The sequence below is a fragment of the Noviherbaspirillum autotrophicum genome (assembly GCF_000818395.1).
GTDB classification, from domain to species: domain Bacteria; phylum Pseudomonadota; class Gammaproteobacteria; order Burkholderiales; family Burkholderiaceae_D; genus Noviherbaspirillum; species Noviherbaspirillum autotrophicum.
Genome location: NZ_JWJG01000028.1, coordinates 3324830 through 3380985 on the forward strand (window position 1 = coordinate 3324830; position 56156 = coordinate 3380985).

Annotated in this window: 52 protein-coding genes (1 of these 52 cut by a window edge); 27 read left to right on the forward strand and 25 right to left on the reverse strand. The window is 62.1% G+C overall.

Annotated elements, in window-relative coordinates; all coding sequences use genetic code 11:
- Positions 1-140: 140 nt before the first annotated feature.
- Together TSA66_RS16660 and TSA66_RS16665 are read right to left on the reverse strand one after the other, a co-directional pair.
- Positions 141-1343, reverse strand: coding sequence for a 3-oxoadipyl-CoA thiolase (locus TSA66_RS16660; RefSeq protein ID WP_040040743.1), 1203 nt, complete (start codon positions 1341-1343; stop codon positions 141-143).
- A gap of 3 nt (positions 1344-1346) precedes the next feature.
- On the reverse strand, positions 1347-2903 hold the full coding sequence (locus TSA66_RS16665) for a 3-hydroxyacyl-CoA dehydrogenase (protein ID WP_052452380.1): 1557 nt from the start codon (positions 2901-2903) through the stop codon (positions 1347-1349).
- Between the two features lie 308 nt (positions 2904-3211).
- Here TSA66_RS16665 and TSA66_RS16670 point away from each other — a divergent pair, with 308 nt between their 5' ends.
- The 10 genes from TSA66_RS16670 (at position 3212) to TSA66_RS16715 (ending at position 16310) form a co-directional block, all read left to right on the forward strand.
- Entirely contained in the window at positions 3212-4765 is a 1554-nt protein-coding gene (locus tag TSA66_RS16670; RefSeq protein WP_040040744.1) for a class I adenylate-forming enzyme family protein, read from the forward strand.
- Positions 4766-4795: 30 nt separating this feature from the next.
- On the forward strand, positions 4796-5968 hold the full coding sequence (locus tag TSA66_RS16675; protein WP_040040745.1) for an ABC transporter substrate-binding protein: 1173 nt from the start codon (positions 4796-4798) through the stop codon (positions 5966-5968).
- Positions 5969-6037: 69 nt separating this feature from the next.
- Entirely contained in the window at positions 6038-6910 is an 873-nt protein-coding gene (locus TSA66_RS16680; protein WP_040040746.1) for a branched-chain amino acid ABC transporter permease, read from the forward strand.
- Between the two features lie 4 nt (positions 6911-6914).
- On the forward strand, positions 6915-7859 hold the full coding sequence (locus tag TSA66_RS16685; RefSeq protein WP_040040747.1) for a branched-chain amino acid ABC transporter permease: 945 nt from the start codon (positions 6915-6917) through the stop codon (positions 7857-7859).
- Positions 7852-8565, forward strand: coding sequence for an ABC transporter ATP-binding protein (locus TSA66_RS16690; protein ID WP_040042682.1), 714 nt, complete (start codon positions 7852-7854; stop codon positions 8563-8565). Before TSA66_RS16685 ends, TSA66_RS16690 begins: the two co-directional genes overlap by 8 nt.
- Positions 8558-9265 carry an ABC transporter ATP-binding protein gene (locus tag TSA66_RS16695; RefSeq protein ID WP_040040748.1) on the forward strand — a complete coding sequence of 236 codons (708 nt, stop codon included), beginning with the start codon at positions 8558-8560 and terminating at the stop codon, positions 9263-9265. The genes TSA66_RS16690 and TSA66_RS16695 overlap by 8 nt, the downstream gene beginning before the upstream one ends.
- A 40-nt stretch (positions 9266-9305) precedes the next feature.
- Positions 9306-10112, forward strand: a complete 807-nt coding sequence (locus TSA66_RS16700) for an IclR family transcriptional regulator (protein WP_232429484.1) — start codon at positions 9306-9308, stop codon at positions 10110-10112.
- Positions 10113-10233: 121 nt separating this feature from the next.
- Positions 10234-13347: a type VI secretion system Vgr family protein gene (locus TSA66_RS16705; RefSeq protein ID WP_198358830.1), complete on the forward strand. Its 3114-nt coding sequence runs from the start codon at positions 10234-10236 to the stop codon at positions 13345-13347.
- Between the two features lie 13 nt (positions 13348-13360).
- The gene (locus TSA66_RS16710) at positions 13361-15463 is read left to right on the forward strand and encodes a LysM peptidoglycan-binding domain-containing M23 family metallopeptidase (protein ID WP_040040749.1); all 2103 of its coding nucleotides are present in this window, start codon (positions 13361-13363) and stop codon (positions 15461-15463) included.
- A 40-nt stretch (positions 15464-15503) separates the two neighbouring features.
- Positions 15504-16310 (forward strand): hypothetical protein, encoded by an 807-nt coding sequence (locus TSA66_RS16715; protein ID WP_040040750.1) that lies wholly within the window; start codon positions 15504-15506, stop codon positions 16308-16310.
- 67 nt (positions 16311-16377) lie between these two features.
- Here TSA66_RS16715 and TSA66_RS16720 read toward each other — a convergent pair whose 3' ends face one another.
- Both TSA66_RS16720 and TSA66_RS16725 read right to left on the reverse strand, forming a co-directional pair.
- Positions 16378-19482: an efflux RND transporter permease subunit gene (locus tag TSA66_RS16720; RefSeq protein WP_040040751.1), complete on the reverse strand. Its 3105-nt coding sequence runs from the start codon at positions 19480-19482 to the stop codon at positions 16378-16380.
- A complete protein-coding gene (locus TSA66_RS16725) occupies positions 19479-20630 on the reverse strand; it encodes an efflux RND transporter periplasmic adaptor subunit (protein WP_040040752.1) in 1152 nt (383 codons plus the stop codon). Before TSA66_RS16725 ends, TSA66_RS16720 begins: the two co-directional genes overlap by 4 nt.
- Positions 20631-20730: 100 nt before the next feature.
- Here TSA66_RS16725 and TSA66_RS16730 point away from each other — a divergent pair, with 100 nt between their 5' ends.
- The 5 genes from TSA66_RS16730 (at position 20731) to TSA66_RS16750 (ending at position 24956) form a co-directional block, all read left to right on the forward strand.
- Positions 20731-21201 carry a MarR family winged helix-turn-helix transcriptional regulator gene (locus TSA66_RS16730; RefSeq protein WP_052452383.1) on the forward strand — a complete coding sequence of 157 codons (471 nt, stop codon included), beginning with the start codon at positions 20731-20733 and terminating at the stop codon, positions 21199-21201.
- Between the two features lie 415 nt (positions 21202-21616).
- The gene (locus TSA66_RS16735; protein ID WP_040040753.1) at positions 21617-22792 is read left to right on the forward strand and encodes an acetyl-CoA C-acetyltransferase; all 1176 of its coding nucleotides are present in this window, start codon (positions 21617-21619) and stop codon (positions 22790-22792) included.
- A 50-nt stretch (positions 22793-22842) separates the two neighbouring features.
- Positions 22843-23583 carry an acetoacetyl-CoA reductase gene (gene phbB / locus TSA66_RS16740; RefSeq protein ID WP_040040754.1) on the forward strand — a complete coding sequence of 247 codons (741 nt, stop codon included), beginning with the start codon at positions 22843-22845 and terminating at the stop codon, positions 23581-23583.
- A gap of 194 nt (positions 23584-23777) precedes the next feature.
- A complete protein-coding gene (locus TSA66_RS16745; protein WP_040040755.1) occupies positions 23778-23960 on the forward strand; it encodes a hypothetical protein in 183 nt (60 codons plus the stop codon).
- A gap of 294 nt (positions 23961-24254) precedes the next feature.
- A complete protein-coding gene (locus TSA66_RS16750; RefSeq protein WP_040040756.1) occupies positions 24255-24956 on the forward strand; it encodes a hypothetical protein in 702 nt (233 codons plus the stop codon).
- A gap of 49 nt (positions 24957-25005) precedes the next feature.
- On the opposite strand, the gene TSA66_RS16755 is transcribed toward TSA66_RS16750, so the two are convergent.
- On the reverse strand, positions 25006-26016 hold the full coding sequence (locus TSA66_RS16755; protein ID WP_040040757.1) for an SLAC1 family transporter: 1011 nt from the start codon (positions 26014-26016) through the stop codon (positions 25006-25008).
- 322 nt (positions 26017-26338) lie between these two features.
- Between TSA66_RS16755 and phaP the strand changes: the two genes are divergently transcribed.
- The gene (phaP, locus tag TSA66_RS16760; protein ID WP_040040758.1) at positions 26339-26890 is read left to right on the forward strand and encodes a TIGR01841 family phasin; all 552 of its coding nucleotides are present in this window, start codon (positions 26339-26341) and stop codon (positions 26888-26890) included.
- A gap of 75 nt (positions 26891-26965) precedes the next feature.
- Here phaP and trxC read toward each other — a convergent pair whose 3' ends face one another.
- Genes trxC through TSA66_RS16775 form a run of 3 tightly spaced genes read right to left on the reverse strand, consistent with a single transcriptional unit; the run spans position 26966 to position 28693 of the window.
- The gene (gene trxC, locus TSA66_RS16765) at positions 26966-27394 is read right to left on the reverse strand and encodes a thioredoxin TrxC (RefSeq protein WP_040040759.1); all 429 of its coding nucleotides are present in this window, start codon (positions 27392-27394) and stop codon (positions 26966-26968) included.
- Positions 27395-27403: 9 nt separating this feature from the next.
- Positions 27404-27727, reverse strand: coding sequence for a chaperone modulator CbpM (locus TSA66_RS16770; protein WP_040040760.1), 324 nt, complete (start codon positions 27725-27727; stop codon positions 27404-27406).
- A 24-nt stretch (positions 27728-27751) separates the two neighbouring features.
- Positions 27752-28693 (reverse strand): DnaJ C-terminal domain-containing protein, encoded by a 942-nt coding sequence (locus TSA66_RS16775; RefSeq protein ID WP_040040761.1) that lies wholly within the window; start codon positions 28691-28693, stop codon positions 27752-27754.
- Positions 28694-28881: 188 nt separating this feature from the next.
- On the opposite strand from TSA66_RS16775, the gene TSA66_RS16780 reads away from it, so the two are divergent.
- Both TSA66_RS16780 and TSA66_RS16785 read left to right on the forward strand, forming a co-directional pair.
- On the forward strand, positions 28882-29322 hold the full coding sequence (locus tag TSA66_RS16780; RefSeq protein ID WP_040042686.1) for an Hsp20/alpha crystallin family protein: 441 nt from the start codon (positions 28882-28884) through the stop codon (positions 29320-29322).
- Positions 29323-29337: 15 nt separating this feature from the next.
- A complete protein-coding gene (locus TSA66_RS16785; protein ID WP_040040762.1) occupies positions 29338-29721 on the forward strand; it encodes an Hsp20/alpha crystallin family protein in 384 nt (127 codons plus the stop codon).
- Positions 29722-29775: 54 nt separating this feature from the next.
- Here TSA66_RS16785 and TSA66_RS16790 read toward each other — a convergent pair whose 3' ends face one another.
- The 5 genes from TSA66_RS16790 to TSA66_RS28035 all read right to left on the reverse strand — a co-directional run bounded on the left by TSA66_RS16790 (position 29776) and on the right by TSA66_RS28035 (position 35689).
- A complete protein-coding gene (locus TSA66_RS16790; protein WP_040040763.1) occupies positions 29776-31218 on the reverse strand; it encodes a 3'-5' exonuclease family protein in 1443 nt (480 codons plus the stop codon).
- 127 nt (positions 31219-31345) lie between these two features.
- Positions 31346-31564: an RNA-binding S4 domain-containing protein gene (locus tag TSA66_RS16795; protein WP_040040764.1), complete on the reverse strand. Its 219-nt coding sequence runs from the start codon at positions 31562-31564 to the stop codon at positions 31346-31348.
- A gap of 119 nt (positions 31565-31683) precedes the next feature.
- Positions 31684-32544, reverse strand: a complete 861-nt coding sequence (gene ypfJ / locus TSA66_RS16800) for a KPN_02809 family neutral zinc metallopeptidase (RefSeq protein ID WP_040040765.1) — start codon at positions 32542-32544, stop codon at positions 31684-31686.
- An 81-nt stretch (positions 32545-32625) separates the two neighbouring features.
- On the reverse strand, positions 32626-33993 hold the full coding sequence (gene trhP / locus TSA66_RS16805; RefSeq protein ID WP_040040766.1) for a prephenate-dependent tRNA uridine(34) hydroxylase TrhP: 1368 nt from the start codon (positions 33991-33993) through the stop codon (positions 32626-32628).
- Positions 33994-34027: 34 nt separating this feature from the next.
- On the reverse strand, positions 34028-35689 hold the full coding sequence (locus TSA66_RS28035; protein ID WP_040042687.1) for a methyl-accepting chemotaxis protein: 1662 nt from the start codon (positions 35687-35689) through the stop codon (positions 34028-34030).
- A gap of 218 nt (positions 35690-35907) precedes the next feature.
- On the opposite strand from TSA66_RS28035, the gene TSA66_RS16815 reads away from it, so the two are divergent.
- Positions 35908-36741, forward strand: a complete 834-nt coding sequence (locus TSA66_RS16815) for an AraC family transcriptional regulator (RefSeq protein ID WP_040040767.1) — start codon at positions 35908-35910, stop codon at positions 36739-36741.
- Here TSA66_RS16815 and TSA66_RS16820 read toward each other — a convergent pair.
- Complete coding sequence (locus tag TSA66_RS16820) at positions 36738-37109, reverse strand: SirB2 family protein (protein ID WP_040040768.1); 372 nt, start codon at positions 37107-37109, stop codon at positions 36738-36740. The two genes, TSA66_RS16815 and TSA66_RS16820, sit on opposite strands and share 4 nt — an antisense overlap.
- A 181-nt stretch (positions 37110-37290) precedes the next feature.
- On the reverse strand, positions 37291-37716 hold the full coding sequence (locus TSA66_RS16825; RefSeq protein ID WP_040040769.1) for a hypothetical protein: 426 nt from the start codon (positions 37714-37716) through the stop codon (positions 37291-37293).
- Between the two features lie 330 nt (positions 37717-38046).
- Between TSA66_RS16825 and TSA66_RS16830 the strand changes: the two genes are divergently transcribed.
- Complete coding sequence (locus tag TSA66_RS16830; protein WP_040040770.1) at positions 38047-38262, forward strand: hypothetical protein; 216 nt, start codon at positions 38047-38049, stop codon at positions 38260-38262.
- Here TSA66_RS16830 and TSA66_RS16835 read toward each other — a convergent pair.
- The 5 genes from TSA66_RS16835 to TSA66_RS16855 all read right to left on the reverse strand — a co-directional run bounded on the left by TSA66_RS16835 (position 38259) and on the right by TSA66_RS16855 (position 40556).
- Positions 38259-38894 carry an alpha-ketoglutarate-dependent dioxygenase AlkB family protein gene (locus TSA66_RS16835; protein WP_040040771.1) on the reverse strand — a complete coding sequence of 212 codons (636 nt, stop codon included), beginning with the start codon at positions 38892-38894 and terminating at the stop codon, positions 38259-38261. The two genes, TSA66_RS16830 and TSA66_RS16835, sit on opposite strands and share 4 nt — an antisense overlap.
- 1 nt (position 38895) lies before the next feature.
- The gene (locus TSA66_RS16840; RefSeq protein WP_040040772.1) at positions 38896-39123 is read right to left on the reverse strand and encodes a DUF1653 domain-containing protein; all 228 of its coding nucleotides are present in this window, start codon (positions 39121-39123) and stop codon (positions 38896-38898) included.
- A 1-nt stretch (position 39124) separates the two neighbouring features.
- Positions 39125-39550: a PaaI family thioesterase gene (locus TSA66_RS16845; RefSeq protein WP_040040773.1), complete on the reverse strand. Its 426-nt coding sequence runs from the start codon at positions 39548-39550 to the stop codon at positions 39125-39127.
- A 61-nt stretch (positions 39551-39611) separates the two neighbouring features.
- Positions 39612-40076, reverse strand: coding sequence for a cupin domain-containing protein (locus tag TSA66_RS16850; protein WP_040040774.1), 465 nt, complete (start codon positions 40074-40076; stop codon positions 39612-39614).
- A gap of 54 nt (positions 40077-40130) precedes the next feature.
- Complete coding sequence (locus TSA66_RS16855; RefSeq protein WP_052452384.1) at positions 40131-40556, reverse strand: MarR family winged helix-turn-helix transcriptional regulator; 426 nt, start codon at positions 40554-40556, stop codon at positions 40131-40133.
- 156 nt (positions 40557-40712) lie between these two features.
- On the opposite strand from TSA66_RS16855, the gene TSA66_RS16860 reads away from it, so the two are divergent.
- Positions 40713-41783 carry an alpha/beta fold hydrolase gene (locus TSA66_RS16860; RefSeq protein ID WP_052452385.1) on the forward strand — a complete coding sequence of 357 codons (1071 nt, stop codon included), beginning with the start codon at positions 40713-40715 and terminating at the stop codon, positions 41781-41783.
- A 44-nt stretch (positions 41784-41827) separates the two neighbouring features.
- On the opposite strand, the gene TSA66_RS16865 is transcribed toward TSA66_RS16860, so the two are convergent.
- Together TSA66_RS16865 and TSA66_RS16870 are read right to left on the reverse strand one after the other, a co-directional pair.
- Positions 41828-42478: a general secretion pathway protein GspB gene (locus TSA66_RS16865; protein WP_040040775.1), complete on the reverse strand. Its 651-nt coding sequence runs from the start codon at positions 42476-42478 to the stop codon at positions 41828-41830.
- A 4-nt stretch (positions 42479-42482) separates the two neighbouring features.
- On the reverse strand, positions 42483-44252 hold the full coding sequence (locus TSA66_RS16870; RefSeq protein ID WP_040040776.1) for an ExeA family protein: 1770 nt from the start codon (positions 44250-44252) through the stop codon (positions 42483-42485).
- A 154-nt stretch (positions 44253-44406) separates the two neighbouring features.
- Here TSA66_RS16870 and TSA66_RS16875 point away from each other — a divergent pair, with 154 nt between their 5' ends.
- The gene (locus tag TSA66_RS16875; RefSeq protein WP_052452386.1) at positions 44407-44940 is read left to right on the forward strand and encodes a DUF3617 domain-containing protein; all 534 of its coding nucleotides are present in this window, start codon (positions 44407-44409) and stop codon (positions 44938-44940) included.
- Positions 44941-45011: 71 nt separating this feature from the next.
- On the opposite strand, the gene TSA66_RS25695 is transcribed toward TSA66_RS16875, so the two are convergent.
- The gene (locus tag TSA66_RS25695) at positions 45012-46409 is read right to left on the reverse strand and encodes a CHRD domain-containing protein (RefSeq protein ID WP_052452387.1); all 1398 of its coding nucleotides are present in this window, start codon (positions 46407-46409) and stop codon (positions 45012-45014) included.
- 308 nt (positions 46410-46717) lie between these two features.
- On the opposite strand from TSA66_RS25695, the gene TSA66_RS16885 reads away from it, so the two are divergent.
- The 3 genes from TSA66_RS16885 to TSA66_RS16895 all read left to right on the forward strand — a co-directional run bounded on the left by TSA66_RS16885 (position 46718) and on the right by TSA66_RS16895 (position 50183).
- Positions 46718-47875, forward strand: coding sequence for a YbfB/YjiJ family MFS transporter (locus TSA66_RS16885; RefSeq protein WP_052452388.1), 1158 nt, complete (start codon positions 46718-46720; stop codon positions 47873-47875).
- Between the two features lie 117 nt (positions 47876-47992).
- Positions 47993-48355 carry a hypothetical protein gene (locus TSA66_RS16890; protein ID WP_040040777.1) on the forward strand — a complete coding sequence of 121 codons (363 nt, stop codon included), beginning with the start codon at positions 47993-47995 and terminating at the stop codon, positions 48353-48355.
- A gap of 577 nt (positions 48356-48932) precedes the next feature.
- The gene (locus TSA66_RS16895) at positions 48933-50183 is read left to right on the forward strand and encodes a malic enzyme-like NAD(P)-binding protein (RefSeq protein WP_408639487.1); all 1251 of its coding nucleotides are present in this window, start codon (positions 48933-48935) and stop codon (positions 50181-50183) included.
- 34 nt (positions 50184-50217) lie between these two features.
- On the opposite strand, the gene TSA66_RS16900 is transcribed toward TSA66_RS16895, so the two are convergent.
- Positions 50218-52179, reverse strand: a complete 1962-nt coding sequence (locus TSA66_RS16900; RefSeq protein WP_269748393.1) for a hybrid sensor histidine kinase/response regulator — start codon at positions 52177-52179, stop codon at positions 50218-50220.
- Positions 52180-52329: 150 nt separating this feature from the next.
- On the reverse strand, positions 52330-53499 hold the full coding sequence (locus TSA66_RS16905; RefSeq protein WP_040040778.1) for a GGDEF domain-containing protein: 1170 nt from the start codon (positions 53497-53499) through the stop codon (positions 52330-52332).
- Positions 53500-53894: 395 nt separating this feature from the next.
- Here TSA66_RS16905 and TSA66_RS16915 point away from each other — a divergent pair, with 395 nt between their 5' ends.
- Complete coding sequence (locus TSA66_RS16915) at positions 53895-55574, forward strand: N,N-dimethylformamidase beta subunit family domain-containing protein (protein ID WP_052452390.1); 1680 nt, start codon at positions 53895-53897, stop codon at positions 55572-55574.
- A 195-nt stretch (positions 55575-55769) separates the two neighbouring features.
- Positions 55770-56156, forward strand: partial view of a hypothetical protein gene (locus tag TSA66_RS16920; protein WP_040040780.1) — the 5' portion only. 153 nt of this gene lie beyond the right edge of the window; 387 of the gene's 540 nt are visible here — the first part of the coding sequence; its start codon is at positions 55770-55772; its stop codon lies beyond the right edge, outside the window.

A 56156-nucleotide genomic window follows, 5' to 3' on the forward strand; every position in this document is an offset into this window, starting at 1 on the left:
CGCCAGCTTGTCCTGGCAGTAGGCGTTGGCCGCGTCGCGCACCATGCGTTCGTCGTTGGTCAGCTGCTGGTCCAGCAGCAGCGGGTCGTCCCAGTGAAATTGCGCCTTGTTTTTCATTTCTGTCTCCGGTTTGCCTTGAATTAGATTCGTTCGATGACCATGGCCAGGCCTTGGCCCACGCCTATGCACAGACTGACTACCGCATAGCGGCCATTGCGGCGGATCAGTTCGCGGCTGGCGGTCAGCGCCAGGCGCGCGCCCGAGGCGCCGAGCGGATGGCCGAGCGCGATGGCGCCGCCGTTCGGGTTGACGCGGGGATCGGTGAAGGAAATATCGAGCAGCTTGAGGCAGCCGAGCACCTGGCTGGCGAACGCCTCGTTGATCTCGATGATGTCCATGTCTGTCAGCGTGAGGTTGGCGCGCGCGAGCGCCTTGCGGATCGCGTATACCGGGCCGATGCCCATGACGCGCGGCTCCACGCCTGCCACGGCTGCCGACAGGATGCGCACCATCGGCGCCTTGCCGGCTTTCTCGCCTGCGGCGCGGCTGCCGATCAGCAGGGCCGCAGCGCCATCGTTGATGCCGGACGCGTTGCCGGCGGTGACCACGCCGCCTTCAAACAGCGGCTTGAGCTTGGCCAGGCTGGCCGTGGTGGTTTCGGGGCGCGGGTGCTCATCCTTGTCGACCGACACGGGCGGTGTCTTGCGGCCGGTCGGGACGGAAATCGGGTGGATTTCGCCCGCGAAGAAGCCGGCCTGCAGCGCGGCATCATATTTCATCTGCGAGGCCAGCGCGAACGCATCGGCATCGCTGCGCGTAATGCCGAACTCGCGCGCGACGTTGTCGCCGGTTTCCGGCATCGTATCGGCGCCGTACTGTTCGGTGACCTTCGGGTTCGGGAAGCGCGCGCCGATGGTGGAATCGAACACCTTGAAGTCACGCCCGAAGGCGGCTTCGGATTTCGCCACCACGAACGGCGCGCGGCTCATGCTCTCGACGCCGCCGGCGAGATACAGGTCGCCTTCGCCGCAGGTGATCGCGCGCGCTGCGTCCATCACGGCGGCCAAGCCGCTGGCGCACAGGCGGTTGACGGTCTGGCCCGGCACCGTCACCGGCAGGCCGGCCGCCAGCAGCGCGTTGCGCGCGACGTTGCGCGAATCCTCGCCGGCCTGGTTGGTGTCGCCCAGGATGACGTCCTCGATCTGGTCGGGCCGCCACGGGTTGCGGGCAACCACTGCGCGCATGACTTCCGCGACCAGATCGTCGGGACGTACCGGAGCGAGTGCGCCGGCGTGACGGCCGAACGGGGAACGCAGGCCATCATAGATATAGGCGTCGAGCATGGATCAGATCTCCTTGTGATGTAGGGACAGGCCGAGCAGGGCGCGGCGCTGCAGCCAGGGGCTGGGGCGGTAGCGGGAATCGCCGGTCTGCTGTTCGAGGTTTTTCAGGATGGTGAAAACAGTCTTGGCGCCGAGCTGGTCGCCCCAGGCGAGCGGCCCCAGCGGATAGCCGAGCCCGAGCGTCACGGCGCGGTCGATGTCGAGCGGATCGGCAATGCCTTGCTGTGCGATTTCGCAGGCGATGTTCACGATGTGCGCAACCACGCGCTGCGTCACCAGGCCGGCGCTGTCGCGGATGACACTGACGGGAATGCCGGCGGCCGGCGCTCCGGCCGCGCCGAACAGGCCGCAGGCTTGCGTCAGGAATTCTTCCGTCGTGGCTGGCGTGGTCATCACGACGCGGCGGCGCGACAGGTCGAGCAGGGTTTCGACGGCGACGGTGCGGCGCGCGTCGAGTTGTTCTCGCACGCAGCAGGTCGTGGCGTCTTCGCCCAGCGGCGTGACGATGCACAATGCGCTATCGCTCGGGCGCGCGCCGGACTCCATCGCCACGCCGGCCGCCGCGATCAGGCTGGCGAGGCGTTCCGCCAGCTCCGGGCGTTCCTGGCTGAGCCAGACGCTGGCCGGCTGGCTGGTCGGCTGCGCCGGTTCGGCGATCGCCTCCTTCCTGCCGTCGGCGCCGTAGCGGTAAAAGCCGTGCCCGACCTTCTTGCCGAGCGCGCCGGCAACCAGCATCTGGCGCGTCTGCACTTGCGGGCGAAAGCGCGGCTCTTCGTAATACTGGTGGTAGATCGATTCCATCACCGGATGCGACACGTCCAGCCCGGTCAGGTCGAGCAGTTCGCACGGGCCGAGCCGGAAGCCGGCGGTGTCGCGCAGGATGTTGTCCAGCGCCGGCACCGACGCGACGCCCTCGGCCAGGAGGCGCAAGCCTTCCGTGCCGTAGCCGCGCCCGGCGTGGTTGACGATGAAGCCGGGCGTGTCCTTGGCGCGCACCGCCGTGTGGCCCCAGTGGCGGCCGAGCGCGAGCAGGTAATCGACGACGGCCGGATCGGTCAGGAAGCCGCCGATCGCCTCGACGATCTTCATCAGCGGCACCGGATTGAAAAAGTGAAAACCGGCCACGCGCTCGGGATGCGCCAGGCCGGCGGCAATGGCGGTGACGGACAGTGAAGATGTATTGGTGGCGAGGATGGCGCCGGCATCGACGATGCCTTCGAGGGTCTTGAACAGTGATTTCTTGGCGTCGAGGTCTTCGACAATCGCTTCCACTACCACATGGCAACTCGCCATATCCTGCAATCCGCCGCAGGCGTGCAGGCGTTCGCCGGCGGCAGCGGCGGCGCCAGCATCGAGCTTGCCCTTGTCGACCAGCTTGCCAAAGGTTGCCAGCAATTCGGCACAGGCGGCTTCGGCCGCGCCTTGCCGGCTGTCGCTCAGGCGGACTTGTGCGCCCGCCAGCGCCGCGATCTGCGCAATGCCGCGTCCCATGACGCCGCAGCCAACAAGTCCGACGATAACGTCATTTGACGACGGTTCGGGGCGATTTCGGTGCTGCATCAGGCGTCTCCTTGAATTTAATTGAGAGTTCTGCGGTGCAGAATAATATATTTGAAAATGGAACTGTATTTCTTTAAACTTGATCTGTCAAGAAAAGCATTTCCCTGAAAACAAGGCTGATAAAGCGAAAAAGAAGGCTGCAAGGCTGATTCATGTCGCCATGCTTATTGAATTCGTAGTTCTGCAGTGCAGTATGTAATTCCGCAAAAAACGTTGCCTTTTCTTTTTGGATATGCCAGTATCGTGACCCTGACCGCATGCAAAGCCATGCATTTCAGGTCGGCATAAAGACATAACCAGGAGGGGACATGACGCAAGCAGCGCATCCGGCTGCCTCGATGAGCCGCATTCACGACGCCTTTCAGGCTTGGACCACGGCGCATGGCGACAAGGTCGCGCTGGCTGACGCACAGCGCAGCCTGACCTACGGCGAACTGGACGAAGTGGTCGAGGCGGTGGCGCAGCGACTGCGCGACGCCGGTGTGCGCGCCGGCGACCGCGTGCTGCTCGTGGCCGAGAATTCGGTGGCGCTGGGCGTATGCATTCTTGCCGTCAGCCGCCTCGACGCCTGGTCGGCCACCGTCAACGCGCGCCTGTCCGAGCGCGAGATCGATAATTTCCTGTCTCATTCCGGTGCACGCCGTGCCCTGTATTTCAGCGCCGTCTCGCCGCAGGCGGGCGCGCATGGCCGGCAGCGCGGTGCCGTAACCGTGGACTGGCCCGGCATCGGCGACCTCATGCTGGGGCCCTTGAACGAACAGGCGCTGCCGGAGCCGGTGGAAGCCGACGGTGCCAAACAGGTCGCTGCCATGGTGTACACCTCCGGCACGACCGGCGCGCCCAAGGCGGTGATGCTCACCCACGCCAACCTGCTGTTCGTCGCCGCCAACAGCTGCCGCATGCGCCGTATCACGCCGGATGACGTGATCTATGGCGTATTGCCGCTGTCGCACGTCTACGGTTTGTCGTCGCTGCTGGCGGCGGCGCTGTTGGGCGGCGCCACCTTGCGCCTGGTGGCGCGCTACCAGCCCGACGCGCTCGCCCATGCGCTGGCGCACGACGGCATCAGCGTGATGCACGGCGCGCCCGCCATGTATGCCAAGCTGCTCGAATGGAGCGAAAGCACCGGTACCCCACTGCGCGCGCCTGCGCTGCGCGTGGCGCAGTCGGGCGGCGCTCCGCTTACCATGCCGCTCAAGCAGGCATTCGAAAAAACCTTCGGGCTCACGCTGCACAACGGTTATGGCATGACCGAAGCGTCGCCGTCGATCTGCCAGACGCGGATGGACGCGCCGCGCGCCGACTGCTCGGTCGGGCAGGTGATTCCCGGCGTCGACGTCAGGTTGAACGGCGCCGAAACCGGCAAGGACGGCACTGGCGAACTGTGGGTGCGCGGCCCGAACGTGATGAAGGGCTATTACCGCGCGCCGGAACTGACTGCCGAAACGATCACGCCGGACGGCTGGCTGCGCACTGGCGATCTGGCGCGCATCGACCCGGACGGCGCGGTATCCATCGTCGGCCGCAGCAAGGAACTGATCATCCGCTCCGGCTTCAACGTCTATCCGATCGAGGTCGAGCAAGTGCTGAATGCCTACCCCGGTGTCGTACAATCCGCAGTCGTCGGCCGCGAGGTGGAAGGCAACGAAGAAGTGGTCGCTTTCATCGAGCCGTCGCAGGACGCGTCGATCGACCTGGGCGCGCTGCAGGCCTGGCTGCGGGACAACCTTTCCCCTTACAAGATTCCTTCGGAGATCGTCGTTCTCGACCACTTGCCGTCTGCAGCGACCGGCAAGGTGCTGAAGAAGGAGCTGCAACTACAAGCTGCACAGCGCCGAGCCGCTGGAAAAATCCAACCCTGAGGCGTTCGTCTCAAGACAAGAGGAAGACAAATGACATTCCAACTCACTACCGTTGCAAAACTTGGCGCACTGCTGGGCGCGGCGCTGATCGGCGCCTCCGCCACTGCAGAGGAATTCAAGGTCGGGGCCCACATGCCGCTGACCGGCACCCTGGCGCGTTCCGGCCAGGGCTTCAACGAAGGCATCCAGGCTGCGGTGGATATATTCAATCGTACCAACGGCAAGCACAAGATCAAGATGATCACCATCGATGACGAATCGGCGCCGGCCAAGGCGGTCGCGGCCGTCGAAAAGCTGGGCTCGGAGGGCGTGACTTCGGTCATCGGCGGCTATGGCTCCAACATCATCGGGCCGGCATCGGACACGTCCAACCGCCTCGGCCTGACCTACATCACCGCCGGCGGCGTGAACGACGAACTGACCAAGCGCGGCTACAAGACCTTCTTCCGCATCAACAACACGCGCGGTTACGAGACGGCGGTGACCACTATGCTGCAGGAAGTGAAGGCGCAGTCGGTATCGATCGTGTATTCCACCAAGGAAGCCACCAGCGACCTGGCCAAGGATATCCAGAAGACGCTCGCTGCGAAGAACGTCAAGGTCACGATGCACGCGTTCGACCCGGCCATCACCGACTTCAAGCCGATCATCAACAAGATCAAGCTGCAGGACAAGCCCGACGTGCTGTTCATGAGCGGCTATGAAAACGACTACGTCGGCATCATCCGCGCCGCCAAGGTCTTGAAGCCGCAAATCAAGTCGATCGTCGGCGTCTGGTCGCTCGCGACCTCCAAGATGGCAAGCGATTTTCCTGACCTGATGCCGAACGTGATCGGCACCGCCATGCTGCCGTTCCCGGTCGAATACAAGACGCCGGAGGGCAAGCAGTTCGCCGAAACCTACAAGAAGATGTTCAACAAGGACGTCGATTACCTCGCGCAGTTCGGCTACGTCAAGGCCAGCCTGCTGTTCGAAGCGATCGCGCGCGCGGCCGACAACGGCACGCTGAAGAAGGGCGGCCTGTCGGATGAGCTGCGCAAGACCAACCGCGACACGCTGATCGGCAAGGTGACGTTCGACGCCAACGGCGACAACCCGAACTTCCAGCACCGCATGGGCCAGCACCAGAACGGCAAGATCGCGATCGTGTCGCCGGCGGCGCAGGCGACCGCGCCGATCAAGTATCCGGCCCTGCCCTGGTAAGTCGGTATGCGCCCCTCTCCCGCAAGCGGGAGAGGGACTATTTCACAGCCTCGGCTTCATTCAGTCACCATGTCAGAACTTATCCTGCAATCCCTCTACTCGGGCATGCTGGTCGGCGGCGTCTACGCGCTGATCGCGCTCGGCTTGACGCTCGCCTTCGGCACCATGCGCATCATTAACCTGGCGCACGGCGAGCTGGTGCTGCTGGCCGCCTACATCGGCTATACCGTGGAAAGCCGCTTCGGCGTCAACCCGATGCTGGCGCTGCCGATCGCACTGATCGTCGTCTGCTGCTGCTCGGCGATCGTGTACTTTCTCGTCTCACGCATCCAGCGCAACCGCGAACTCAACTCGCTGATGCTCACCTTTGCGCTGGGCACCATCATCACCAACGGCGTGCTCCTGATCTGGAAAAGCGATATCCATTCGACGGCAAACGCCGGCATGCAGGATGCGGTCCAGTTCGGCGACCTGTTCTCCATGTTCAGCGAACTGCTGTTCTTTGTCGCCAGCCTGGGCGTGGCCGCCGTGCTCGGCTGGTGGCTGTCGCGCAGCTGGTATGGCCGTGCCGTGCGCGCCGTGTCGTCCAACCGCGATGCGGCCAAGCTCATGGGCATCAACCCGTCCAAGGTCGAGCTGGTGTCGTTCCTGGTGGCCGGCGTGCTGGCATCCGTGGCCGGCATCGCGATCTTCTCGTCCGGCGTGATCTCGCCGCCGCTCGGCCATTCGCTGACGGTGAAGGCTTTCATCATTACCGTGCTGGCCGGCGTCGGTTCGGTGCCGGGCGTGGTGCTGGCGGCATTTTTACTTGGCATCACCGAAGCGCTGACGGTCACGCTGGCCAGTTCCGCGTTGCAGGAACTGGCCGGCATGCTGCTGTTTTTGATCGTGCTGTTCATCCTGCCGAATGGCCTGTTTGGCGCCAAGAAGCGCCGGGGTTAAGACCATGAAAAAATTCATCTGGGTGGCGCTCGCCATTCTCTATCTCATCGTGCCGGCTCTGCTGAAAGGAAACAGCTACATCCTCAGCATGACGGTGTCGTCGCTGATCGTCGCCGGCATCGCGGTGGCCTGGGCCTTGCTCGGCAACCTGGGCGGCATGGTCAGCTTCGGCCATGCCGCGTTCTTCGGCATCGGCGCTTACGCATCGGCGCTCTTGACGATGAAGGCTGGCGTGCCGGTGCTGCTGGCAATCCCGGCCGGCGGCCTGTTCGCGGCGCTGGCGTCGCTGGCCATGCTGCCGGCGCTGCGCCTGTCGGGGCCGTACTTCGCGCTGGCGATCCTGGCGTATGCGCACATCTTCCGCATCCTCGCCACCGAACTGACCGACCTGACAGGCGGCTCCGGCGGCCTGTCCTCGATCCCGGGGCTGCCGTCGGTGGCGCAGGCCGAATTCCTCGCCGGGCTGGGCCCGTACCTCGTTGCGCTGACCATCGTGCTGGCGTTCTGCCTGGTCTATGCCCGCGTGCGCCGCAGCGATTACGGCATCGCGCTGCGCGCCATGCACGAAAGCGAAGACGCCACGCGCGTGGTCGGCGTCAACAGCGTGCTGCTCAAGTCGTGGATGCTGCTGCTGTCGGCCTTCATGACTGGCACAATCGGCGCCTTCAACGCGCACATCATCAACTTCCTGGAGCCGGATTACGCGTTCAGCCCGGCCTGGAGCGTGCTGCCCATCGTGGCAGCGATCTTCGGCGGCTACCGCAGCGTGCTCGGCCCCATGATCGGCGCGGTCGTGATCTACCTGGTCGATCAGCTGGTGTTCAAGGCGGTGCTGTCGTCCGGCCACCAGATCGTGCTCGGCGTCGTGCTGGCGGCGATGATCCTGCTGGCGCCGGACGGCTTGCTCTCGCTATTCAGGAAGCGCAATGCAGGAGGACAGCATGCTTAAACTCGACGGCATCACGATCCAGTTCGGCGGCCTGACCGCCCTCAAGGATGTCAGTTTTTCGATGGGTACGGACCAGGTCGTCGGCCTGGTCGGGCCGAACGGCGCGGGCAAGACCACGCTGTTCAACGCGATCTCCGGACTGGTGAAGCCGACCCATGGCTCGGTGTCCTTCGACGGTATCGAACTGGGCCGCAAGCCGCTGTACACCCGGGCACGGGTCGGCATCGGCCGCACATTCCAGATCCCGCAGCCGATGCACGAGCTGACGGTGCGCGAAAACCTGGTGGTCGCGCAGCGCTTCGGCAATGGCCGCGTCGATCACGCGCGCATCGACGAGATTTTGAAATTCATGGATTTGTACGACCAGGCAGGCAGCGATGCCGCGACCGGCCTCGCGCTGCAGCAACTCAAGCGGCTGGAAGTGGCGAAGGCGCTCGCCACGGAACCCAAGCTGCTGCTGCTGGACGAAGTGCTGGCGGGTCTGGAAACCAACGGCAAGCGCTACTTCACCGCCAAGCTGGAGGAACTGCATGAAAAGTTCAAGATCGGCATCCTCATCATCGAACACGATATCGAAACCGTGTCCACGCTGTGCCACCGAGTGGTCGTGCTGAACTTCGGCAAAGTCATCGCCGACGGCACGCCGGATGCCGTCTTCCGCGACCCGGAAGTCATCAAGAGTTATACAGGAGCGGGCCATGCTTGAGATCAGCAACCTGCGCGCCGGCTATGGCGCGATCAATGTACTGTGGGATGTCAGCCTGGATTTCGCCGAAGGCAAGCTGACCACGATCGTCGGCCCCAACGGCGCCGGCAAGTCGACGCTCCTGAAGGCGATCATGGGCCTGGTGCCGTCCTCGCAAGGCAGCATCACGCTGCGCGGCGCCTCGCTGGCGCAGCAGCGCACCTGGGACATGTCGGAGCAGGGCGTGGTGCTGGTACCCGAAGGGCGCATGGTGTTTCGGGACATGAGCGTCGAGGAAAACCTGACGATGGGCGCGTTCCCGAAAAGCCGGCGGGCGGCGGCGGCGCGCAATATCGAGCGCGCCTACGAACTGTTCCCGAAGCTCAAGGAGCGGCGCAAGCAGCTGGCCGGTTCGCTGTCCGGCGGCGAAGCGCAGATGGTGGCGATGGCGCGCGGCCTGATGGCCGAGCCGCGGCTGCTGCTGATCGACGAACCGTCGCTCGGCCTGGCGCCGGTCATCGTGCATGAAATCTTCCACATCCTCGGCAAGCTCAAGCAGCAGGGCGTGACCATCGTGCTGGTCGAGCAGAACACGCATATGGCGCTCGGTGTGGCCGACCGCGTCTACATGATGCGCAGCGGCCGCGTGGTGCTCGACAAGCCGGCAGCCGAGATTGATGTCGCGAAGCTGCACGACTTGTATTTTGCGCTGGAGGCGTAGTTTGTCGGATAATGCGGCGCACGGGCACATAAAGACGGAAATGGCGAAAGAAATGAGCGGCGAGCAAGTACAGGGAGCGCAGAAATCGAATGCAAAGGAGGACCGGCATTTCGTGACGGCGCTCGCACGCGGCCTCGAGGTGCTGGCTTGCTTTCGCTCGGGCGACAAGCTGCTGGGCAACCAGGAGCTGGCCGACCGCGCCAAGCTGCCCAAATCCACCGTTTCGCGCCTGACCTATACGCTGACCAAGCTTGGGTATCTGCAATACGACGACGAGGCCGGCAAGTACCGCCTAGGCACCGCGACCCTCGCGCTCGGCAGCGCCATGCTGTCCAAGCTCGACATTCGCCAGATCGCGCGCCCCTACATGCAAGAGCTGGCCGATTTCTCGCATGCGACGGTGTCGCTCGGCATGCGCGACCGTCTCAGCATGATCTATGTCGAAAACTGCCGCAGCCAGGCGGCGCTCACGCTGCGCCTAGACGTCGGCGCGCGCATTCCGATCGCATTGACAGCCATGGGCCGCGCTTATCTGGCCGAGGCTGCCCCCACCGAGCGCGACGATATCCTGGAGCGGGTGCGTGAGCTCGACCACTGGAAATTTCCGGATATCCGCGCCGGCGTGATGCGTTCGGTCGAGGAGTACCAGACGCTGGGCTGCTGCACCTCGTTTGGCGACTGGCAGCCGGACGTGAACGCGATTGCGGTGGCGTTCAGGCCGGCCAGCGGCGCGTCGATCCTCAGCATTAACTGCGGCGGGCCGGCATTCAACCTGTCGCAGGATTTCCTGCTCAACGAAGTCAGGCCGCGCCTGCTGGAATTGCGGGACCGGTTGCGCCGGGCGTAACGTCCGGCGGTTCCGTCCGTCCCTTTATTCGCGCGCCTCGCCGATCACGGTGGAATGATTGTAAAAATAACAATAAGTTGCCATAATTGCCATGCTTTTGCACGGCACATCAAGGCAAATCGTGACTATCACCCAGGCGCATGACGTTCATCCTTCGATATTTCCAGACTCCTTCCCAGCCCAATTGGCGCGCTTTAGTGCGGAAACCCGGCTCTACGACATAGAAACCCCGCTCGACCCGGACAAGCTGCTAGTCGAATGCTGGTTCGGCCGCGAACGCCTATCCGAGCTGTACGAATGGCGCATCTTCTGTCTGTCCGACGACGACGCCCTCAAACTCAAGTCGCTGGTCGCTCAGCAGGTCATCCTGCGCACCCGACTGGCCGACGGCACGCAGGCCACGCGCAGTGGCTGGGTGTCGCATATCGCACAGCTCGGCACCGACGGCGGCTTTGCGCGCTATTGCCTGACGGTCGTTCCATGGCTGTGGCTGGCAACGCAGCGCCGCAACAGCCGCGCCTTCCAGGACAAGACCGTGCTGGAGATAGTCGAAGCAGTCTTTGCCGCCGACGGCCACAGGGCGAACTGGCGAATCGCCCCCGGCGTCGAGCGCTTCATGGCACGCCTGCGCCCGCGCAGCTACTGCTGCCAGTACCGCGAAAGCGATTACGCGTTCGTCTCGAGATTGCTGGCTGAAGAAGGGATCGGCTTCTATTTTGAAGAGGATCTCGGCTCCGGCACCAGCCTTTCCAGGCAATGCCTCGTGCTGTTTGCCGACTCGACCGCCTTTGCCGACGACTGTTCCGGCAAGGACGGCGGCATTCGCTTCCACCGCAATGGCGCCGCCGAACAGCGCGACAGCATCCAGGCATTCGGCAGCACACGCCGGCTGCCGTCGGCCCTCACCACGATCAGCACCTGGGACTACCGCGCCAAACGTGTGATTGCCGCGTCGCGGCCAAGCGCGCAATCCTTCGGCAGCGCTCACGTGCCGCGCGTCGAATCCTGCGACTGGGCCGGCATGTACGCCTTCGCCAGCAGCGAGGAGGCTGAGCATTACGCACGCATCCTGCGCGAAGCAGCCGATGCACGTGCCAAGACCTGGTTCGGCAACGGGAGCGTTCGCACGTTCCGTGCCGGCAGCGCATTCGATCTGAAGGACTCGCCGCTCGACCTTGCGCCCGGCGCCGAGGAAAATGCGCAGCGCAAGCGCTTTGCCCTGCTGGGTGTGCTGCATGCCGGCGTCAACAATCTGCCGGACGGGGTGAAGGAGGCCTCCGAACACCTTGGGCCGGTTGATCCCGCTGGATGGTCGGTACGCGGCGCGACGTCGCCCAGCCCGCGTGACGACGTCGATAGCGGCGAATACCTCGATGCCGCGGCCTGGTCTCGCCTGCGGGAAGCCGCCGAAAACACTGGCTATGCCAATCGCTTCACCGCTATCCGCGCCGATGTGCCATGGCGCCCGGCCCTGTACGACGGAACCGGCACGCTGCTCAATCCCAAGCCCACCGCCTGGGGCAGCCAGACCGCCATCGTGGTCGGCCCGGACGGTTCGACCGCCGACGCCGGCACCGTCCATAGCGACCACCTGGGGCGTATTCGCATCCGTTTTCACTGGCAGCATGCGGACAGCAGCACCTGCTGGGTGCGCGTGGCGCAAATGTTCGCCGGCCCCGGCTATGGCGCGCAATTCATCCCGCGCATCGGGCAGGAAGTGCTGGTCAAGTTCTTTGAGAATGACATCGACCGGCCGATCGTCACCGGCGTGCTGTACAACGGACAGGGACAGGACGCCGCCGACGCCTTTGCCGAGGCAGCCGACCATGCCCCGGCCGGGCAGGACAACAAGATAGGTAGCGGCGCGTCGCCAGCCTGGCACGCCGGCGCCGGCCAACACCGGCATGCCGGATACCTGTCCGGCTTCAAGTCGGTGGCGCTCGGCGCAGACGGCTACGCACGCCAGTCCAACCAGCTGGTTTTCGACGACACGAGCGGACGGCTGCGCACCAGGCTGTCGACCGATACGGCCGCCACCCAGCTCAACCTCGGCCACCTGATCCATCAGAGCGACAACTACCGCGGCAGCTTTCGCGGCACCGGCTGGGAATTACGCACCGATGCCTGCGGTGCAGTCCGCGCCGGCAAGGGGCTCTTGCTGAGCACGTACTACGGCAGCGCACCGGACGGCCAATCCGAAGCCGCCGGCGACAATGCCCCCGGCATCGCTCTGCTGAAACAGGCAAAAGACTTTGCCGACACGTTCAACCGCGCGGCCACCACGCATCAAACGGTACAGTTCGTCCTGGTCAAGGGCGGTGCATTGAACGGCGAAAACAAGCTGAGCCGGATTGACGACGAATTGGCTCCGATCGATGCGATGCTAAAAGTGATCTCCGGTTTGGTCGGTGCGCAGGATGGCAGCCTGCACGGCCAGGAGCAGCGGATTCCTCACATGCACCAGCCGCTGGTAGTCGTCACCGCACAAGCCGGCATCGGTGTGGCCGCCGCCGGCGACCTACATATTGCCGCCGGCGAGGTTGCGCACTTTGCCAGCGGACGGGATATGCATACAGCGGCCGGCGAGACGTTCACCATGCACAGCGGCCAGGCAATCGGATTGCTCGCCGGCGCGTCGAGAGCAGGCGAGGGCGGCGCCGGCATCAAGCTGTATGCGGGGCAAGGCGATATCGAATTGCAGGCACAAAGCGACGAGATGACGCTGGCGGCGAAGGAGTTGGTCAAGCTCGCCAGCGCGAATAGCCATGTCGATTTCGCGGCGGCGAAGAGCATCACGTTATGCACTGAAGGCGGCGCGAGCCTGACCGTCGAGGGCGGCAATATTACGTTTGCTTGCCCAGGGACGATTTCGATCAAGGCTGCGAGCAAGAGCTTTGCGGGGCCGGCGCGCATGGCGCCATCACTCCCCGAGTTTTCTCTTGCAGATATGCCGCATACCAAGAAATTTGTTCTCTATGGATTGAACGGGAAACCGCTTGAAAGAGCAAAGGTTACGGTATTCGATCCGAATACAAGAAAACAAGTCTGGTCTGGAGAGGTGAATGAGGTCGGCCATACCGCTTCCTTGCCGGAAATGGAAGGATCAGAAGACTATGTTGCCGTGATGGGATTTAATGAAAGCGTCTTTCACTTCTACGATGCTCAGGACAGTATTCATCACGATGATGAAGACGATGTTTTTGAAGATGAGCATCACGATCGTACAGGCGAATGATTAAAGGGCCACTATGGAAAGCCGCTACTACGTCGTCAAGAAAGGCGACTCGCTGTGGGGAATTGCAAAACATTTCGGATACGCGGTGGATCAGATCGCCACGCGAAATGGCCTGATTGGAAAAAGGAAGAGTCTCATCAACGTCGGCCAAAAAATCTATCTGCCTGACGGGAAAACCGAGCCAGATCTGTTGTTGAATCTGAGAATAATTGGCTTAAACAGTAAGCCGATCAAGGATACGAAACTTGAGATCGAGCATGACGGAATTACAACCGAAGCCAGAACGAACGAGGATGGCTGGTTATTGGGCTTGGATATTCAAGACCATACCAAGGGGCTGAAAATCGCGTTTGAAAACTACGAAGGCAAGTGGCAGAGCATCTTTAACGAAAAAATTCTGCCTTTGGGCGAAAAGACTCTTGAGATCAATATTCTGACCGATTTGATCAAAGGTAAAACGCTGCGCAAAGAAGGCCCGGCGCTCCTTCCTGACAAGGCCATCGGAGCCGAAGTAAAAAAGCAAACGCCGCAACCCGCAACTTCCGCTACACCACGTAGGCCCTTGAGCGAAGTGCCGGCAGTGCCGGTTGTTCTTGAAACGAGGGCTGGCAATGGCCAGCCAGCGACGGTGAACGCACCGCTGTTTGCGGGGGAAAATCTATACCTTAATAAAGGTAACGAAAAATTTAGGCAGGCGATTATCGACGCCGCAAAACGCTACGATCTTACGCCTCACGCTTTCGCCGCCATTATCAATGCTGAAGCCGTCATCGGAAAGAATGGGGCTTGGGTGGAAACGTCTGCGGGAAGCGGCAAGGCGCGTGGATTGGGGCAATTTTTGCCACCCGCTTGGTTCCAGTATGTGGCCACACCCGGAACTCTTGGAAATGCTGAAGCGCGCAAGTTTTTGGGCGCCGTTAATTTATTAGCCACGAATGACACACTGTACAAAATCAATGGAAAAAGGAAAGATGAAATCAGTGCTTCGGCCCAAAAAACAATTCTTGGATGGCGCGATAACGGTTTTTATTCGATTGATGCGATTGGAGCATATGCAGTCTACAACCTCCGCTACCTGAAGGATCATGGTATCGATGCCACAGGGCTGCCACCGGATGAGAAGGTCAAGGTTGCATACATCATGCATCACGAGGGGCCGGGGGACGGGGTGTTGTATTTACAAGGGAAAATCGGGGAGACTGAAACGTCAACCCAACGAACCGTTGCGCGCAAATTAGCCAAGCAATTCAAAACATCGAATGACGATGGCACTGCCAAAGCGAAGGCATTGGCAGACCGCTTTCGCGGCGACTATGTAAAGGCGTATTACTATTTTCTGGCGAACCACACCAATTCTAAAGTCAATGCTAAAAATTTTATGCTCCAGCATAAAGGATTTAGTGAACGGTCGGCATTTGACGTGATTCAGCGCATCGCAGGCATAAATATTGAAAAGCCAACCAGTGAAAACGTAACGATTTCGAAGCAGCCAGAGTCTTCAAGTGCAGGCAAATTCACGAATGTAGAAAAGGAGGTTATTCCTCAGATTGGAGTTGGAGGGGGCCTCAACTGGAGTGACCCGTTAGATCGTTGCACGATCAGGACTGGAGGCTATAGCGATAGCGTAAGCAATCCCAGTAGTGCGCGTGCCAAATCATTATTTGGAGGGCGGGAAGGCAAACATAGAGGAATCGATCTCTGTGCATTGCCGGGGACGCTCATCAAAGCCGTAGCAAATGGTTTTGTCCATTATGCTGGCTTGGGTGGCAGTTATGGGAAGATAATTTTGCTAAAGGTGAATATTAATGATTTACCACCATCGCAGAAACGTTATGCGATGACAGTTAAAGGAATAGAGGATGAAACTATATATTTTATGTATGCACACCTGAGTTCAATTGATGTTACGCATCGCCCTTCCCCAATGATAAAAGCGGGTCAAATCATTGGAAAAAGCGGGGATACTGGGAACGCGGGTGGAATGACGGAAGTTGGAATCCTGTCTCCTCAGAAATACGGTGCACATTTGCACTTTGAAGTGCGTCGTAGCCCTAGTCTCAAGAAAGGCGAGGGGGACTGGTTCGATCCTAAGCCATTTCTAAACCACTGTGATTGACCCTTTGGTACCGATTAATAACACCAAATTGATGAAATTCATGGCAAGCTTAATAGATAAATTGCATTTAGTTTTTGTAATTTCCTTATTCCCTTTTTTTGCCGGCCATGCGTTGTCTGAGGTCGTGCACGAAAACAAGATGTACTCACCTCAAGAGCGCCAGGCGGAAGAGGCAAGGATTCGTCAAAAAATCGAGGAAAGACTGGATTGGAAAAACAGAAGCCCTGAGAAACTCGACGATTTACCCGATGCAGACAGGATGCTGATTGGAGGGCTAAACGAATCTATCTTGCTACGTCAGGAAAATGGTGAGCGTTTTGGCCTATTTGAGTCATTTAGAGATGCTGACAATATCAAAATCATCGAAGTTCGGTTACATAAAAAAAATAAGCTGACCGACCGTTTTCCTGTTTATCCTTCAGGGCTTTGCGATAAAGGGGTTGATATCTCAGCAGACAAAGTAATGCCCAGCTATGTTGTGTATTCCATTACCTGCACTTCGAAGAAATATGGGATGGAAAGTAGCCCTTATCTGTTTGATTATATGAGCCGCAACATGTATCAGCTCGCGGTGCTTGACTATGACCCGATTGAGAACAAAGCGCCTGACATTAAGTTGGAGAACGGCATCTACAAAATGAGCTGGAACGTCCGACTCCGAGGAGCCAAGAAGAACACTCTCGTGGTTCGCAATTTCAAAATCCTGAAAGACGCCAAAGGCGATTGGGCCGTCAAGGAGCTGCCGCCAATTGACGATGAAGCCGCAGCGGTCCCTCCGCTTAAAAAACTTCCCATCAAGTCGGAATATGACCTGCCTGCTTTCGTTGCGAATTGGGGGAAACGTTAAAAATTGACGAGCGAACAGTCGTTGCAACGTCAATACGGAAGTGCAGCTCCGCATTGACAGTCTGGGCTTAACCCGCCACTGCCTTCAACTCCCTAACATCTTCAATGTCCACATTCAGCGGCCCGTTCCCGCTAAACCGATCCAGATATAGGTAAATCACCGGCGTGATGTACAGCGTAATTACCTGCGAAAACAGCAATCCACCGACCACCGCCAAGCCCAGCGGTTGGCGCAGTTCGGCGCCGGCGCCCCATCCTAGTGCGATCGGCAATGCGCCCATGAGCGCGGCGAAGGTCGTCATCATGATCGGCCTAAAGCGCAGGATGCACGCCTGCCGGATCGCTTCCTGTGGCGGCTTTCCTTGCTCGCGCTGAGCGACGAGCGCAAAGTCGATCATCATGATCGCATTCTTTTTCACGATACCGATCAGCATCAGGATGCCGATGGTGGCGATCAGCGTCAGGTCCATCCCGAACAGGCGTAGCGTCAGCAGGGCGCCGACTGCGGCCGAGGGCAGACCGGAGAGGATGGTGATCGGGTGGATGAAGCTTTCGTACAGCACGCCCAAGAGCACATAGATCACCAGCAGCGCCACCACCAGCAACACCGTCTGGCTGGTCTGCGATTCCTTGAATACGGCCGCGTCACCGCCATAGGAGGTGATGACGCTGGCGGGCATGGCGATTTCGTTCTTGTAGCGCTCGATCCTGGCGGCGGCCACGCCCAGCGGCACATCCGGCGCCAGGTTGAACGAGATCGTGATCGCCTGCAGCTGTCCCTGGTGGTTGATCGCTGTCGGCCCGACGGTGCGTTCGACGCTGGCGAAGCTGGTCAGCGGCACCAGATTGCCAGCCTTGGCGCGCACGAAGATGCGCTCGAAGGCCGACTCGTCGCGCTTGTACGGATCGTCCGCCTGCAGGATCACCTGGTAATCGTTGCTGCTGGTGTAGATGGTCGATACCTGGCGCTCGCCGAAGGCGCTGTACAGCGCGCTGCGCAAGTCCGCCATCTGCACGCCCAGCAGGTTCGCCTTGTCGCGATCGATTCTGAGCGACGCCTGCAAGCCTTTCAGCTGCGAGTCGCTGGTCACATCGCGAAACGACTCGTCGCCACGCAGGCGTTCCAGCAGCTTGCCGCTCCAGTCGTTCAGCTCTGCCGCGTGCACGCTTTGCAGAATGTACTGGTAGCGGCTCTTGGAAACGCGCCCGCCCAGCTGCAAGTTCTGCACAGGACGGAAATACACCGCGATGCCGGGTACTGCGCGCACCTTCTTGCGCAAGCCTTCCAGCACCTGTGGCATCTTGTCGCGTTCGCTGCGCGGTTTGAGGTTGATGAACATGCGCCCGGTATTGGAGGTGTTGAAGCCGCCGCCAAGCGTCGATGCGACGCTGCCGACATTCGGGTCGGCCGCGACGATGTCGGCAACCTGCGCCTGTTTGTCCGACATGGCGGGAAAAGAAATGTCTTCCGATGCCTCGGTAGTGACGCTGATCTGCCCGATGTCTTCTTCCGGAAAGAAGCCCTTCGGGATGGTGACGAACAGGTAAGCGGTGACGACGAAAGTGGCCAGCGCCACCATCAAGATGGCAAACCGATGGCGCAGCCCCCAGTCGAGCGTGCGCGCGTAACGTTCGAGCATCGCGTCGAACACCCGCTCGAAGCCGCGGCTGACGATATTGTGCTTGTGGCCGTGGTCGGATGTCAGGTAGCGGCTGCACAGCATCGGCACCAGCGTCAGCGACACGATGGCCGACACCAGGATCGCCAGCGACACCACCACCGCGAACTCATGGAACAGGAGACCGATCACGCCCGGCATGAAAAAGATCGGGATGAACACGGCGATCAGCGACACCGAGATTGACACGATGGTGAAGCCCATTTCCTTCGAGCCGACCAATGCGGCCTTGAAGGGTTGCACGCCATTCTCGACATGGCGCACGATGTTCTCCAGCACCACGATCGCGTCATCCACCACCAGGCCGACTGCCAGCGTAATGCCGAGCAGCGAGACGTTGTCGAGGCTGTAGCCAAGGCTGTACAGCAGGGCGACGGCGCCCACCAGCGACACCGGCAGCGACAGTGTCGGTATCAGCGTCGCCACCATCCGCCGCAGGAACAGGAAAATCACCAGCACCACCAGCACCACCGTGATGCCGAGCGTGATGTTTACGTCATGCATCGCCTCGCGGATCGACACCGAGCGGTCGTTCAGCAGGTTGATCTGGACCGACTCCGGCAGCTGCGTCTTAAATCGCGGCAGCATCGCGCGCACCGAGTCAACCACCGCCACGGTATTGGCATTGGGCTGGCGCTGGATGGCCAGCACGATGGAGCGCTCGCCGTTGAAGCGGCTGGCGCTCTTGATCGATTCGTAACTGTCCTCCACCTGCGCGACTTCGCGCAGCTTGACCGGTACGTTATTGCGGCTGGCGACGATCAGGTCGGCGAATTCGGCGGCATTCTTCATCTGCGGGTTGGCCTGGATCGTCAGCGTCTGCCGCGCGCCGTCGAGCGTGCCAACCGGAGTGTTGGCATTGGCGGCGCGGATGCCGGCCACCAGGTCGTCCAGCGACAGATTGCGCGACGCCAGCAATGCCGGGTTGGCTTTCACCCGCACCGCGTAGCGCTTCTGGCCGTAGATGTTGACCTGCGCGACGCCGTTCAAGGTGGACAGGCTGGGCGAGATGAGGTTTTCCGCATAATCGTTCAGCTCCGACAGATCGAGCGACGGCGACGTCAGCGCCAGCAGCAGTACCGCCGCATCGGCCGGATTGACCTTGCGGTAGGAAGGCAGTTGCGTCATCTCCGCCGGGAGCGAGCGCTGCGCGCGCAGCAGGGCTGCCTGCACGTCGACGGCGGCGGCATCGATATCGCGCGCAGGGTCGAATTCCAGCGTCAGCGAGGAATTGCCCAGGGTGTTGGTCGAGCTGATGACGTTCAGGCCGGCGATGGTGGCGAATTGCTTTTCCAGCGGCAGCGCCACCGACGCCGCCATCGTCTCGGAGCTGGCGCCGGGCAGGTTGGCGGTCACGCTGATGACCGGCGTGTTATAGCTGGGCAGCGCCGCCACCGGGATCTTCAGGTAGGCTAGGATGCCGGCGACGACCACCGACGCGCACAGCAGCACCGTCATCACCGGCCGCCGGATACAAAGCTCGGAGATATTCATTGCGGGTTCTTCTGTGCGACGCTGCTGTCCGGGTGCGCATCGGCTGCGCGCACCTTGCTGCCGGGGCGCAGGTTCTGCTTGCCGTCCACCACCACGCTGTCGCCTGCTTCCACGCCTCTGACGGCGGCCTGGGTGCCGAACGAATGCAGCAGTTCGACGCGGCGCAGCTGGGCGGTCTGGTCAGCGCCGACTACATACACCGAGCGCGTGTCGATGCCGGTGATGACGGACGCCTGGGGGATGACGACGGCGTTCTTCAGTTCGCGTACGACGGTCGTGACCGGCACATACTGGCCGGGCCAGAGCCGGTGTGCCGCATTCGGGAAGACCGCCTTTACCTTGATGGTGCCGTTCTGCGGGTCGACGGCATTGTCGACAAAGCTGAGCTTGCCCTCCTGCGCATCAGCCGAGCCGGGCAACGTCGCCAGGACCTTCACGGTGTCCGAGCGTTGTGCTGCGAGCAGGGCGCCCAGTTCGCCCTCGGGCAGGGAAAACGTGATGGCGATCGGATCGATCTGGGAAATCGTGACCATCGGCGCGGCTGTCGCACTCGGCTGCACCAGCGTGCCCGCAAACACGGAAATGGCACCGGCGCGCCCGAAGGAGGCCGCCCGGATGGTGTCATAGCCGAGCGCCACGCGTGCGGCCTCGACTGCTGCCTGGTCGGCGCGCAATGTGGCGCGCGCCGCGTCGGCCTGTGCCTGGATCGTATCGGCGGCGCCTTGCGAGATGAAACCCTTGCCGAGCAATTCGCGGCTGCGCGCCAGCTGACGTTCGAGATCGGCCAGGCTGGCCTGGTCCTTCGCCAGCTGCGCCTGCGCCTTTTGCAGGTTCACGCGGTCGGCGCGTTCGTCCAGCGAAAACAGCACTTCGCCCGCCCTGACGAACTGGCCTTCCTTGATATGCACGCGGGCGACGAGGTTTGACACTTGCGGGCGCACCTCGACGTTATTGAGCGAGCTGACATAGCCGTTTGCTTCCAGCCGCACCGGCACGTCCGTTTGCACTGCTCGGGCGACGGTGACGGCGATTGCCGGCGCAGTTTTCGGCTGGCTGTTTTCCTGCTGCTGGTTGGTCCTGGTCAGATACCATGCGGCGCTGCCGGCGGCGACGATTGCAATCAATAAGGCGGCGTTCCGTCTTTTCATACAAGGTAGGCGGGGTGACGATCGGGCAGCGATGGCACGCATCGCTTCCGAATTAGTTAGCTAGTGCAAGTAATTCTACCACTCGCATACAATAGCGCTCATGAACCAGCCCATCAACGACACGCGCGATTTCCCAAAGGCGGCAACCGTGCAGGAGCAGTTCGGTCTCGCCATCGGCGAAATCGGACGTAGCTGGCGCTACAAGTTGGACCAGCGCCTGAAGCCGCTCGGCCTGTCGCAGTCGAAGTGGCGCACGCTGCTCTACATCTCGCGCACGCGTGACGGACTCACGCAGACGGACCTGGCGCACATGCTCGGCATCGAAGCGCCCACCGTGACGCGGCTGGTCAAGCAACTGGAGGACGGCGGCTGGGTGCTGCGCCGCGCGTTGCCGGGCGATGCGCGCTGCAAGATCGTGCATCTGACGCCGAAGACGAAAAGAACCATGCGGCGCATCGATGCTGAAGTGGCGCAGTTGCGCGCCGAAACGATCGGCCGACTCACCCTGAAACAGGCGGCGGCAGGGCTGGCTGCGCTGCAGGCCTTGCAGCGCCTGCTCGACAACGTGTGATCTGCCCCTAGCCTGGTGCGGCAGCATCCTTAGGTGCCGGTTGCCGTGGCGCTTCCTTTTTGTATAAAGCTTTTCCCGATTCAGGGAATTTAGCTTGTCAGCGTTGTGTCAAATTTGAGATGAATAATCGTTGCTGGCCCTGTTCGCACAGGCGTTCCGGCCGGGGTGGTTTTGGTGTGTTGAATTTGAAACTTGATATAGTTGCCGTGCGCATTTCGCACACACAGGAGCACGGTCGTTCGCTTCTTGACTTCATATCGGAGCGTTGAGTGAGATCAAATGAAGTGCTTGTCTTCAAGATTATGATGGCCCTGCTTTTTTCGACGCAGGTCTTGCCGTAATCCTTGCCGGCGCAAGCCAGTAGCCACGTATCTGCTCATCGCGTTGTATTGTTAGCTTTCTAGGGAGATTTGAAATGAATGATGTCGTAATCGTCGCCGCAGGTCGTACCGCAGTCGGCAAGTTCGGTGGCACCTTGGCCAAAATCGCCGCAGCTGATCTGGGCGCGCATGTCATCAAGGGACTGCTGGCCAAGACCGGCATCAAGCCGGAAATGGTCAACGACGTGATCATGGGGCAAGTGCTGACGGCTGGCGTGGGACAGAATCCGGCGCGCCAGGCTGTCATTCGCGCCGGCCTCCCTGATATGGTGCCCGGCATGACGATCAACATGGTGTGCGGCAGCGGCTTGCGCGCCACCCACCTGGCAGCGCAGGCGATCAAGGCCGGCGACGCCGACATCATCATCGCCGGCGGCCAGGAAAACATGAGCGCGTCGCCGCACGTGCTCAACGGCTCGCGCGATGGCTTCCGCATGGGCGACGCCAAGCTGGTCGACACGATGATCGTCGACGGCCTGTGGGATGTGTACAACCAGTACCACATGGGCGTCACCGCCGAGAACGTCGCCAAGAAATACGACGTGTCGCGCCAGGAGCAGGACGAGTTCTCGGTGGCTTCGCAAAACAAGGCGGAAGCGGCGCAAAAGGCTGGCAAGTTCAAGGATGAGATCCTGCCGCTGGAAATCGCGTCGAAGAAGGGTTCCGTCGTATTCGATACCGACGAGTTCATCAAGCCCGGCGTCACGCTCGATTCGCTCGCCGGCCTGCGCCCGGCATTCGACAAGAACGGCACTGTCACCGCTGGCAATGCTTCCGGCATCAACGACGGCGCGGCCGCGGTGATCATGATGTCGGCGAAGAAGGCGGATGAACTCGGACTGAAGCCGATGGCGCGCATCAAGGCGTATTCGTCTGCCGGCGTCGACCCGACCATCATGGGCATGGGGCCGGTTCCCGCTAGCCAGCTGTGCCTGAAGAAGGCAGGCTGGACCCACAGCGACCTCGACCTGATGGAAATCAACGAGGCATTTGCGGCACAGGCGATCGGCGTGAATAAGGAAATGGGTTGGGATACCAGCAAGATCAACGTCAACGGTGGCGCCATCGCAATCGGTCACCCGATTGGTGCGTCCGGTTGCCGCATCCTGGTGACCCTGCTGCACGAAATGATCCGTCGTGATGCGAAGCGTGGCTTGGCCAGCTTGTGCATCGGCGGTGGCATGGGAGTTGCACTCGCAGTGGAGCGCTGAGAGTCGCAGTGGTGTTGTTATTACAGACGAGATAATAGAGAGAATAAAACATGGCAAGAGTTGCACTAGTTACAGGCGGCATGGGCGGATTGGGGGAAGCCATTTGCATTAAGATGGCAGCGCTCGGCTATCAAGTCGTTACCACTCATTCGCCGGGCAACACCAAGGCCGGCGAATGGCTGAGCCAGATGGAAGAGAAGGGCTTCCACTTCCGTGCTTATCCGTGTGATGTGGCCAATTACGATTCGGCGCAAGCCTGCATCAAGCAGATCACCGACGAAATCGGCCCGGTCGACGTGCTGGTCAATAACGCCGGCATCACGCGCGACATGACGTTCAAGAAGATGGACAAGACCAACTGGGATGCAGTCATCAAGACCAATCTCGACTCCGTCTTCAACATGACCAAGCCGGTGTGCGACGGCATGACCGACCGTGGCTGGGGACGCATCATCAATATCTCGTCTGTGAACGGCCAGAAGGGTGCTTTCGGCCAGACCAACTATTCCGCCGCCAAGGCCGGCATGCACGGCTTCACCAAGGCGCTCGCGCTGGAAGTGGCGAAGAAGGGCGTGACTGTCAACACCATTTCGCCGGGCTATATCGGTACCAAGATGGTGATGGCGATCCCGACCGAGGTTTTGGAAAGCAAGATCATTCCGCAGATTCCGATGGGCCGCCTGGGCAAGCCGGAAGAAGTGGCGGGTCTGGTCGCTTACCTCGCTTCGGACGAGGCGGCGTTCCTGACCGGCGCCAACATCGCCATTAACGGCGGACAGCACATGTACTGACCTACCGGGACGGCGAACCGCCGTATCCCTAAGATGGCGCGGTTGAACATGCATGTTCAACCGCGCCATCGTTTTTTGGGCGCTTCGCTTATGTGCTATGCGGCACAGGCAGGAAGAGTGCAACCGGAAAATGCATAAGTTTCTTTAAGGTAAGTTATTTTCTGGTCGCTTATACGAATGTGGCGGCGATCTACATGTCATTCATCGGGAGCGAGATGAGGAAAAAACTGATTGCTGTCACGTTCGCCGCCGGTTCCGTATTCGCTCAGATACCTGCTACACCACCCGGTGCGCCCGTACCGGCAGCCTTGGCCAAGGCCGGCAATAAGATCAAGAAAACCAAGCATGCGAAAAAGGTGAGCAAGACCGCCGCCTGATCATCCCTGGCCGGCACCACTCCGGCCGCATCCGTAAACCCGCAAGCGCCGAGGCGCGGTTTCGTTTTTTCCCCGGCTGCGACCCGGTGTCACGCAAAATCGCTGCATTTGCGCTGCCTGCGACGAACTAATTGATTCGAATGCATCTCTATTGGGCAGACATGCGAAGGCTGCCAAAGACGCCAAGCAGGGGCGATGCTTGATACCTGCGAAATGAGTCCTACACTGAGATGATGCGACCTGCCGGGATGGGCGCGGCAATCACAGTCCACTGTCTGAATTTGGAGAGGTTTTATGCGGAGCGAATATACCCAGCGGTTCAGTTCTGATCTTGATGAAATGCATGAAAAATCGCGCAAGGAAGTCATGCGCACGATTGAGGCCCACGGTTCCCGCACCATCGGCGATTTGCCGGACATGACGGAAGGGGAGCGCGCCAAGTGGTTCTTCTGGAACATGCATGAAAACCTCGACGAATTCAGGAAGCTGGAGCCGACCCTGGTCGGGCAGGTGAAGTGCACCCAGCTGACGCTGACCGACGGCTTGTCGATGCAGACCGAAAAGATCGGCTCGGAAAAGCGGGTGGCCCTGAACTGCCGCTGGCATTTGCGCCTGGCCTATGCGTCGATCCAAAATGAAGAGGCGTTTTCGATCGGTGACGGCGCGGTGACTCTGGTTATCTCCGATGCGTTGCCGGTGGAGCCGCCGCTGCAAAAGAACCAGAAGGGCTACATCGATTCGGACAGCTCGCTCTATCCGCATCAGCTCTTCCTGTTTGGCTGGGTGAGCGAGCCGGTGTGGAACGAGGTCAAGCAGTACCTGTTTTCTCCAAGCCCGAATTGCCAGACCGACCTGATGCTGCGCGATGATTCACTGTTCCCGGTGAAGCCGGGATTCGGTTTCGTAGCTGGGCCGCCGGGAGCGATCGGGATCACCAACCTGGAATTCAGCGTTTCGTTGCACTCGGCGGATCGGCGCGGGACGCGAAGGACGTAATTCAAAGGGGCGACGCGCCTCGGCCGCGCGCCGCAAATTCCCCCACAAACTATTCGGCAGGCAGCAGCCTGCCTTGCAGCAGCAGTGCCACGGTTCGCAAAGCCAGTAGCACGATGACGGCCGAGGCGGCGAGCAGCGCAGCAATGCCTGCTTCCTGCGGCCAGCCGCCGCGGTGCACTGCCTCGATGATGGCGGAAGCCAGCGCCGCCAACGGGAAGGAAAACGACCAGAACCCGATCGAGAACGGTACCTTGCCCCACCACTGGAGCCGCGCCAGTACGCCGACGATCGGCGACACCGCGATGCCCAAGCCGACTGCCAGCACATGGCCCGGCAGGTCGGGCCAGATCACGGCCGCCGCCAGCGTGGCAATGGCTGGCGGCGCCAGTTCCACGCCAATGGTCGGGCGCAGTGCTTCCGGCATGGGGCCTTCAAACAGGCGCGAAAGAATGCGCGCTTCCAGCAGCGCCCAGCCGGACAGGCCGGTTCCGAACAGCAGCGCTCCCCAGCCTTGGTAGCCTAGTGTCCCCAACGCCATGCCGCCGACCAGCGCGCCGCCGACGATGGGTAGGTAAAGGGCGGGCGTGACGGCATTTTCTGGCAACCGGCCGGTGGCGAGCATGGCGACGACGCGGTAGCCGATGAGCGCATGCAGCGCCAGTGCTGCCAGTACAAGGGGAAGCCAGATGCCCTGGTCGGGGCGAGCCAGGATGATTGCCGCCAGCAGCATCGATAGCGGCAGCAGCGCCTGCAGCGAGCTTTGCACCGGATGGCGGAATTCCTGCAGTACCACTTGCGGATAGCGCGCGCATTTATACAGATACAGCAGCAGCGTGGCGACCCAGATCGCTGTGACCGGCCAGGCCATCAGATGCGCGACGTCGGCTGCAACCGGCCAGCCGTAGGCTGCCGCGCGGCGCCATGCGCCGGTTAGCCCGAACAGTCCGACCGAAACTGCGAACAGTCCCGGCGGCACGCGCGCCGGCCAGGGCAGGCTGCGCGCACCAGGCTTTGCGCCAAACAGGTAATACAAGCGGGCACGCGGATTGTCTTTGTCCATCAGATATCCTCCCCGGTTGAGGAAAGCCGGTTCCGGCAGGGGCGCGCGACCGGCGTTATGCGGTGTTCGACTTCATATTAGCCAACTTTAAACATACTTGTTGAATACATATCTCTGCAGGATCAATGCTGTTGCGTGCTTGATATTGAAGATTGTCAGACGAATCAAAAAAGCCGGTTTTTTCATGCAATGCACAAAATTTGCCTTGTACTGGACGGAGAGCATCTCTAGAATATTCAATGTTGCTGCGCAACAAATTCTGACAATGTTTTTCTGTCAGCCGCCACCGCGCATTTGTGCGCCCGAATTTTTGGAGAAACCCATGTTCCCGATTCAAAACCAGATTTCCGCCGCTACCAAGAACAGCCTCGAAGCGCACCTGGCGCTGTACGCTTCGCTGACCAACAAGACCTTCGAAAGCATCGAAAAGCTGGTCACCCTGAACATCACCGCGGTCAAGGCTTCGATGGAAGAATCGTCGGTTGCGGCGCGCCAGATGCTGGCCGCCAAGGATCCGCAGGAATTCTTGGCCGTCGTCACGGCACAGAGCAAGCCGGCCCTGGAAAAGGCGGTCGCCTACGGTAACCACGTCTCCGGTATCGCCAGCAGCGCCCATGCCGAGTTCGTCAAGGCAGCCGAAGTGCAGATGGCGGCGGTTGCCAGCAAGGTCAACGAGCTGCTCGACGAAGTCAGCAAGAAAGCGCCGGCCGGCACCGAAGGCGTGGTCGCCATGGTGAAAACTGCACTGGACAATGCCAACGGCGGCTACGAGCAGTTCGCCAGCACCGCCAAGCAGGCGAAGGAAGTGCTGGAAGCGAATGTGAATGCCGCAGTCGGCGAGTTCGTCAAGACTGCCACTCACCGCGCTGCTTGATCCATAGCGCCGGCAAGTTTCAGCCGACAAAAAACGGGCCGCGTCGCGGCCCGTTTTTTATTGCGCGTGTGCGCATCACAGATGGGCGCGCACCCAGCGCACGATGTCGCCTGCACCCATCGCGCCGGCCTGGCGTGCAATCTCCCGCCCCTGGTGGAACAGCGCGAGCGTGGGAATGCTGCGGATCGCGTAGCGCGCGCCGAGCGCCTGTTCTTCGTCGGTGTTCACCTTTGCCAGCCGCACCTTCGGCTCCAGTTGCGCGGCCGCCTGCTCGAATGCCGGGGCCATCATGCGACAGGGACCGCACCAGGGCGCCCAGAAATCCACCAGCAGCGGGATGTCGCTGCGGCTGAGGTGGCGGTCGAAATCGGCCGTCTTCAGCGCGACCGGATGGCTGTCGAACAAAGCATGGTGGCAGCGCCCGCAATCGGGCGACTCGGACAGACGTTCGGATGGCACGCGGTTGACGGCCTGGCAGTGGGGGCAGACGATGTGCAAAGACATGGCACCTCCCTAATCAAGGGACAGCCCGGCGCGCCGCACGCGCACGCGCAGGCGCTCCAGTTCATCCAGCAGGTCGGCTACCAGCCCGGCCAGTTCGGGGTTGGCGTCGAAGCCGCGTTCGATATCGGTCAGGCGCCGGGTGCGCAGCAGGTCGCCGCCGGAAAACAGCCAGTGCGCCGGGTCGGTGTCGAGTCGGGCCACGTCCGGCCGTGCCGGCAGCACGCCGGCCTGCACGTGTTCGATGATCCATTCGCGGCTGACGGCGCAGCTCAGCGCCAGCTCGTCGAGCGTCAGCTGCGCCTCTTCCAGCAGCAGTGCGACCTGTTCTTGCATGATTCAGACTCCTCAGAGGATTCGTCACACCCTCTCACGGGGATTGAACGCCATTTCGCGCGCCATGGTCCGGTACAGTTCGCGCGCCTTCTCGCTGTCTGCCGGCGGCAGCACCACTTCCATCACCAGGTACAGGTCGCCCGGCGTGGCGCCGGGGATGCCACGGCCTTTCAGGCGCAGCTTGCGGCCCGATTGCGAGCCTTCCGGAATGCGCACCTCGACCATGCCGTCAGGCACCGGCGCCTGCACCGTTGCGCCCAGCGCCGCTTCCCACGGTGCGATCGGCAGCGTCGCATAGACGTCGCGCCCTTCGACGCGATAGCGCGCATGCGGCGTGAAGTGCACTTCCAGGTACAGGTCGCCGGGCGTGCCGCCGCCGATGCCGGGACTGCCCTGTCCGGCCAGGCGGATCAACTGCCCCTCGCGCACTCCCTTGGGAATGCGTACATCAAGGGTATGTTCCGCCAGGCCCACGTGCCCGCGCGCATCCTGGCGCGGCACGCGCAGCGTCATGGTGCGCGTTGCGCCATGGTAGGCATCCTCCAGGTCGAGCATGACCTTGGCGTGATGGTCCTGGCCGCGCATCTGAAAATGGGCATGGCCGGCTTGTCCGGCGCCGCGCCCCATGCGGCTGCCAAACAGTTCGGAGAAAAAATCGCTGAAATCGGCACCGCCGCCGGGCGCACCCGCGCCGGAAAATTCGAATCCGGCATCCCAGTCCGGCGGCGCGTGGAATTCCTGCCCGGCGCGATAACGCTGGCCCAGTTGATCGTAGGCAGCGCGCTTTTCGGTATCGGACAGCACGGCGAATGCCTCGTTGAGCTCTTTCATGCGTGCTTCCGCATCGGGCTCCTTGGATACGTCCGGATGGTACTTGCGCGCCAGCTTGCGGAACGATTTCTTGATCTCGTCCGCGGGGGCATCCCGGGATACGCCCAGTGTCTGGTAATAGTCCTTGAATTCCAAGAAAGATCTCCTTCAGAACTGAGGATCTGCAGATGATTGTCACCCTAGAACATGGAGCCGGCCACATCCGAAATCAAGGTATTGAAATTTTTCATGGCGAACTTATGTTGGTAGTACAGGCCGATGCGGCACCCAGGCAATGTGCACAGCCTATATTGAACCCATTGAACATGAAGGAGGACAGCATGATGTACCGGTCGATGTTCCCCCGCGACATATATGCGGAGTTTGACCGCCTGCAGCGCGAACTGCAGCAGGCTTTCGATTCCAACCCGAGCATCCGTGGCGCGGGCTACGGCGCTTTTCCCGCACTAAATATCGGCGGCACGCCGCAGACCGTGGAACTGTATGCATTCGCGCCGGGCCTCGACCCGAACAGCATCGAGGTCAACCTGGAGCGCGGCGTGCTCACGATTTCCGGCGAGCGCGCAGCCGAATTGCCCACCGAGGACGAGAAAGCCTCGGTCCATATCAACGAGCGCTTCGCCGGCCGCTTCCGCCGCGTGGTGAGCTTGCCGGATGACGATATCAATCCGAGCGGCGTATCGGCGCAATACCGCGACGGCGTACTGCATGTCAGCATCAAGCGCCGCGAAGCGCCGCAGCCGCGCCGCATCGCCGTTCAGTGACAAGGAGGATCGATCATGAGTGAAAACACCAATGTGACGAAGAAGGAAAACAGCGCCGCCCGCAGCGAGGCCGCCTTGCTGCCGCCGGTCGACGTGGTCGAGGATGCATCCGGCATCACGCTGTACGCCGACTTGCCGGGCGTGCCGAAGGATAAGCTGAGCTTGCAGCTGGAAGCGGACAGCCTGACCATCGAAGGCGAGGTCGCGCTGGACACGCCGGCAGGCATGGAGTCGGGCCACGCCGAAGTAAGGCTGCCGCGCTACCGCCGCGTGTTTACCCTGTCGCGCGAGCTCGACAGCGAAAAGGCTTCGGCCGAGTTCAAGCAGGGCGTGCTCAAGCTGCGCATTCCGAAGGCCGAACATGCGCAGCCGCGCAAGATCGACATCAAGGTCGCCTGACCTGCAGCGCCGGTCGGCGCCGCCTGGACCAAGCGGGATTACGATCCCGCTTTTTTATTTTCTCAATTGCGCCAGCCGGATCGGCGCGGCGATCTTGCGCGCCGACAGCGGGTGCACCTGCAGCTTGCCGAGCAAGAGTGCGCGCGTGACGGTCTTGTAGGTGTCGACGTCGAAGGCCGACAGCGCCGGCGCCTGCTCAAGAATGTCCCACAAGTCGCGTTCGTCGCGCACCGTGCCGAGGTAGCTCCAGTTGTCCACCACGTGCACGTCGCTTCGGCCATCGGGGCCGGTTTCCAGCATGCCGATCGGGCCGACATAGGGCCAGGGTTTGAGCTTGAGCGCGGCCAGCGCCTGCTCGAGCCGGGCCTGGTGCTGTTGCGGCGCTTCATTGCCGATGCACGCGCCGCGGCAGCGGCCCGAGGCGTGCGCGCTGCATGCCTGGCCGCTATCGTCGCGCGCTTCCAGCCCGGCCAGCGCCGGACACAAGGCGTGCTGGTCGACGAGCGATTGCAGCGCCATCTCCGCCTTGCTGCGCGAATTGAACAAGCCGTACAGGCGTTCGCTGCGGCCGAAATCGACTCCGCTCGCATAAACCAGCACCGGCCGCGAGCCGCCGTCGGGCGCGGCTTGCAGTTGCCAGCTGCACACGTCGCGTTCGGGTGGCACGCCATGCGCCGGGCGCAGCCGCCTTTGCAGTTGCGCTTCCAGCAGCTGCGCTCCGATCTCTCCCGCGGTTTCGTGCCATTCGAGGCGACGCACGGCGCGCGCGAGCTGCGCATCGCGATGGGAGGGATGGTCGGGGAAATGCGTGAGCACGCGCTGCCGCAGGTGTTGTCCACGGCCGACGTACAGCGGCACGTCGTTCTCGCCATAGAACACATACACCCCCGGCGAATCCGGCAGATCGTCCAGCAGTTCCGGTTCCAGTTGCGCCGGGATGCTCGGGCGCTGCAGCAATTGCCCGACCGCGTCGTCGAGGGCTTCCGGCGCCAGCGTCGCCTCCATCTTTCTCCAGAACTGCCAGAGCAGGTCGGCGTCGGCCAGCGCGCGGTGGCGCGCCTGTGCCGACAAGCCGTGGCGCGCCACCAGCGCATCGAGGCTGTGCTTGATCTCGTGCGGGAACAGCTTGCGCGACAGCTTGACCGTGCACAGCGCCTCGCAGCGCAGCGTCATGCCCAGGCGCTTGAATGCATTGCGCAGGAAGCCGTAATCGAAGCGCGCATTGTGCGCGATGAACAGGCCGTCCTGCAGGCGGCGCTGCACTTCGGTAGCCAGCATCGCGAAGCTTGGCGCGTCGCGCACCATGGCGTCGTTGATGCCGGTCAGGTGCTGGATGAACGGCGGAATCGGCGCTTGCGGATTGACCAGCGCCGACCAGCGGCTCACGCCGGCCGCGGAGACTTCCACCATGCCGATTTCAGTGATGAAGTCGGCGGCCGGATTGGGGCCGGTCGTCTCCAGGTCGATGAAGATCAGCTTGGGATAGCGATTGAGCATGGCGGTGCGATTCCACAGTCAGCTGACCAGCGATGTGGGGCAGCGCTGATTACAGGGGGGAGGGCAGCCGGCGGGCGCCGGCCGAATCGATCTTCGACAAAAGAAAATGCAAAAAGTTCACTTTTTATCAGGCAGAAACGACGCGTATGCGCACGTCGCCCAGGCTGACGACTTGCCCCGCACGGATCTTGCAGGTCTTGCGCAATTCCGTCTTGCCGTCGACGCAGACGTCACCGCCGGCCACGAGGGACTTGCCGGCGCCACCGCTGTCGCAGATGCCGACGAGCTTGAGCAATTGGTTGAGTTCGACGTATTCCCCGTCGAGGGTGAAATCAAGTTTTTGCATGATAGGGCGAGTGTGCTGCACTTTGCCGCACGCTCGCGCAAGCCAGTGGCCGGGCGCGAGCATGGGACATGAGGCGGGCGTATTGTGGAGAGTAACCGCCTGCATTGTAGCGGAATGCGTTACAGCTGCCGTGCTTCGAACGTATTGCAGGCGCTCATTTTTCCGGTTTCGATGCCCCGCGTGAACCAGCGCACGCGCTGTGCCGAACTGCCGTGGGTGAAGGAATCGGGTACGACATAGCCTTGCGCCTGCTTTTGCAGCGCATCGTCACCGATCGCGGAGGCGGCATTCAATGCCGTTTCGATATCGCCGTCTTCCAGGATGTTGCGCGCCTGGTTTGCGTGATAGGCCCAGACGCCGGCGAAGCAGTCGGCCTGCAGCTCCAGCCGTACCGACAACGCGTTGCTCTGCGCTTCCGACGCCCGGCGCCGCATGCTGTCGACCTTGTCGGAAATGCCGAGCAGGTGCTGTACGTGGTGCCCGACTTCGTGCGCGATCACGTAGGCTTGCGCGAATTCGCCGGAAACATGGAAACGCTGCTGCATCAGGCGATAAAAGGAGAGGTCGATATACACCTTCTGGTCGCCCGGGCAATAAAAGGGGCCGACCGCGGTCAGGCCGGTGCCGCAGGCCGTCGGCGTCTTGCCAGAGAACAGCACCAGGCGCGGATCGATGTACTGGCGGCCTTGCTCGCGGAATAAGTCAGTCCACGTATCTTCGGTATCGGCCAGTACCGTGCGCACGAAGCGCGTCATTTCGTCGTTGGCGGGCGGATGCGCGGACTGGACTTGCGCGACCTGACCGGAGCCGCCGCTGAGCATGCTGAGGATGGAGAGCGGATTGACGCCAAACAGCAGCGACGCCACGACGGCGATGACGACCGTGCCGATGCTGAGCGAGCCGCCGCCCAGCCCGATGCCGAAGCCGCCACCGCGGCGGTCTTCCACGTTTTCGCTTTCGCGATTGCCTTCCCATCTCATGACGTTTCTCCTATGGCCGTACTTGCCGGCAAGGGATGGACAACAAACCTAGGCGGAAGTGCCACGGAACGCCTTGCCGGATTACAGCAGGCGCGCCAGCAAGGCCTTGTCGAAGCCGGCCTCGAGCGGAATGCGCACGCGGTGGCCGCTGCCGGGTGCCACCGTCAGCGGCGTGCCGTCTTCGGCTGAGTGCATCGCTTCCAGCGTGACGATGCGGTTGCCGCTGGGGTGAATCACTTCCAGCCGGTCGCCGACCGAGAATCGGTTTTTGACTTCCACTTCTGCCCAGCCGTCGGCCACCGACTGCACGTCGCCGACATAGTGGCTGCGGTGCACTTCCGACACGCCGCTCATGTAGTTCTGGTGATCCTGGGTATGGTGGCGCTGGTAGAAGCCATCGGTATACCCGCGATTCGCCAGCCCCTGCAGCTCGCCCAGCAGATTCACGTTGAACGGGCGTCCGGCGACCGCGTCGTCGATGGCGCGGCGGTACACCTGCGCGGTGCGCGCCACGTAGTACAGCGACTTGGTGCGGCCTTCGATCTTCAGCGAATCGACGCCGATCTTGACCAGGCGCTCGACGTGCTCGACTGCGCGCAAGTCCTTGGAATTCATGATGTAGGTGCCGTGCTCGTCTTCCAGGATCGGCATCAGCTGGCCGGGACGCCCCGCTTCCTCGATCAGGTAGGGCTGGTCGGCCAGCGGATGGCGCGGCATGTCGCCTAACGCCGAGAATGACTGGTTGGCTTCTTCCAGCGCCTGCTGGTAGTTGAACTTGATGGTCTCCACCGGCACGCGCGCGATATCGCCGCTAGCGTCTTCCGAAGCGTTCATCACCTTGTAATCCCAGCGGCAGGAATTGGTGCAGGTGCCCTGGTTCGGGTCGCGATGGTTGAAGTAGCCCGACAGCAGGCAGCGCCCGGAATAGGCGATGCACAAGGCGCCGTGCACGAACACTTCGAGCTCCATCTCCGGGCATTGCTGGCGGATTTCCTCGATCTCGTCGAGCGACAGTTCGCGCGACAGGATCACGCGCGTCAAGCCCATCCTGTGCCAGAACTTGACGTCGGCCCAGTTCACCGCGTTGGCTTGGACCGACAGGTGCACCGGCACCTCCGGCCACTTGTCGCGCACCATCATGATCAGGCCGGGATCGGCCATGATCAGCGCGTCCGGCTTCATCGCGATCACCGGTTCCATGTCGCGCAGATAGGTCTTGAGCTTGGCGTTGTGCGCGAAGATGTTGGAAGCGACGAAGAATAGCTTGCCGCGCGCATGCGCTGCGCTGATGCCGGCGCCGAGCGCTTCCAGCGTCGAGAATTCATTGTTGCGCGCGCGCAGGCTGTAGCGCGGCTGGCCGGCATAGACGGCGTCGGCGCCGAAATCGAAGGCGGCGTGCATCTTGGACAGCGAGCCGGCGGGGAGCAGGAGTTCGGGGGGGCGGAGCATGAGGGACTTCCAGGGAGAACGGCAACGGCCGTGATTATACTAAATGCCCCCGTGGCAAGACGCGCGCAGCAGCAGCGTTGCTCCGGACTGCCGCTGCCGGCAACGCCGGGCGTGCCGGGGCGGCTTGGCGCTCGGCCAGCTTGAATACCCTGACCATGTGCGCCAGCCCCGAGGCTTCGTCGCGCAGCGATTGTGCTGCGCTCGCCGCTTCTTCCACCAGTGCGGCATTTTGCTGCGTCACCTGGTCCATTTGGCTGACCGCCCGGTGGATCTGTTCGATGCCGGCCGTCTGTTCCTGGCTGGCGGCGGTGATTTCTTCCATGATGTCGGACACGTGCCGGATGCCGTGCACGATGTCGTGCATCGTCGTGCCCGCCTGGTCGACCAGCTTGCTGCCGTTGTCGGCCTTTTCCACCGAATCGTTGATCAATGCCTTGATTTCCTTGGCCGCCGCCGCCGAGCGGTGCGCAAGGTTCCTGACTTCGGTGGCGACGACGGCGAAGCCGCGCCCCTGTTCGCCGGCGCGCGCCGCCTCCACGGCGGCGTTAAGCGCCAGGATATTGGTCTGGAAAGCAATGCCGTCGATGACCGTGATGATGTCGACAATCTTCCTGGCCGATTCATTGATCGCACCCATCGTCTCCACCACTTGCGACACGACCGCGCCGCCCGTGACGGCCACCTCGGAAGCCGATTTCGCCAGGTGATTGGCCTGCCGCGCATTGTCGGCGTTTTGCCTGACGGTGGAAGTCAATTCTTCGAGCGAGGAAGCGGTTTCCTCCAGCGCGCTTGCCTGCTGCTCGGTACGCGATGACAAGTCCATATTGCCCGAGGCAATCTGGGTCGAGGCGGTCGCGATCGTGTCGGTCCCGCTGCGTACCTGACCGACGATGTCCGCCAGCGACGCATTCATGTCGCGCAATGCGTGCAGCAGCTGGCCGAACTCGTTGCGCGAATCGGTCTCGACGGCATTCATGAGGTCTCCCTGCGCAACCTTGCGCGCCACGCCGACTGCCTGCTGCAACGGCTTGATAATGGCGTGCAGCAGAAGGAGGGCGGCTCCGATGGCAAACACTGCGCCGAGCAGGATGGCTCCGATCATCAGGTAATTCTGCGACGTAATGTCTTCATGCGCTTTGGCCGCATTCGCGCGGCCGCGCTTGCCGAGAAAATCCTGCAGCTGCAGATACGCTTCCTGCCCGTTCTTGTAGCCGGGATTGATCTGCGTGATCAGGATCTTTTCCGCGTCATCCCATTTTTCTTCCTCGATCGCCTTGGCGGCGTCAGTCACGCTGTCGATGCCGAGCTTGTTGCTTTTCTCGTACCAATTCTTGACCAGTGCCTTTGCTTCTTCCGTTTGCAGCGATGCGAAGAATTCGTCCCAGTCCTTGCGCAACGCGTGCGTATTTTGGGCGACGGCGGTGAAATGCACGCTCAAGGGATGGTCGTGCATCTTCGCGTATTCGGTGGCGGGGCTGTGCTGCAAGGCCTGCAGCACCTGGCTGCGGTTGACTTCCATGCGCAGCATGATGTTGCCGATCATCGCCTGCTGCCGCGCATCGCGCAACGAGGCGCCTTCCAGAAGCGCTACCGCGTGGCTGGTGGTATAGATGCCGAGCGCTCCGACCGCTACCGTGATCGCGATCAGCACGCCGACTGCCGACAGGATGACATATTTGATACTCATGTTTTTCATGGCTTCGACCTTGTATGGAAAACAATGCAGGGAATCGGAGGGCGGCACGCGCAGCGGCACGAATGCGTGGTGCTGCAAGCCGCCGGCGGCGAACTACGTGTGCGTGAATCAGTGGTTCACCAGGGGCCGTTGCATTTTCACCCGCCTGCTTTATTGTTTCTACACAGGAATATTGCAGATCGTCCAGAATAGATAGCCAATCGTCTAAATTTGCGCGTATGGACAAAATTTCATCCCTGATTGGCCGCCATACCTTCAACGCCCGGGTTTTTTTCAATGGCGATTTCTGCGACACCAATGAATTCGTCGAGGACGACAAGTCCGGGCATTTGCATCTCGTGCGCAAGGGCCCGGTAATCTTTTCGCACCGCGAGGCGCCCGCCATCCGCATCGACGAGCCGACGATGATCTATTACCCGCGTGGCACGGGCCACCGGCTGCAGGTGCCGGAGGGCGAGTCGGCGACGCTGCTGTGCGCGACGATTTCATTCCAGGATGGATCGCAGAACTTGCTGGCGCGGGTCTTGCCCGAATGCCTGCGGCTGCCGTTGGCGGAGCGGGCGATGCTCGGTGCGACGCTTGAATTGCTGTTTGCGGAGGCAAGCGCGGCGGCGGCGGGGCGTGACGTCATCCTCGATCGGTTATGCGACGTCCTGATGGTCCAGATGATCCGATATCAATTCGAAAGCGGTGCCATGCCCACCGGCTTGCTGGCCGGTCTGGCGGACAAGCAGTTATCCCTGGCGCTGGTGGCGATGCATGAACGTCCGCAGGAGCCGTGGGACCTGCATTCGCTGGCGGGAGTGGCGTGCATGTCGCGCACGCGGTTTGCCGAGCACTTTCGTGCCATCGTCGGCACCGCGCCGGGCGAATACCTGACGCAATGCCGTATCCGCTTGGCCCGGCATCTGCTGCGGCAGGGAACGCCGGTAAAGGCGGTAAGCGCGAAAACCGGGTATGCCAGCGCAGCCGCCTTCACGCGGGCATTTACAAAATATGCCGGAATGTCGCCGCGACAGTGGGGGCGCGCGCCCGACGGCGCAGCCGATTAGAGGACTTGCCTGGTCAGCGCGACCTTGACGATATAGGCGAACACCAGCAAGGCGGCGACGAAGGCCACGGTCCTTGTGCCCTTGGTCCTGCCGCGCTTCAAGGCCACCGTGCCGAGCAGGATGTAGGCGATCAGTGCGAGCACCTTCGCGGTCAGCCAGCCTTGCACGAACGGGTACTGGCCGCTCCACACCACCATGACCAGCGCGCTGACCAGCAGAACGGTATCGATCACATGCGGCGCAATCCTGACCCAGCGCTGCTTGAGCATGGCGGAGTCGCGCAGCATCCAGACGCCGCGTACCAGGAAAAAGCTGCCGCTTAGCGCGGCGCAGGTCATGTGGAGGTGCTTGATTGCGAGGTAGCCCATCGGAGAAGAAAGCGCAAGGTGGTCGGATGAGCGGCATTGTAGCAAGTTGCCGTTGGCGCCGTTGCCGCCGCCCCGGCAAGGCAAAACGGGTGGACGTCAACGCCCACCCGGCGCGTTTTCTGCAAAATAGCGCCGGTGTGTCCGGGCGTTTGGCTGGCTGACCGCAGCCTGATCCGGCACGTCAGTCGCGGTGTCCGTGCTTGCCGTGTTTTTCCCCGTGACCGTGTTCGGCGCGCCATGGCCGTCCATACGTCTGTTCGACGTAGGTATGCTCGACATACGGTCGGTCCGAATTGAGCATGACGGTCACGCCGCCGCCGGCGTAGCTGTAGCGTGAGTACTCCAGCGGCAGGTTCATGCCGAACTGCCAGTTCCCGCCGTTCATCCAGAACCACATCTGGGAATCGGGCGCGTAATACACCTGGTAAGCCGGGTAGTAGATGTAATTGTACTGGCGCACAACAGGGCGTACTTCGACGACTTCCGAATGCATCTCCTTGGCGCGGCGGCCATGTGCCGGTGCCCACGGCGGCGGATCGGCCAGCGCCGACATGTCCGCGCCCATTCCCACGACGAGCGCTGCCAGCAGCAGATAGCGGTGTTTCATGATGTTGTTCTCCTTCCTGGTCCGCCTGCATGTCGTGCAGGCGGCACTGATCGGGCAGCTTGCCCATGACGGTATCTTCGTCGATTGGCGGTACACCAAGGGTACCGGCTTGTAGAAGAATGTAACGCGAAGAAATGTACAGTTGCAATGAATTCATGCACTTATGTGCAGGGGAGTTACATCCGGTTGCAAACTCACGGACTTCCAGCCACGCGAGGTGAAGATATATTGCAAGCGAATGTCTGATATCGCGATTCGCAATTGGAATTATGGTTGTTGCCCGCCTACATTGGAATCGAACAAGGTACTGCACGAATGAAAGGAATAGCCATGTCGGTTCTGACAAGCACCCAACCCGTTTTCGGTGACCATTATTTCAGCAACGTTGGCAAGGCTGCGCTGGCATTGTTGTCGGCGCTGGTGTCAGTCAAGCCGCGCCGGCGCCGCGTCTCGGACGCGGATGAACTGACGTCTTTGTGCCGCCGCTACGAAGGTTTGACGCCGAATCTCGCCAACGAATTGCGCTTCATGGCGTCGCGCGGCTAAGCTGCGCGCGGCAGCACGATCTTGCGGAAGGTGAGGTTGATGCGCGGCCCGCACGGGCTGCGTTCCTTCTCGACGGCGTGCTGCCAGTGCTTCTGCGTGGCCCCAGCCATGATCAGCAGGCTGCCGTCGGTCAGCTCGAGCGCGATGCACTTCTGGTCCTTGCGGCGCTTGTGGCGGAACTTGAAGATGCGCGTTTCGCCCAAACTCAGCGACGCGATCACCGGCTGGTCGCCGAACTCCGCTTCGTTGTCGCTGTGCCAGCTCACGCTGTCGTGCTCATTGCGGTAAAGGTTGCACAGCACGCTGTTGAAACGATGCCCGCTCAAGGCTTCGATCTCCTCCTTAATACGGAATAGCGTAGCTGTCCACGCATGCGGCTCGAAGGTAGTGCCGGAATAGGTATAGCGCGCGCCCGCATCGCCATACCACGCCGACAGCCGCGGCTGCAGGTACTCCTTGTCCCACATGCGGATCGTTTCCTGGCGCCATGCGACTTCCTGCAGCAGCGCCTGCAGCAGGCGTTCGGTATGCGGCTTGCGGTAAAAGCCGTGCAGGAACGTCACGTCGGCGTCGATCATCGGGATCGGCTCCAGCACCGGCGTTTGCTCGAACAGGCCCAGCGATTCGGTCATTTCAGGATGCGATCAGTTTGAAGCGCGGCGTTTGCACGCCGCCGACATCGACCTGCTCGGCGAACATGGCCGCATTACGGTGGACCAGCTGCGCCCAGTCGGTTTCGTACAGCGGCCGGTAGACGACGCAGACTTCGCCGGTTTCGGTGTTCTTCGACAGGCCGAGCACGAAATACTTCTTGCCCTTGTAATGCTGATAGACGCCGGGAACGATGCAAGGTTCTGTCATGTCATCCCTGTTTCGGCCACAGGATCATCTGCGTGCAGCGGAAGGTCGCGATCAGCTTGCCGGTATCGCGATGTTTGACCAGCGCATCCCACACCTGGGTATTGCGACCGGTGTGCACTGCGCGTGCCTCGCATTCGACTACGCCTTCGCGCGCGGTTCCCAGGAAATTGCTCTTGAGCTCGATGGTGGTGAAGCTGGCGGCGCCGGCTGGCAGGTTGGCGATGCAGGCGTAGCCGCACGCGGTGTCAGCCAGCGTCACCACGCTGCCGGCATGCAGGTAGCCGTTGGGGGCCAGGTGCGACGGCTGCACCGTCAGTTCGGCGGCGAGGAATTCCTTGTCGACGGCGGTCACGACGATGCCGAGCAGCCCCGGCAGGAAGGGTTTGCCGCGCTGATTGAAGGAGTCGGCGGTGATGGTCGATTGCATTGTTCTGAACCTCGCTTGGTTGGTTATGCATGCCGCACAGGCCTGTGCGGCAATGGGGAAATCAGGCTGGCCAGCTTACCTTTTCCGGGCACACCATGCCATCATCGATGGCGGTCGCTTCCATGCTGCCGGCCATGGCCTGGATCACGATGTAGTACAAGTCTTCCTGCGAATGATTGCGCCAGGTGCGCACGCCGTCGGGAGCGACGCGGATAACGGTGCCCTCGTGCACGTCGATCACCTGATCGTCGACCTGGAACTGGCCGCGCCCCTGCAGGAAGATATACAGCTCTTCGTGCAACTTGTGCTGATGATAGAACGGCACGCCCTGGCCTGCAGGCAGCTTGTTGAGCGAGACTTCCATGCCGTTCATGCCGAGCGCTTCCTTCAGGAACAGCTTGCCCGGAAAGCCGCGCCCCTTGCCCAGCGGATGGAAGAACTGGTAGCGATGCAGGTCGGCCAATGCGCCGACCTGAGCGCCGGAAAAATTCCTGCCTTTTACTACGTCGAGTTGCGATTCGCTCATCGTCATTCTCCTTCAGTAATAAAGATGTATATGCATCTATTTGGGCAAAAAAATTTACGCGCCCACCTTTTGAACCAAATGAAACACCGTACGGGTCAAGCCATCGAGGTCCACGTCCTGCGCCAGTTTTGCAAATTCCTTTTGCGCATCCTTCCAGAGCGGCAGCGCCTGCTGCATCTTTTCCTGTCCCGCCGGCGTGATCGTCCAGTGCCGCTCGCGCCGGTCTTCACCCGGCGCAACTGCAATCCAGCCATTGTCCTGGATGATTTTCAGCGTGCGCGTCAGGGTGGTGCTGTCCATGACCAGCGCCTCGGCCATTTCCCCGGTTGTTAGTCCGGGATAGGCGCTCAACAGGCGCAGGATGCCGAACTGCGTGATTTTCACGCCGGATGGCTTGAGCGCGGCATCGTACATCTGGGTCACGATGCGCGCGGCCTGGCGAAACGAACCGGCATAGCAGGGCAGTCTGATCGGCTTCACGGGAAAAAGAGGGAAACGGGTGGAATGAATATATATGCATATACATCTATTGTCAAACCGGTCAAAGCGTTGCAGGGCCGACCGCCGGTGCACAAGCGGTGAACTTGGCCTATCACTAACAGTCCCACCGTGTACCACTATGTCGGGAGCATGAACATGAACGATTTTGCCGGGCGTCAGCTCAGCGCGTTCCGGGCGGCCGCTCGCCGCCCCGGGACCCAACGCAACATGACTTGGATTGCCGCCGGCGCGGCGCTGGCAGCGACAGCATTGCTGGTGCGGCAGCGCACGCAACAGGCCGAGCACGATCATCCGCCGGTCGGGCATTTCATGTATGTGGATGGCGTGCGCCTGCACTATGTCGAGCGCGGACAAGGTCAGCCGCTGGTGCTGTTGCATGGCGATGGCAGCATGATCCAGGATTTCGAGATCAGCGGCCTGATCGACCTTGCGGCCAGCAAATACCGCGTGATCGTGTTCGACCGGCCCGGCTACGGATACAGCCGCCGGCCGCGCGACCGCATATGGGGGCCGCAGGCGCAGGCGGCATTGCTGCATCACGCGCTGCAGCTGCTCGATGTCGAACAGCCGATCGTGCTGGGCCATTCCTGGGGCACGATGGTTGCGCTGTCGCTGGCGCTGGATTACCCGACCTATGTGAAAAGCCTGGTGCTGCTGTCGGGCTACTACTATCCGACGGTGCGCATCGACGTGCCGCTGCTGTCGCCGCCGGCCATTCCGGTGATCGGCGACTTGTTGCGTTACACGGTATCGCCATTAATCGGACGCATGATCTGGCCGCTGCTGAAATGGCGCATATTCACGCCGGCGCCGGTGACGGAACGCTTTTCGTCGGAATTCCCGATCTGGATGGTGCTGCGCCCCTTGCACTTGCGCGCGTCGGCCGCGGAGACCGCGATGCTGATCCCGTCGGCATTCATGCTGAGCAAGCGGTATCACGAACTAAACGTGCCGACCGTGATCATGGCCGGCGATGGCGATACCTATGTCAACACGCATGTGCATTCGGAGCACTTGCACCGCGACTTGCCGCAAAGCGAATACCGGACCGTGCCCGGTGCCGGGCACATGGTCCACCATCTGGCGCCGCAGCAGGTGATGGCGGCGATCGACCGTGCCGCGCAAGTCGCCAAGCTGCCGGCCGGGCAGGGTGTGCCGCAAGTGCCGTCAGGCCAGCCAGGTCAATTCGAATACTACGGGTCCTGATCCAGGCGTGCGCTACGCACCGCTACGACACGCCGCGCCGCGCTTCAATAGCGCATCCGGTACTGATAGCCCTGGTAGCGCATGATCATCCCATCCGGCTGCATTCGCTCCAGGACGAGGCCGGGCGCGGCTTCGTCGCCTTCGCCCAGCAGGCGGTCATTGATCAGGACGGAGCGCTCCGCCTTGTTGCTGGAATAAATGTAGCCACCAACTTTCAGCGGCGGAATCTGCCTTTGTATGGCGTCGGGCAAGTCGCGCAGCATGAGGACAGGCGCCGGCTCGGCCGCAGGCGGCGGTGGCGCTTTTTTCGCCGCAGCCGTTTTGGCGGACTTCGCTTTCGCAGGCGGCGCTTCCGTTGCTGCCTCAACCGGCTTTGCCGGTTCATCGTGCGCCGCTTCGGCGGCAGGCTGTTGCGCCATCTTGGGGGCGATGGGTGCCGACACCGGTCGCGCAAGCCGGGCGGGAGCTGCTGGCGCGGACGGCGGCGACCGCATCCAGGCAAGACCTGCCAATACCAAGGCGAGCGCGGCAGCCAGCACGACTGCGGGCACAGTCGCAACCATCCATGGCTTTGAAGAGTGGCGCAGCCCTGCCGCTGCAGGCGCCGCTGCGGATGGTGGTAAATGCGGATTGGATGCCGCGCCGGTACTGCGTTCGGCTTCCGCTTTTTTCAGCGCATCGAGGATATACGACATCGGATTATTCCTTCGGAGAGGCAACGCGGCTGGCCACCACCGCCGCAGCGTCGCGCAGGCGCGGCTCCGGCACGCCGGCGACGCGGTTCAGGTGCATCAGCGTGACCGGGCCGACCACGCCATCGATAAACAAGCCTTGCGCGGACTGGAAGTCGACCACCTGGGCCAGCATGCGCTGGTCGAACGGTTGATCGGCGACCGCCTTGCTGCCGCCATAAATCCTGGCGAGCTGGGTAGCGATCCAGTCCACGTGCGGACCGCGGTCGCCTTGCTTGGCCGCTTCCGAAAACGCCGCTGGCACGCGCCACAACAATGTGAATTCGCCGCGAAAATGCCGCGTCAGCGCCGTCAAGCTGACCTGTTGACTGGCGCCGCCGGCGCGCAGCGTCGCGCCGGATTCGTCCAGCCCGGTAAGCAGTGCGTAGTAGGCGTGATTTGCGGTGTCGCGCAGCCTGAGCACGGCCGGCCGGTCGAGCTGGCGCAGTTCGGCCAGACCGCTACTGCTGCTGTAACAGCGCAGGCTGGCCTTCAGCGCGGCATCGCACGGATCGTCGTTCCTGCCGGGAGGCGCAACGCCCCACAGGCCGATCAACTGGCGTAGCGCTTCCTTTTCGCTGCGCAGTGCGCGACTGGCCGCCGCCGGCTCCGGCAGAATCGCGTCCGCCGCAGGCGCCGGTGCTTCGGCTTTCGGCGTTACGGCAGACGGCGCGGGCGGCGCCGCTTGCGCTGCAGCGGCGGACGCAACCGGGGCCGCCTTCGCTGTCGCACTGGCGGCGCCGCGCTGCGGCGCGTCCTGGCTGGCGCCAAACATTCCTTCAAACACCCTCCGGCCGAGCATCCTGCCCGGCTCGCCTTTGCCCAGTGTCCAGGCCGCCGCGCCCGCCATCATCATGCCGGCCAATCCCGCCATTGCCGCATGGCGCAGGCGCGCGCTTTTTCTGCTGGCGGTGGCGGGCGCACCGAACAGTTCAAGCGCGGCGGTGGCAACGATCTGGCGGTCCACTTCGTGCTTGCCGCCGGCATAGGCGCCGAGCAGCGCGCGATCGCACAGCAGGTTGATCCGCCGCGGCACGCCTTGCGTCAATCGATGGATGTGCTTCATCAGCGGCTGCTGGAACGGCGACGCCGCCGCCAGTCCGGAGGTCGACAGGCGGTGCTGGATATAGCTGGCCGTTTCCTGTTCCGACAGCGCCGGCAGGTGGTAGCGCGCGATCACGCGCTGCGCCAGTTGTTCCAGGTCGGGGCGGGCCAGCACCTCGCGCAGTTCAGGCTGGCCGATCAGGATGATCTGCAGCAGCTTGCGTTCGCTGGTTTCGAGGTTGGTCAGCAGGCGCAACTGCTCCAGCACGTCGACCGACAGGTTTTGCGCCTCGTCGATGATCAGCACGTTGTTCCTGCCCTGCGCGTGGGCGGTAAGCAGGTAGCGGTTGAGCGCGTCGATGTAATCCTTTACGCCGCTGCGGCCCGCGCCCTCGTGCGATACCGCGATATGGAATTCCTCGCAAATCGATTGCAGCAGTTCGGCGACGGTGAGCTTCGGGTTGAAGATATAGGCGACGTTGCAGTCCGCCGGTACCTGTTCCAGGAAGCAACGGCACACCGTGGTCTTGCCGGTGCCGATTTCGCCGGTAAGCACCACCACGCCGCCGCCGCTGTTGGCGCCATAGACGAGATGCGCCAGCGCCTCGTGATGATGCCGGCTCATGAACAGAAAGCGCGGATCGGGCGAGATCGAGAAGGGATTGCGCGCCAGCCGGAAGAAATGGATATACATGGAGTTGCATGGTCGGTTGCCAGAGCCGGCATCAGTGTAGCAGTCTGCGCGCGGTCAAACATTGACCAGTCTGGAAACGGATGGACGCGGAAGCGCTTTTGCTAGAATGGACCGGCTTGACGCCATCCCCGCATCCACCTATCAAGGAGTCCCCATGCGCATCGTTGCACGTTCTATCCTGCTGCTGTCGCTGTTGTCCTCATCCGCCGCCGTGCTTGCGGCCGGCCAAACGAAGGCGGGCTTGTGGGAAATGACGATGAAATCCGACGCGATGAAGAACATGCCGAAGATTGCGCCGGAGCAGATGGAACAGATGCGCAAGATGGGCATCAACGTGCCGCAGATGCAGGATGGCGGCCTGGTCACCAAGGTCTGCATTTCGCAGGAGATGGCCGAGCGCGACGAACCGCCGCCGATGGAAGACAAGGCCAGCGGCTGCCAGACGAGGAATTTTCAGCGCAACGGCAGCAGCTATTCGATGGACATTGTCTGCGACGGCCCGCAGATGAAAGGCACGGGCAGGGCCCGGGGCACTTTCTCGGGCAACACCAGCTTCACCTCAACCTACGACTTCAAGGGAGCGATGCACGGCCAGCCCGTCAGCCAGCATCATGAAACCAGCGGCAAGTGGCTCAGTGCCGATTGCGGCAGCATCAAGCCGATCGGCGACCTGATGCCGAAGAAGTAATCGGCCACAGGCAGAATAGTCCGCAACCTTATCCCGCCCGCGTGGCGTCGCGCGCCGCCACGCGCAGCGTGTCAGAAACCTGTGCCTGACAGTCCGGTGCCGATCGTACTGGTGCCGGTCATACTCGGTCCGATCGTTGTTCCCGTCGTCCCCGTTGTTCCAAAGGCGCCAGTGCCGGTGAGTCCTGTTCCTGTACCGGTGAGGCCAGTACCAGTCAGACCGGGGCTGGTGAGTCCTGTCCCGGTGAGTCCCGTGCCTGTGAGCCCAGTGCCTGTGAGCCCAGTGCCGGTGAGTCCTGTCCCGGTGAGTCCTGTCCCGGTGAGTCCGGTACCAGTGAGTCCGGTGCCAGTCAGTCCAGTGTCAGTAAGTCCTGTGCCGGTGAGTCCGGTACCAGTGAGCCCAGTACCGGTGATACCAGTACCGGTGATACCAGTGCCAGTCAATCCGGTGCCAATGAATCCAGTGCCCGTCGTTACTGGCGTGCCGGCCCCGGAACTGCCTATGCCGGTCAGGGCGGACACGCTCTGCTGAACCGGCAGGATCTGGCCTCGGATTTCTCCTTCTGGGAAAGATGTGCTACGCACGTTCAGGTACAGTCCGCCGCTGGTCAGCACGCGGTACTGGTCGTCCGACAGCGTCGCATTTGCAATCCATACGCCGCTGCCCGCAGGCGTTTCCACCAGCGGGACGATGATCGGCCCCGCTGTGCCGGGTGCGCCGGACTGGATATGCGCGGCGGTGCCGACGATGCCGCTGGTGGTGACGGCAACGAGCAGCGACCGCCGGGCAGGATCGGTTAGCACTGCGCCGGACCCTTGCCCGGTGCTGGGGTTCGGCGGTATTTCCTGCGTGCCGCGCAGCGCGGCAATGAAGGCGGTGGGGCCGGTGGCCGCCGCGTTCAGGCCGCTGCCGGTCGCGTTGGTGCCGAATGTGCCGGAGGTGCTATTTGCCGCGACGGCTTGCTGCGACAGGATTTGCCCGCGTATCTCTCCATTCGGAAAGCCGGCGCTTCGCACATTGAAGTAGAAATTGCCGCCCTGAAGCGCAGTGAGCTGGGCGTCGGTCAGCGTGAATTTGCTGCTCCAGATAGCGCTTCCCGGCGCTGTTTCTGCCAGCGTGAAGACAATCGGTCCAGCCGCGCCCGGCGCGCCTTCCTGGATCTGGGCCGCCGTTGCAACGATGCCGCTGGTCGTGATGGTGGCGGTTGCCACGCGCGTGCCAGGATTGACCACGATGGTGCCTGCGCCTTGCGCAGCGCTCGCCGTGGCCGGCGTTTCTTCGGCGCCAGTCAGCGTCGCGGCAAAGGTGTTGACGAGTTCTTGTGCGCCGGCAAGCGTCGTCGTCGACGACCCGGGCGTCGGCGTGGTCAATCCCGCGTCGCCACCGCCGCCGCCGCAGGAAGCCAGCGCGAGCAGCGCGCAAGCAGCCAGACAGATGCGCGCGTGGTATTTGGCATTGGCGAAAATCATGGCAAGTCCTCCTGCAGTAACTCAATGGAAAGCAGCTTCCGGAGGTGGCAAGCCAAGGGGCGGCAGGCGTGGCTACATGACAGCGCGCCGCAGGGGATGAACAGAGGGATTGCGAACCTCCTTCTTCGAGGGATGCAGTGTCCGTGCCAGGATGACGCCGACCGCGTCCTGTCCCGTCGCGTGGTGCGGCGCCCATCTGCGTGCCTGTCGGCAGGCGGCAGGTAATTACTACTGGATACTTGGAAAAAATACCGATGGCCGGCCAGCCGCGTGCATCGCGTTTTCCAAGCGCACGCTAGAATGGGGCGATGCGCGACGAATCCACGCTCCAGCGAACCCTGCCTTCTCCTTGGCCGCAAGCCGTCGCCGGACTGCTTGCGCTTGCCATCGCCATGGGAATCGGCCGTTTCGCCTTCACCCCGGTGCTGCCGATGATGTTGCAGGAAGGTAGCCTGACGATTTCCGGGGGCGGCCTGCTCGCGTCGGCCAATTACCTGGGTTACCTGATCGGTGCGCTCAGCGCGCTGGCGGTGCGCATCCGGGCCGACCGGGCCATCCGCGGCGGTTTGCTCGCAATCGGACTGACGACGCTGGCGATGAGCTTGCCGTTGGGATTTGGCGCATGGCTGCTGCTGCGCCTGCTAGCGGGGATCGCCAGCGCCTGGGTCTTGATTTCCGTCTCGGCCTGGTGCTTCGATGCGCTTGCCGGCTATCGGCGTCCTTTTCTCAACAGCATGGTGTTTGCCGGCGTCGGCACCGGCATCGCCATGGCTGGCTTGTTGTGCATCGTCCTGATCAGTAACGATGCACGCCCGTCCCAGGCGTGGGGACTGCTCGGCGCGCTGGCCATGGCAGTCACGGCGCTTGTCTGGAAAATATTTACGCCCCCGGCCGAACTGCCTGCGGCTATCCCCTCTGCGCCGGGCAGCCATGCCCGCTGGAGCGCGCAATCCGTGCGCCTGATTTGCTGTTATGGCGTGTTCGGGTTCGGCTACATCATTCCGGCGACCTTCTTGCCTGTGATGGCGAAAAGGGCCTTGCAGGATTCCACCCTGTTCGGCTGGTCGTGGCCGGTGTTCGGGCTGGCGGCCGCACTGTCGACGCTCGCCGTCGCGCCATTGCTCAGGCGGCTCGGCAACCGGCGCCTGTGGCGGGCCTGCCAGTACGTGATGGCGGCCGGCGTGGCGCTGCCGGCGCTATGGCCGCATGCTGTCGCAGTGTTTGCCGCAGCAATGTGTGTCGGCGGCACCTTCATGGTGATTACGCTGGTTGCGATGCAGGAAGCAAAGCAGGTCGCCGGGGCGCGCGCCACCAAATTGATGGCGGCCATGACTTCCGCGTTTGCTGCGGGGCAGATTGCCGGGCCGCTTACCGTCGGCAGCGGCAGCTTCTCGATCGCCTTGCTGTTCGCCGCCGCCATGCTCGCGTTGAGCGCATTCCTGTTGCGGGTCGATGGCGCGCGGTGATACCCGAGTGTGCAGATTGGCTATAGTTTGAGCCGCGGCATATTTGTGGCATATTGCAAGACCTGCAAACAAAAAAAGAGAGTCGCAGACTCCGCGAGAAGAGGTAAAGGGAAGGACATGTTATTTTTGAAAAGCACTGCGGCCCCGGTCGCGCCCGGCGTGTATGCGATTGATGTTGCTGCCAAGCCGCCGGGAAAGACCTACATGATCTACGTGGCCGTCGACGCCGACAATCGGCCCGAGACATTCATCCAGGCCGTCGAGGGCATGGGCTTCAAGGAAGTCCATTCTTTGCCCTACACCCATCACAACGGCAAGAAAATCGTCGACCTGCATTTCCAGAAAGCCGGCACCGATATTTTCGAGGGCTGGACCAATATCGAGCGCGAAAAGAACCTGATGGACATCACCGAAGCCATGGCGCGCTTCGACATCAAGGTTCATCCGCGCGTCATGTCGCTGGCAGAAGCATTCGGCTAGGCGGTGCGGCATTTGTGCGACATACGGTCGGATACGATTGGATACGCACGTCATGCCTTTTCCTACAGATTGCCGTATAAAAAACGGCGATCGACCGCTATCGGCAAACATGGTTTTGGCTTTTGAACGATATCCCTACGGATTCGGCTAGAAGCTCGTTGCCTGAAATTTAATAAAAATACCGGCGGCCGGTGGAGTGTGATAGGCTATTAACTCTTGCGGCAAGCGCATGGATCGCATGCAGTCAGCCGCCGGTTACGCTGTTAGCTTCCTCTCCCATATCGACGGGAGAGTCCGGAGATGTCGCCAGCAAGTCCAGCGACAAGTCCCTGCCAAAGAACGACAAAGGCTTACCCGCCTTTGCACGCACTGCAAATACGGCGAAAGCGTTCGCACCATACCCAAAATAGTGTTGTACCCCGGAGTGATGCCTGTTACCGTCCAATAAGGCGGGAAAGGCTATTGCACCTGGCAACGAGCCGGTGCCGCCCACGAGTCCGTTTGAAATCCGGCAGCGCGTCTTGCACCTTCGCTGCGGTTTCCCTATTGGCTCGCGCGCGCGCCGACGGATTTTCAATTGATTAGAACTGACAACATGAATACGCTGGAACAAAATGCCCTGAACTACCATGCCGCCGGCAAGCCCGGCAAACTCGCGATCCAGGTCACGAAGGCCGTCGCCACGCAGGACGACCTGTCGCTGGCCTATTCGCCGGGCGTGGCCGTGCCCTGCATCGAAATCAATAAGAATCCGGGCAAGGCCTACGAGTACACGGCCAAGGGCAACCTGGTGGGCGTGATCACCAACGGCACGGCCGTGCTGGGTCTGGGCGACATCGGTGCGCTGGCCGGCAAGCCGGTCATGGAGGGCAAGGCGGTGCTGTTCAAGAAGTTCGCCGGCATCGACTCCTTCGATATCGAAATCGACGAAACCGATCCGGAAAAGCTGGTCGAGATTATCGCCGCGCTGCATCCGACCTTCGGCGGCATCAACCTCGAAGACATCAAGGCGCCGGAATGCTTCTACGTCGAGCGCCGCCTGCGCGAGCGCCTGGCCATTCCCGTGTTCCATGACGACCAGCATGGCACCGCCATCGTGGTCGGCGCCGGCTTTCTGAACGCGGTCCATCTCACCGGGCGCGACGTGTCGATGGTGAAGGTAGTCTGTTCGGGCGCGGGCGCGGCCGCCATGGCCTGCCTCGATATGCTGCTGGATCTGGGCGTCAGGCGCGAGAACGTGTACGTCTGCGACAGCCGCGGCGTGCTGACCACGCAGCGCGAACTGAGCGGCGAAAAGAAGGCCTGGGCGCAGGATACCGATGCCAAGACCATGTCCGACGTGATCGGCATGGCCGACGTGTTCCTCGGCGTGTCCGGCCCCGGATTGCTTAAGCAGGAAGACGTCAAGAAGATGGCGGCCCGGCCCATCGTGTTTGCCCTGGCCAATCCGGAACCGGAGCTGCGCCCGGAACTGGTGCGCGAGGTGGCGCCGGAAGCGATCATCGCCACCGGCCGCTCCGACTACCCGAACCAGATCAACAACGCGCTGTGCTTTCCCTACCTGTTCCGCGCCGCGCTCGACTCGGCCGCCACCACCATCAATCAGGCGATGAAGCGGGCCTGCGTCCTCGCGCTGGCGGAAATGGCGCGCAGCGATGCGCAGTTCGGCAAGGAATACATCGTGCCGACGCTGTTGGACAAGCGCCTGCTGACGGGCGTGACGCCGCGCATCGCGACAGCCGCCTTCGACAGCGGCGTGGCGCGCAAGCAGCTGCATCCGGCAGAATACGGCGCACAGCTGGAAGCGCTGGCGGCCACGCTGCTGTAATCGCTTCCCGCCGTGCGGGAGAAGCGCAAGGGCGTCAGTGCACGCTCTTGCGCATCGCGTCCCGCATCTTTTCCATCAGTTCTCCCCAGCGGTAGGGCTTGCTGACGAACAGGAATTCGTCCAGCGCGCCGTGCTCTTCCGCCAGCGCCGGAATCGGATAGCCGGAGGCCAGGATCACCTTGATCTGCGGGCACAGCTTGCGGGTGAAGCGTGCCAGGTCCACGCCGCTCATCCCCTTGGGCATGACTACGTCGGTAAACAGCACGTCGATATCGCGCGTGTGCTTGAGCACGTCGATCGCCTCCAGGCCGTTGGTGGCGGTAATGACGTCGTAGCCCATGCTGTGGAAAATCTCCACCGACACTTCCAGCACGTCGGACTCGTCTTCCACCACCAGCACCTTGCCCGCGCTCGGGACCGGCGTCACGGCCGGCGATGCGGCGGAAGAGGATTGCAGCAGGGAAGCGGCGTCAGCAGCCGGCAGATACAGTTCGACCGTGGTTCCCTTGCCGACTTCGCTGTGGATCACGACGTCGCCGCCAGACTGCGTGACAAAGCCGTATACCTGGCTCAGGCCCAGCCCGGTTCCCTTGCCGATTTCCTTGGTGGTGAAGAACGGCTCCATGGCGCGCCGCAGCACTTCGGCCGGCATGCCGGTGCCGTGGTCGAGGATGCTCACCTTGACGTAGGTGCCGGGCTGCAGGCTGACGAACCTGCTGCTTTCATCGACACTGACGCACTCGGTGGAAATCGACAGCAGGCCGCCATCCGGCATCGCGTCGCGCGCATTGATCACCAGGTTCAGCAGCGCGCCCTCGAACAGGCGCGCGTCGACATGCGCCATGGCCGGTTCCGGGGCAAGATGCAGCGCAAACACGATCAGTTCATGGCAGGCGCGGCGCAGGATCGGCTCAAAGCCTGCGATCAGCATGTTCAGGTCGTGCGCTCCGGGCCGCAACGGCTGGCGGCGGGCGAATGCGAGCAATTGCCGGGTCAGTTCGGCGCCGCGTCCGGCGGCGCGTTGCGCATTGCTCAGACAGCGGATGGCGACTGGGTCGTTGAGCTTGATGGCCAGCAGGTCGAGGCTGTTGACGATCACGGTCAGCAGGTTGTTGAAATCGTGGGCGACACCGCCGGTGAGCTGGCCGATCGCTTCCATTTTCTGCGCCTGGGCCAGGCTGGCGCGCGTCTGTTCCAGCGCCTCGGCAGCCTGCCGGCGCTCGGTGATGTCGCGCGTGATCTTGGCAAACCCGAGCAGTTCGCCGTCTTCGGCGTGGATCGCGTCGATCACCACGTGCGCCCAGAAGTGCGTACCGTCCTTGCGCACGCGCCAGCCTTCGTTCTCGAACCGGCCTTCCGTGGTGGCGACGTGCAGCGCATGGGCAGGCAGGCCGCGCTGCCGGTCTTCGTCGATGTAAAAGCGCGAGAAGTGGCTGCCCAGGACTTCGTCGGCGCGGTAGCCCTTGATGCGTTCGGCCCCGGTGTTCCAGTTGCTGATGATCCCCTCCGGGTTCAGCATGTACAACGCGTAGTCGGTTACCCCCTGCACCAGCAGGCGGAAACGCTGCTCGCTTTCGCGCAGCGCTTCCTGCATGGCGCGCCGCTCGGTGATGTCGCGCGTGACTTTGGCAAAGCCGAGCAGCTGCCCGGACTTGTCGCGGATCGGGTCGATCATCACGCTGACCCAGATGCGCGCGCCATCCTTGCGTACGCGCCAGCCTTCCCTTTCATATTTGCCTTCGTCTAATGCGCACTGCAGCGCGCGCGCCGGCTCTCCGGCGGCTTGTTCCTCGGGCGTATAAAAGCGGGAAAAGTGCTGGCCGATGATTTCATCGGCGGTATAGCCCTTGACGCGCTCGGCCCCGCGGTTCCAGCTGCTGATGTAGCCGTCGGGATTGAGCATGTAAATGGCGTAGTCGTGCACGCTATCGACGAGCAGCTGAAAGCTCAACTCATGGGATATCGGGCGCAACGGGGGCTTGTTCTGGTTTTGCAATGAAACTCTCCGGTATCCCGACCATGCAGTCGGACATGGTCGATAGCGTAGCCGGATTTCACTCTCGATGTTTTATCGTGCTCAAGACAGTGTTGATTTGGCTGCAATAAGTGATGTTGAAAGAAGGGAACATCAGTGCGGCAGGCCGCTTCACGGCACTGCCGGTGCGTCGCAGCTCACTACCCGGTCGCGTCCGCCTTGCTTGGCGCGATACATGCGCTGGTCTGCCAGGTCGACCAGCGACTTCCAGTCGGCTGCCTGGTCGACACTGCGTTCGGCGATGCCGATGCTGGCGGTGAGCGGCATCTTGTCGGGCCGCGTACCGAAGCCGGCCGCGCGCAGCCGTGCGACGGCGGCTTCGGCCTGCGAACGGTCGGTGTTGGTCATTACCAGCAGGAATTCCTCGCCGCCCCAGCGCACCAGGGTATCGCCGCGCCGCAGGTTCTTGCCGACGAAGGCGGTGACATCGGCCAGCACCTTGTCGCCCGCTTCATGGCCGAAGCTGTCGTTGATGTCCTTGAAGTGGTCGATGTCGAGGAACGCAATCGCCAGCGGCAGATTGTTGCGCTTGGCGATGGTGAATTGCAAATCGATTAACTCTTCCCCGCTGCGGCGGGAAAACGTCCCGGTCAGCGGATCGCGGATGGCCTGCCGCACCAGCGCGATCATGAAAGCCAACTGGCTCATGCCGGCCAGGGCCGACACCGCAGTGATAAGCATCAGCAGCCAGAAGGCGCCGGCAAACGACGGCCAGTCGAGCGCCGCCCAGTTGATGTAACCGGCGAGCAGCTGCGCGAGCAGGATCGGGCTGGCGACCACCGCGCTTTCCAGCAGGGTCAGCGGAAAAATCGACAGCCCCGCCAGCAGCACGAACGGCAGGAAGGCGTAGCCGGCGCCGATGGCTGCCGACAGGCCAGTGAGGTGGTAGCTGCCGAGCAGGGAGCGCGAGGCGACATAGAACACGCTCGGGATCGCAAACAGGATCGCCATGGCGCGGTAGGCATCGAACAGGTTGCCGCTGGGGCGGTAGTAGACCAGCAGGCTGGCGAAGGCGGCGCAAGCGGCGAAGCGCATCAGCGCCAGGTTGATCCACAGCGGGAACGGAAACACGACGAAATCGACGATGCTCCACATCGGCGTGAGCAGCGCGAACAGAAACGCGAACAGCCGCACCCGGTTGACGATCAGCGTGGCACGCCGACGCGCCAGCAGCATCTGGTGCCGTAGCGGCGTGGCCAGCCAGCCCAGCTCCGCCTGTTTCAATTCTCCCGGCATGATGCCAGTGAGCCGGTGCCAGAGCTGGTCTGCGAGTGGGTTCATGTCGGTTGCCGTGATCGAGATGCGGCTGATTATAAAGGCGATTCAAATTTGAAAACGGGAAGTTGTAGATTAATGGCAACAATATCGAGCACTCTACGGCGCCGCAACTCTGCCGGTATGACGACCGGGGCGGTGCTCGCCCAAAGATGAGGGGCCTGGCCAGGCGGCGCGACCTGATCCCGGTGGCGGGCAGGAAGAAAGGAGGGGGCGCATTCTTCCCCACCGATCCTGTATTCACCGGCTTGATGCAGGGGATGGCGCGTTTGCGATGGCTGCCGAATCCCGTTGTGCAAGCTCAAGGCGGCAGCGCGACCCGGTCGATACATTAAGGACAGGTCTTCGTTCCGCGCATGGACGAAGGGAGGACCATCAATCAACAATAAGATCAGGTGCCTATGTCGCGCAGCGCATGCAGCAGATTCTTTTCCTTGATCCTGTTCCTGATTCTGGCGGCCTGCGGCGGAGGCGGCACCTCCAACCCCAGTGCGAGCTCCGGTTCGCACACCGTGCCCGCCGATTCCGGCCCGCCCGCGCAACCCGGTTCGCCAACCATTCCCAAGGATCCGGAAGGGCCGGCTTCTCCGGGCTCCGGCACGCCCCCACCCCCGCCTTCCGATCCGAACAACGGCGGAACGGAAACGCCAGGCGGCAACACGCCCCCGCCGGCCGGCGATACGCACAGCGTCATCCAGCGCGAAAATGCCAAGACGGCGAACGACGGCGTCACCGACCAGTGGGAGATCGCCGGCCGCAACTACGCCAGCAATCATGAGATCGAGGGATATGCTTCGGCCACCAGCGTCAATCGCGGCGAATCGATTAGGCTGTACGTCAACACGGTCGACCCGGAGTATACGATCTCGATCTACCGTATCGGCTGGTACGGCGGCAAGGGAGCGCGCCTTGTCGCAGGCCCCATCCGGCGCACCGGCGTGCGCCAGCCGGAACCGAGCTTCGACGCCGAAAACAAGCTGGTCGAGTGCGACTGGACCGATCCCTACGTGCTCCATGTGCCCGCCAATGCGGACGACCCGACCGACTGGGCCAGCGGCTTTTACCTGGCAAAACTGACGGCATCGGGCGGCAAGCAAAGCTACATCATCTTTGTCGTGCGCGACGACGCCAGCCATTCCGCACTGCTGTTCCAGTCGAGCGTCACCACCTATGCCGCCTACAACAACTGGGGCGGCTACAGCCTGTACGGCGTGGACGGCATCGACGGCAAGCAAGCCTACAAGCTGTCCTTCAACCGCCCCTACCGCAATCCGCAGCGGCCCTACGCGGGCAAGGGGGCCGGCGAATTCCTGACCTGGGAAATCAACATGGCGCGCTTCCTGGAGCGCGCCGGATACGACGTTTCGTACTCGACCAACATCGACACCCACCGCGCACCCGCCGACCTGCTCAGGCATCGCGCCTTCCTGTCGGTCGGCCATGACGAGTACTGGACCAGGAGCATGCGCGACGCGATGGAGGCGGCGCGCGACCACGGCGTGAATCTCGGCTTTTTCGGCGCCAATACCGGCTACTGGCAGGTGCGCCTGGAAAACGGCAGCAACGGCCAGCCTTACCGCACCATGGTCGCGTACAAGTACGACACCTTCGCCAAAGACCCGATGTACAAGACCGATCCGGCGCAGTCGACCTACCTGTGGCGCGAGGCGCCGATCAACCGCCCGGAAGCGTCGCTGGTGGGCGTCATGTACGAGTACAACTCGCTCGACGGCGACATGGTGATGGCCGACTGCCCGCAATGGATCTGCGCCGGAACCGCGTTGCGGCCCGGCTCCGTGCTCAAGGGCATGCTCGGCTATGAAGTCGACAGCATCGCGCCATCCTCCCCGCCTGGCATTGTGCTGCTGGCCTCGTCGCCGTATTCGGGATGCTCGGCCGGTGACTGCCGGGCACACACCACCTACTACACCGCGCCCAGCGGGGCGGGCGTGTTCGGCAGCGGCTCGATGAACTGGAACTGGGGACTGGATGCGTACAACGACGGCGCGCACGGCAATCGCGAGACGGCCGAGGTGAAAACGATCACGCACAACATACTCCAGCACTTCATCAAGCCCTGACACGTTTCATCGCACGCCTGTCGCAATCGGCGCCAGATGCTGGAAGGCATGCAGTCATGAGAAGCGGAACATTGCCTGCGAAGATGGAGATGGCGCGCAAAACTTTGCGCTGCCGCCGGCGTCAGACAGCACATTGTGCTCGATGAGCATGAAGCCGGCGGGGTGTCGGCTTTCTCTGCGTCAGGTGAGGTGGGCATGCCGTTGACGATGATGGATGTGATCGATTCCGCCGTAAAAATCGGGTTGGGCGCCGCGATTTCCGCGTTCGCGTCCTACAAGACCAACAAATCGAACCATCTCAATGAAAAAGACAAGGAAGTGCGCGCGCACAAGATCAAGACCATCGAGATGGTGGCTGAAAAATGCGAGCACTTCATCAACTGCTATCTGAACTTCCGCAACAGGCTGGCCGGAATCCTGAGAAAAAGAAGCACCGACGATGAATTCCTGCTGCCCCAGCCCCTGATTGAAAGCCTGCAGGAGATCGACAAGGATTTGTTTTCTGCGTTGGAAAGCGTGAATACGGCGCGCGCTCGCTTGAGCTTGATGCGTGCCACGCAGGCACAGGCGGAACTGTCGCGG

Bases quoted from the DNA above. Each gene is read 5' to 3' on its own strand.
- TSA66_RS16660 (WP_040040743.1), bottom strand. From the start codon at position 1,343: ATGCTCGACGCCTATATCTATGATGGCCTGCGTTCCCCGTTCGGCCGT.
- TSA66_RS16665 (WP_052452380.1), bottom strand. From the start codon at position 2,903: ATGCAGCACCGAAATCGCCCCGAACCGTCGTCAAATGACGTTATCGTC.
- TSA66_RS16670 (WP_040040744.1), top strand. From the start codon at position 3,212: ATGACGCAAGCAGCGCATCCGGCTGCCTCGATGAGCCGCATTCACGAC.
- TSA66_RS16675 (WP_040040745.1), top strand. From the start codon at position 4,796: ATGACATTCCAACTCACTACCGTTGCAAAACTTGGCGCACTGCTGGGC.
- TSA66_RS16680 (WP_040040746.1), top strand. From the start codon at position 6,038: ATGTCAGAACTTATCCTGCAATCCCTCTACTCGGGCATGCTGGTCGGC.
- TSA66_RS16685 (WP_040040747.1), top strand. From the start codon at position 6,915: ATGAAAAAATTCATCTGGGTGGCGCTCGCCATTCTCTATCTCATCGTG.
- TSA66_RS16690 (WP_040042682.1), top strand. From the start codon at position 7,852: ATGCTTAAACTCGACGGCATCACGATCCAGTTCGGCGGCCTGACCGCC.
- TSA66_RS16695 (WP_040040748.1), top strand. From the start codon at position 8,558: ATGCTTGAGATCAGCAACCTGCGCGCCGGCTATGGCGCGATCAATGTA.
- TSA66_RS16700 (WP_232429484.1), top strand. From the start codon at position 9,306: ATGGCGAAAGAAATGAGCGGCGAGCAAGTACAGGGAGCGCAGAAATCG.
- TSA66_RS16710 (WP_040040749.1), top strand. From the start codon at position 13,361: ATGGAAAGCCGCTACTACGTCGTCAAGAAAGGCGACTCGCTGTGGGGA.
- TSA66_RS16715 (WP_040040750.1), top strand. From the start codon at position 15,504: ATGGCAAGCTTAATAGATAAATTGCATTTAGTTTTTGTAATTTCCTTA.
- TSA66_RS16720 (WP_040040751.1), bottom strand. From the start codon at position 19,482: ATGAATATCTCCGAGCTTTGTATCCGGCGGCCGGTGATGACGGTGCTG.
- TSA66_RS16725 (WP_040040752.1), bottom strand. From the start codon at position 20,630: ATGAAAAGACGGAACGCCGCCTTATTGATTGCAATCGTCGCCGCCGGC.
- TSA66_RS16730 (WP_052452383.1), top strand. From the start codon at position 20,731: ATGAACCAGCCCATCAACGACACGCGCGATTTCCCAAAGGCGGCAACC.
- TSA66_RS16735 (WP_040040753.1), top strand. From the start codon at position 21,617: ATGAATGATGTCGTAATCGTCGCCGCAGGTCGTACCGCAGTCGGCAAG.
- phbB (WP_040040754.1), top strand. From the start codon at position 22,843: ATGGCAAGAGTTGCACTAGTTACAGGCGGCATGGGCGGATTGGGGGAA.
- TSA66_RS16745 (WP_040040755.1), top strand. From the start codon at position 23,778: ATGTCATTCATCGGGAGCGAGATGAGGAAAAAACTGATTGCTGTCACG.
- TSA66_RS16750 (WP_040040756.1), top strand. From the start codon at position 24,255: ATGCGGAGCGAATATACCCAGCGGTTCAGTTCTGATCTTGATGAAATG.
- TSA66_RS16755 (WP_040040757.1), bottom strand. From the start codon at position 26,016: ATGGACAAAGACAATCCGCGTGCCCGCTTGTATTACCTGTTTGGCGCA.
- phaP (WP_040040758.1), top strand. From the start codon at position 26,339: ATGTTCCCGATTCAAAACCAGATTTCCGCCGCTACCAAGAACAGCCTC.
- trxC (WP_040040759.1), bottom strand. From the start codon at position 27,394: ATGTCTTTGCACATCGTCTGCCCCCACTGCCAGGCCGTCAACCGCGTG.
- TSA66_RS16770 (WP_040040760.1), bottom strand. From the start codon at position 27,727: ATGCAAGAACAGGTCGCACTGCTGCTGGAAGAGGCGCAGCTGACGCTC.
- TSA66_RS16780 (WP_040042686.1), top strand. From the start codon at position 28,882: ATGTACCGGTCGATGTTCCCCCGCGACATATATGCGGAGTTTGACCGC.
- TSA66_RS16785 (WP_040040762.1), top strand. From the start codon at position 29,338: ATGAGTGAAAACACCAATGTGACGAAGAAGGAAAACAGCGCCGCCCGC.
- TSA66_RS16790 (WP_040040763.1), bottom strand. From the start codon at position 31,218: ATGCTCAATCGCTATCCCAAGCTGATCTTCATCGACCTGGAGACGACC.
- TSA66_RS16795 (WP_040040764.1), bottom strand. From the start codon at position 31,564: ATGCAAAAACTTGATTTCACCCTCGACGGGGAATACGTCGAACTCAAC.
- ypfJ (WP_040040765.1), bottom strand. From the start codon at position 32,544: ATGAGATGGGAAGGCAATCGCGAAAGCGAAAACGTGGAAGACCGCCGC.
- trhP (WP_040040766.1), bottom strand. From the start codon at position 33,993: ATGCTCCGCCCCCCCGAACTCCTGCTCCCCGCCGGCTCGCTGTCCAAG.
- TSA66_RS28035 (WP_040042687.1), bottom strand. From the start codon at position 35,689: ATGAAAAACATGAGTATCAAATATGTCATCCTGTCGGCAGTCGGCGTG.
- TSA66_RS16815 (WP_040040767.1), top strand. From the start codon at position 35,908: ATGGACAAAATTTCATCCCTGATTGGCCGCCATACCTTCAACGCCCGG.
- TSA66_RS16820 (WP_040040768.1), bottom strand. From the start codon at position 37,109: ATGGGCTACCTCGCAATCAAGCACCTCCACATGACCTGCGCCGCGCTA.
- TSA66_RS16825 (WP_040040769.1), bottom strand. From the start codon at position 37,716: ATGAAACACCGCTATCTGCTGCTGGCAGCGCTCGTCGTGGGAATGGGC.
- TSA66_RS16830 (WP_040040770.1), top strand. From the start codon at position 38,047: ATGTCGGTTCTGACAAGCACCCAACCCGTTTTCGGTGACCATTATTTC.
- TSA66_RS16835 (WP_040040771.1), bottom strand. From the start codon at position 38,894: ATGACCGAATCGCTGGGCCTGTTCGAGCAAACGCCGGTGCTGGAGCCG.
- TSA66_RS16840 (WP_040040772.1), bottom strand. From the start codon at position 39,123: ATGACAGAACCTTGCATCGTTCCCGGCGTCTATCAGCATTACAAGGGC.
- TSA66_RS16845 (WP_040040773.1), bottom strand. From the start codon at position 39,550: ATGCAATCGACCATCACCGCCGACTCCTTCAATCAGCGCGGCAAACCC.
- TSA66_RS16850 (WP_040040774.1), bottom strand. From the start codon at position 40,076: ATGAGCGAATCGCAACTCGACGTAGTAAAAGGCAGGAATTTTTCCGGC.
- TSA66_RS16860 (WP_052452385.1), top strand. From the start codon at position 40,713: ATGAACGATTTTGCCGGGCGTCAGCTCAGCGCGTTCCGGGCGGCCGCT.
- TSA66_RS16865 (WP_040040775.1), bottom strand. From the start codon at position 42,478: ATGTCGTATATCCTCGATGCGCTGAAAAAAGCGGAAGCCGAACGCAGT.
- TSA66_RS16870 (WP_040040776.1), bottom strand. From the start codon at position 44,252: ATGTATATCCATTTCTTCCGGCTGGCGCGCAATCCCTTCTCGATCTCG.
- TSA66_RS16875 (WP_052452386.1), top strand. From the start codon at position 44,407: ATGCGCATCGTTGCACGTTCTATCCTGCTGCTGTCGCTGTTGTCCTCA.
- TSA66_RS25695 (WP_052452387.1), bottom strand. From the start codon at position 46,409: ATGATTTTCGCCAATGCCAAATACCACGCGCGCATCTGTCTGGCTGCT.
- TSA66_RS16885 (WP_052452388.1), top strand. From the start codon at position 46,718: ATGCGCGACGAATCCACGCTCCAGCGAACCCTGCCTTCTCCTTGGCCG.
- TSA66_RS16890 (WP_040040777.1), top strand. From the start codon at position 47,993: ATGTTATTTTTGAAAAGCACTGCGGCCCCGGTCGCGCCCGGCGTGTAT.
- TSA66_RS16905 (WP_040040778.1), bottom strand. From the start codon at position 53,499: ATGAACCCACTCGCAGACCAGCTCTGGCACCGGCTCACTGGCATCATG.
- TSA66_RS16915 (WP_052452390.1), top strand. From the start codon at position 53,895: ATGTCGCGCAGCGCATGCAGCAGATTCTTTTCCTTGATCCTGTTCCTG.